The organism is Massilia sp. CFBP 13721 (assembly GCF_014842025.1).
Taxonomy (GTDB): domain Bacteria; phylum Pseudomonadota; class Gammaproteobacteria; order Burkholderiales; family Burkholderiaceae_D; genus Telluria.
In genome coordinates, this window is record NZ_JACYUY010000028.1 from 1 (window position 1) to 57,671 (window position 57,671).

Sequence of the window (57,671 nt, forward strand, 5' to 3'; positions counted from 1 at the left end):
GTCGTACCGCGTGGACGGAGTCCACCCTACGGTTAATGCAACGCGGGCAGTGTGGCCAGGCTTAACGCCCAATGTTCGAATGTCGTTAATTCGTAGGGTGGACTCCGTCCACGGCTTTCCGTTTGCATACCGCAACGCCATGCAAAACTTCCGGGCGCACGCGCTCCGAGGATGTGCGGGCATGTCGATATGCATACGTCGTACCGCGTGGAGCCATTGAAGCCAGTGGCTTCAGTGGCGAATCCACCCTACGATCAACGAAATTCGGACAGCGTGGCCAGGTTCAGCGCTTCAGCGCCAGCATGTCGAGCGCAAACGGCGGCGCTTTACCGCGCATCAGGTCGGCCAGCACGCGCGCGCTGCCGGCGGCAAAGGTAAACCCGAGCGGGCCGTGGCCGACGTTCAGCCACAGGTTCGACAGGGATGTTGCGCCGATCAGCGGGGCGCTGTTCGGGGTCGCCGGACGCAGGCCGGCCCAGGCGGACAGTCGGTCGTAGTCGGCCGCATGCGGCATGGTGGCGCGTACCTGGCGCGTCAGGCTGCCGATGCGTTTCGCGGTCAGCGTCAGGTCCTCGCCCACCATGTCGACCATCGCCGCCACCCGCAACTTGTCGCCGATGCGCGCATACAGCACCTTGCGTTCGAAGTCGGTCACGCTGATCTCGGGCGCGGTGTCGCCCGGGCGGATCGGCGCCGTCAGGCTGTAGCCTTTCAGGGGATACAGCGGCAATTTGACGCCGGCGTACGCGGCCAGGTTGCGGCTCTCGATGCCGGCGGCCAGCACAAAGGCGTCGCCGCCGATGGCGCCGACATTCGTGTCCAGGCCCACCACCTTGCCGCCGGTGGCGGCAATCCGCGTCACCTCGGCCTGCACGAACCCTTTGAAGCGCGGATGCACGCGCACCCGTTCGGCCAGCGCCACGCAAAAGGCGTGGCAATCCGCTACCGCTTCGCCGCCGTTATAAATGCCGCCGGCCAGCTGCGCACGTGCTGCCGCCAGTGCCGGTTCGCGCGCGGCGCATTCGGCGCCGCTCCAGATTTCGCCGGCGGTGGCCTTGCCGGCCGCCTGCTCGAACACCTTGGCGGAGCGGTACACCACCAGCTTGCCGGCATCACGCCACGCAAAATCGTCGGGCGAGACGATGTGTTCCAGTTGCTTCATGCCGGCACGCGAGAGTTCTCCCAGTTCCAGCAATTTCGCTGTGGTGCGGCGGTTGGCGCCGGCCGTGCACTGGCCGAGAAAACTGGCCAGCCAGGTCCACTGGCGCAGGTCGAGTTCGGGTTTGAAGCGCAGCGGGCCGTGTTCCTGGAACAGCCAGGCAATCGCTTTCAAGGGGACGCCGGCGTCGGCCAGCGGCGAGACGTAGCGGTAGCTCAGCTGGCCGCCATTGGCGTTGCTGGCCCCTGTCGCCACTTCCGGCGCGCGCTCGACCACGGTCACGCCAAAGCCGGCCTCGAGCAGCCACCAGGCCGACGTCAGGCCCACCACGCCGCCGCCAATGACGATTATTTGCTGCATCCCTGTACCGTTATTTTGCTGTCATGGGCGAACAGCTTAGGGGCAGGCGGCGCGCACGGCCAATGAAAGTGACACGTCACGCCATAACCGGCAGTCATGAGAAACGGGATATGCGTGAGAATGATGCTCAGACGTAGGGTGGACGGCTATATCTCATTCGTTTGCAGGCCAGCGGCGTTTGCGCCGTCCACGCGTTCAACCAGCCGGTGATTCGTCGCGAGGTTTCACAGGGTGGTTGAACGCGTGGGCGGCGTGCAGGCAGCGGGCAGGCATGCACCTCGGTATAGCCGCCCGGTGAACCCGTCATCGAGGCCACTGGCCTCGATGACCCCGTACAGGTCTGTGCTTCGTTCTTGGAAAAAACCTGGCTCACCCGGCGATCGCATGCCGGAACATGCTCGTCAATATGCGCTCCTCGTACCGCGCCAGTGCAGAGTACGTGCCCTGTTGCACGCCCGGGTCGCTCGAGCTGCCGCCGGTGAGCACGATCATGCCGTTACGGCGTTTCAGGTCCGCCGCGAATACCGAGCGCAAGCCATAGGCGTCGCCCAGGTGGCCGACCGCGTCGAAACCGCCTTCGACCAGGCGCCGTCCCGGCTGGTCGGGGAACTGGGCATTGCCCAGGCCCCAGGCATTGAAGAAGCCGTTCATCGTGTCGCCGTTGGCGCCCGCGCCGTCGGCGGTCCACTGGCGCGCGAACATGCGCGCGAGGGTGGTGGGTTCCAGGATCTGGCGGCCGTCGTGGCGGCCGCCGTTCATCAGCATCAGCATGAGGGTGCCGAGATCGCGCGCGGAGATGCGCAGGCCGCCGGTCGGGCTGAAGGGCGTGGCGTTCTCGCCGATGACGTAGCGCTCGATGGCGGGCGGCGGCGGTTTGTCGTGATAATCGTCGACCTGGGCAATCCAGTGACCGGCCGCATCCCAGACTTCGGTGTCGAGCGTGCGCTTGCGGTACAGGGTGGCAAGATTATCCAGCGCCGCCGGTGCCAGTGCGGATGGGTTGTAGCCGGCCTGCAAACCGAGCGGCTGCAGCAGCAGGCGCGCCATCAGGCGATCGAAACGTTCGCCGCCGACGCGTTCCATCAGGGTGCCGATCACCCCCCAGCCGAGGTTGCAATAAGTAAAATAGTCGCTGGGGCCGGCCTTGGTCGCCCACATCGCGCCATTGCCATACAGGCGCGCCTCCGGCGTGACGAACGCGCGCAATGCGGTCCCGGCCGGGAACGAATAGCCGGCATCGTCGCGCAGCGAGGACGTGTGGGTGAGCAGGTGGCGCAGGGTGATGGCGCGCTCGGGAAAATGCGGATTGCGCAAGCTGAAACCGAGGTAGCGCGCGACGTCGGCATCGAGATCGAGTTGATGTTCTTCAGCCAGGCGCATCAGGCCGAGCGTGGTGACCATTTTCGAGACCGAGGCGATCCGATACAGGGTGTCCCGGTTCGCCGGCAAATCCGGACCTGCGCCGTTGCCGATCCGGCGCCGCCCGAACTGGCCCTCGTAGACGACCTTGCCGGCGCAAATCGCCAGCACCGACAGGCTGGCCAGGGTACAGGCCGGGTCGGCGGCGATGGCGGCCAGTTCGCGCTCGAGCGCCGCGTGGCGGCTGGCGCCGTCGCTCGGCACCGCGGCCAGCAGCGGCTGGAAGGTGCCAAACGAGGTGCCATATAACGCCAGTCCAAGCACCGTTCTCCTGTTCATGCTGTCTCCCTTCACGACGTGTTTGCCACATCATAAGCTATGCATTCGAACAATTTTCCGCCTGTGCAGCCCGCGCTCCCTTTACACTGGCGCTGACCGCTTTCCTCTCCCAGAACATGAACCAGGCCACCGTCGACTTCAAAATCGATCTCAACGACAATTCGCCGCTGTACCTGCAGCTGGCGCGCAAACTCATGCAGGACGTGCGCGAGGGCCGCTACCAGGCCGACCAGGCGCTGCCCTCGGAACGCACGCTGTCCGAGCAGCAGGGCGTCTCGCGCGTCACGGCCCGTAAAGCGATCGATCAATTGGTCGAGCAGGGGCTGGTGGTGCGCCGGCGCGGGTCCGGCAACTACATTGCGCCGCGCATCGAACAGCCCTTGTCGACCCTGTCGAGCTTTTCCGAGCAGTTGCAGCAGCGCGGCTATACGCCGAACTCGCGCTGGCTGAAACGCGAGGTGGTGGCGGCCGACGCCGACGAGCAGCTGGCGCTGGGTCTGTCGCCCGGCGCGCGGGTGGCGCGCCTGGAGCGCTTGCGCCTGGCCGACGAGGTGGTGATGGCCCATGAAACCAGCGTGATTCCCGCCAGCGTGCTGCCCGATCCGGCGGCCGTCGACCGTTCGCTGTATGCGCACCTGGAACGCGGCGGGCAGGTGCCGGTGCGCGCGCTGCAGCACATCCGCGCCATGAACGCGCCGCTGGCGCTGGCGCAGCAACTGGGCGTGCCGGAAGGGCAGGCGGTGCTGTTCATCACGCGCGTCGGCTACCTGGAATCGGGCGTGGCCGTGGAACTGACGCATTCGTATTGCCGCAGCGATTACTATGATTTCGTCGCCGAACTGCGCCGGGCGAAAAACTAAGCCGGCATAACCTGATGGAATGACGCTGGCCCTTCCTTTCATGGGAAGTCTTGCTCAATTGGTATTACACTGGTTTTATCGATACTCGCGCCGGACCGCCATCATGCTGAAAACCGAAACCCCAGCCCAGGACCACGCCCTGCTCGACCAGTACCCCACTGCGGACCTGGTGAATGTGCTGGTGGACGACCAGATGAATGCAGTACATGCCGTGCGCACCGCCGCGCCGCGCATTGCCGCCGCCGTCGCCGCCGCACTGCCGCGGGTGGAGGCGGGCGGGCGCCTGGTGTATGTCGGCGCCGGCACCTCGGGCCGCCTGGGTGTGCTCGACAGCGTGGAACTGTATCCGACCTTCTCCTGGCCGCATGGCCGTGCCGTCGCCCTGCTGGCCGGCGGTAACGACGCCATGTTCGTCGCCGTCGAAGGCGCCGAAGACGATCTGGAACAGGGCGCGGCCGACCTGCGCTCGGTGAACGTGACGCGCGACGATGTCGTGTTGCTGGTGGCCGCTTCCGGCGCCACGCCCTACGTGCTGGGCGCCCTGCGCGCCGCGCGCGCGGTGGGTGCGCTGACGATCGGCTTTGCGAATAACGTCGACGCGCCGGTCGCCACCGAAGCCGAGATCGGCGTCACCCTCGATACCGGCACGGAGGTCATTTCCGGCAGCACGCGTCTCAAGGCCGGGACCTCGCAAAAAATTGCCTTGAACACTTTTTCGAGTGCCTTGATGGTGCGTTTGAACAAGGTTTATGGCAACCTGATGGTAGACTTGAAAGCCACCAACGCCAAGCTGGTGCGCCGCGCCATCCGCCTGACCGCCTTTGCCACAGGCGCCGACGAAGCTGCGGCGCGCGCGGTGCTGGAACAATGCGATTTCCACGTCAAGACCGCGATCGTGGCCTTGTCCAGGAACACCGATGTCGAGCAAGCACGGGCCTTGCTTGAGGCCGCACGCGGCAGCGTGCGTCAAGCGTTGGCCGGATAACCGTGGCGCGGTAGATGCTGCCCAGCCGGGCATCCGGCTGGCGCTCCCTTTTGCCCGATCACGAAAGCGTTATGCAAACTTCTCAAGCGAAAAGTCCGTGGCTGTGGGTGCCGTCGCTGTACTTTGCCCAGGCCATTCCCTATGTCGTCGCGATGAGCCTGTCGGTCATCATGTACAAGGACCTGGGCGTCTCGAATTCCGACATCGCGTTTTATACGAGCCTGTTGTACCTGCCCTGGGTCATCAAGCCGCTGTGGTCGCCCGTGGTCGACATGTTCGGCACCAAGCGGCGCTGGACGGTGCTGCTGCAACTGGTCGTGGCCGCCTCATTGGTGGCGGTGGGCACGGTACTGCACCTGCCCGCCTTCTTTGCCGTCAGCCTGGCTGTCATGTGGCTGATGGCCTTCAGTTCCGCCACCCACGACATCTCGGCCGACGGCTTTTATATGCTCGGCCTGCGCCAGAAAGACCAGGCCGCCTTCGTCGGCGTGCGCAGCACGTTTTACAGGCTGGCGACGCTGGCCGGGCAGGGGCCGCTGGTGGTGCTGGCCGGTTATCTGTCGGTGTCGCTGGGCGACGCGCACCAGGCCTGGTCGATCGTGTTCTTCGTGCTGGCCGCCGTATTCGCCGCCGCCTTTGCCTGGCACCAGCTGATGCTGCCGGTGCCGGAAGCCGACCACGCCGTCAAGGCCGGCGCCAACCCGCTGCGCGAATTCTTCGGCACGTTTATCTCCTTCTTCCGCAAGCGCGACATCTGGCTGATCCTCGGCTTTATTCTGACCTTCCGCCTGGGCGAAGCGCAGTTATTAAAGCTGGTGGCGCCCTTTTTGAAAGATCCGCTGGAAAAGGGAGGATTGGGCCTTACCACCGCCCAGTACGGCTGGGCCTATGGCACGGTCGGCATCATTTCGCTGACCCTCGGCGGCCTGGCCGGCGGCTACCTGATTTCGCGCCTGGGTCTGAAGCGCTGCCTGTGGCTGATGGTGTTTGCCGTGCACCTGCCCGACCTGGTGTTCGTCTACCTGTCGCAGGCGCAGCCGACCAGCGTCTACCTGGTGTCGCTATTCCTCGCGATCGAGCAGTTTGGCTACGGCTTCGGTTTCACGGCGATGATGCTGTACATGATCATGGTGGCGGATGGCGAACACAAGACCGCGCACTATGCGATCTGCACCGGCCTGATGGCGCTGGGCATGATGGTGCCGGGCATGTGGAGCGGGGATTTGCAGGAATACCTGGGGTATAAGAATTTCTTTATCTGGGTGTGTATTGCGACGATTCCGGCGTTCGTGATGGCGGCGCTGGTCAAGATTGATCCGGAGTTTGGGAAGAAGTAGTCGCCTGGATGCGTGCAAGGTTTGAACGCGTGGGCGGGGAACCCGCCCACCTTACGTTCCTCCGCTCAGCCGTAACGTAGATCGAAGCGACGTAAGGTGGGCAGGTTTCCTGCCCACGCGTTCAACGCACGCATGCATATCGAACACGATAAGAATAATGCAGACACTCGCCCCCGGCCGCCTGGACTCCCTGGACGCCTTTCGCGGTTTCACCATCGCCGCCATGGTCCTGGTCAACAACCCCGGCGACTGGAGCCACCTGTACGGTCCCCTGGCCCACGCCAAGTGGCACGGCTGGACCTTCACCGACACCATCTTCCCCTTCTTCCTGTTCATCGGCGGCGTGTCGATGGCGTTTTCTCTGGGCCGCCGCGCTGCCCAGGGCGTCGACAAGCCGCAGTTGCTATTAAAATTGGCAAAACGCGCCTGCCTGATCTTCCTGATCGGCTTCCTGCTGAATCTGATCCCTTATTTCAATTTTCACACCGTGCGCATTCCCGGCGTGCTGCAGCGCATCGCCCTGTGCACGCTGCTGGCCGCGCCGATCGTCGTCTACTGCGGCTGGCGCATGCAGCTGGCCGTCATCGCGGCGCTGCTTGCCCTGTACAGCGCGCCCATGCTGCTGTATCCGGTGCCCGGCATCGGCGCCGGCGTGCTGGAACCGGGCAAGGATTTTGGGGCGTACATCGACCGCATGCTGCTCGATGGCCACATGTGGGTGCAATCGAAAACCTGGGATCCGGAAGGTTTATTTAGTACCTTGCCGGCCCTGTGCAGCCAGCTGTTCGGCGTGCTGGCGGGACGCTTTTTATTGACTGCGCTGCCGCGTACCGAGCAAACCGTCTGGCTGCTGCTGGCCGGGCTGCTGTTCCTCTGGCTCGGTGCGGTCGGCGACGCCGTGCTCATGCCGATCAACAAAAGCCTGTGGACGCCATCCTATTGTTTCCTGATGACGGGCTGGGCTTTGCTACTATTCAGCGCCTTCTTCTGGCTGCTCGACGCGAATCCACATGCGGCCGTGCGCCGGGCGGCGGCGCGCTGGAGCACGCCGTTGCGGATCTACGGCATGAATGCGCTGTTCATTTTTGCCTTCTCGGGACTGGTGGCAAAGATGTTCGGTTTTATCAAACTGGCGCAGCCCGATGGCAGCCAGGTAGCGCTGGGCCGCATGCTGTACGCGCCGCTGCGCGCGCTGCCGCTGGGCGCTGTAAACACCTCGCTGCTGTACGCGCTGCTGTTCAACGCCTGCATGTTCGCGCTGGCATGGGCCATGTGGCGCCGGCGCTGGTTTGTCAAAGTATGAAATTTACGAGAGCTAGGGAGCGGTAGTGGCAGATATGAAGAAACGCGCGTTTGCGCTGGGCGGGATGGCGGGCATGCTGGCCCTGAGCGGTTTGTTGGCGAGCTGTTCCACGCCGCTGAAAGTGGCGACGGCGCCGAAGGGGACGATCCACGCCAGCGGCAAGCTGCCGCCCGCCGCACCGCGCGAATTCCGCGCCGCCTGGGTCTCGACGGTGGCCAACATCGACTGGCCGAGCCGGCAAAATCTGAAGGCGCCGCAGCAGCAGGCCGAGGCAATCGCCATCCTCGACCGCGCCAAGGCCATGAATCTGAATGCGATCGTGCTGCAGGTGCGCCCGTCGGCCGACGCCATCTATGCCTCGCCGCTGGAACCGTGGTCGGAATATCTGACCGGCGCCCAGGGCCAGGCGCCGCAGCCCTGGTATGACCCGCTGAAATTCTGGGTGACGGAGGCGCATGCGCGCGGCCTCGAACTGCATGCCTGGTTCAACCCCTACCGCGCACGCCACGACGGCGCCCGCTCGCCGGCCGCGCCGAACCACATCACCCGTTCGAATCCGGCCGCCGTAAAACGCTACGGCAAATTCATGTGGATGGACCCGGGCGAGGAATCGGCCTCGAAGCAGACCCTCGACGTCGTGCTCGACGTGGTGCGCCGCTACGACATCGACGGCGTCCACATCGACGATTATTTTTATCCTTACCCGATCGAAGCGAGCGTCAGTGTGGCCGGCAACGAAGCCGCGCTGGACGGCAAGCCGCCGGCCAAGGGCGAACTCGATTTTCCGGATACGCCGTCCTGGGAGCGCTACCTCGCCCGTGGCGGCAAGCTCGATCGTGCATCCTGGCGCCGCCAGAACGTGAACGAGTTAATTAAAGATATGTACCAGGGCATCCACCGCGAAAAAAGCTGGGTGCGCTTCGGTATCAGTCCGTTTGGCCTGGGCCGTCCGGACCGGCGCCCGCCGGGCATCGCCGGCTTTTCGCAGTACGACAAGCTGTATGCGGACGCGGAACTCTGGCTGCAAAAGGGTTGGCTCGACTATTTCACGCCGCAGCTGTACTGGGCACGCAGCCAGGCGCCGCAGGCGTATGACGTGCTGCTCGATTACTGGATCGGCCAGAACACGCAGGGCCGCCACCTGTGGCCGGGCCTGTTCACCAGCCGCATCGGCGCACCGACCAAGGCGTATCCGCCGCAGGAAATCGTCGACCAGATCGCATCGACCCGTGCGCGCCCGCAAGCCGGCGGTCACGTACACTTCAGCATGATCGCCCTGATGCAGAACCGCAAAGGCATCACCGACCAGCTCAGCACGGGCTCGTACGCCACGCCGGCGCTGGTGCCGGCCACGCCCTGGCTCGGCAACGTGAAACCGGGCCTGCCGCGCGTAAAAGCGGTGCGCAGCGGTCGAGGTGTCGACCTGAAACTGGCGGCCGGCAAATCGAACGCGCTATACACGGTGTGGGCGCGCCATGGCGACGAGTGGAAATTCACGGTCGTGCCGGCCTCGAAGGTCGACTGGAAGGTGGAAGACGATGCGCAGCTGGGCGCGGTGGACGCGGTGTTCGTGGCGGCGGTGGATCGCCTCGGCATCGAAAGTGACCGCATCCAGGTGTGGGGCAAACCGTAAGCGCGTAATTGATCGTTTGCCGATGTATACCGTAGGGTGGGCACCCGTGCCCACGCGTTACGTGCGTTTCTTGCATACGGTGCGAGCGAATAGTCACTGCAGCAGATAAAGGATCCATCCGTAACGCGGGGCACAAGGTGCCCACCCTACGTCTCTCGCGGATTAATTACGGTTGTTCATATATTCGTGGTCTGATTCATTAATTGTATTCATATATTTTCACGCATGCTGTATCCACCTGACATCGGCCTTGGTATCGACGCCGGCGGCACCCAGACCCGCTGGGCACTGGCTGCGCCCGACGGTGCGGTCCTGGCCGAGGGCACGGTAGCTGGGCTGTCGGCCCTGCAAATGGCGAAGCCCGACGGCCGCGCCAGCGTGCACGCCACCTTTGCCGATCTCGCGCGCGACGTGCTGATGCATGCGCGCCCGGCCCGGGTACGCGCCGGCCTCACCGGGTTCGGCGGCGACGGCGACCAATTGACGCGCTGGCTGGCCGAACTGCTCGGCATTGCGCCCGGCGCGATCGCCATGTGCAACGACATCGAAATCGCCTACCGCGCCAGTTTCAATCCCGGCGAGGGCTACCTGGTGTACGCCGGCACCGGCTCGATCGGCGCCTTTATCGATGGCGACGGAAGCTTTCACCGCGCCGGCGGCCGCGGCGTCGTGCTCGACGATGGCGGCGGCGGCTTCTGGATCGCGCGCGAGGCGCTGCGCCACATCTGGCGCCTGGAAGACGAAGCGCCCGGCAGCTGGGAGCAATCGGCCATGGCGCGCGCCGTGTTCGCGCAGGTCGGCGGATCGGACTGGGCCCATTCTCGCCAGTTCATCTACGGCCAGGAGCGCGGCGAAGTCGGCAAACTGGCGCTGGCGGTGGCCGCCAGCGCCGCCCAAGACCCGGCCGCCGCCGCGATTCTGGACGAAGCCGGGCGCGAACTGGGCCGCCTGGCCGGCGCCCTGATCCGCCGCTTCGGCCCGCGTCCGGTGGTGCTCAGCGGCCGCGCCGCCGGCCTGCACCCGGCGATTGCGGCCAGCATGCGCGCCAGCCTGCCGCCCGCTACCAGCGTCACCCATACCGAGATGCGCGCCCACCACGCCGCGGCCCGCCTGGCCGCCTGCAACGCCGCTGCCATTACCTGATATTTATATTGAACTGAACTGAACGGACCGCCATGAAATCCCTAGCAGCTACCCTCCTGATTGCCTTGCTGGCCGGTTGCGCCACCGCACCAGGCGGCATCGATAAAACGTATACCGCCAAGGGCCAGGCCAGCCGCGTGCGCTTCCTGGTGCTGCATTACACGGTCGCCGACAAGCCGGCCTCGATCAAGATATTGACCCAGCAGCAGGTCAGCGCCCACTACCTGCTGACTGATGACACCAGCCCGACCGTCTATGGCCTGGTCGACGAAACCCGCTCGGCCTATCACGCCGGCAACTCAAGCTGGCGCGGCTACACCCAGCTCAACAACAGCTCGATCGGCATCGAGATCGTGAATGCCGGCTGGAAGGACACGCCGCAAGGCCGGGTGTATGCGCCATTCCCGCAAACCCAGATCGACGCGCTGATTCCTTTGGTAAAGGATATCGTCGCGCGGCACGGCATCCTGCCGGAAAACGTCGTCGGCCACAGCGACATCGCGCCGCTGCGCAAGCAAGATCCGGGGCCGCTGTTCCCCTGGTACCAGCTGGCGCAGGCGGGCCTGGTGGTATGGCCGGACGCCAACCGCGTCGCCGCCGTGCGCCAGGTGTTCGATGTCCAGACCCCGGATGCGGCCTGGTTCCAGAAGAAGCTGGCCAGCCACGGTTTCGCACTGGCCCAGACCGGCCTGTTCGACCAGCCGACCAAAACCGTGATCGCCGCCTTCCAGATGAAATACCGCCCGGCGAACATTGCCGGCGAACCGGATGCGGAAACCGCGGCGATGCTGGAAGTGCTGACCACGCCGGCCAACGCACCGCTGCCGCCGGTGCCGCCGGCGCCGATTCCGGAAATGCGTCCGGTGCAGCCGGAGCAACCGGCTCAGCCGATCCAACCGTTGCAGCCAGTGCAGCCGCAGCCGACGCAGCCGGTGCAGCCGCAACCCGTGCAACCCGCCACCCCACCGGCGCCGCCGACCCCGGTGCCGTACACGCCGCCGAACACGCCGCCGGTTGCATAAGGCCCACAGTGACGGTCGCCGCGCATTGCGTTTCCCTGTATCCTTCGGCCTGCCCACTTTGCATGGGCCTTTGAGGGATTGAACCATGCGCTTGCGCCACATCGAAGTCTTCCACGCCATCATGCAGGTCGGCACCATCAGCGGTGCCGCCCAGGTCTTGCACATCTCGCAGCCGGCCGTCACCAAGGTGCTGCAGCATGCCGAGCTGCAGCTGGGCATGCCGCTGTTCGAGCGCGTGCGCGGAAAACTGTATCCGAAGCCGGAAGCGCACCGCCTGTTCGCCGAAACCGAAAAGCTCAACCGTGACCTGCAAGGCATCCGCCGCCTCGCCGCCAGCCTGAAAGGGCGGGCGGTGGAAACGGTGCGCCTGGTGTCGACGCCGACGCTGGCGATCAGCGTGCTGCCGCAGGCGATGACGGCCTGGCGCCGCGATTTCGCGCAGACCCGCTGCGAACTGGCGACCTACCACACCAGCGAGATCGTCAACGCGCTGCGCCTGGGCGAAGCCGACCTGGCCTTGTCGCTGCAAGACCCGCGCCACCCCGGCATCGTCGCCGAACCGATCGCCCAGGGCGTACTCACCGTAATGGCGCCCGCCGGTACCTGGAGCGAGATGGAGTGCACGCAGCCGATCGGCGCCGAGGGACTGAGCGGAGAACTGATCGGCTTGGCCGACAACGACCCCCTCGGAGAAATTGTCGTCGCCGCCTGCGAAGCGCAGGGCGTGCAGCCGGTGTTTCGCACCGTGGTGCAGACCTACCAGATTGCCCGGTCGCTGGTCGAAGCGGGCGCGGGCACGGCCGTGGTCGACCCGTTTACGGCAGCCTCGGCGGCATCCGACAAGGTGCAGCGCCGCCAGTGGGCGCCGGCGATCCCGGTTCAATTGTTCCTGCTGACCGCGAACCACGCGCCGCTGTCGCACGGCGCGCGCGAACTGGCCAATTGCATCGGCGCCACCGCGCGCGCCTGCCTCGACGGGGTAGGCGCATGAGTAGTCCGGGCCTGACGCTGGCCAGCGAAGACATCGCCGCCAGCGCCGCCTTCCGCCACCTGGCGTCGATCGCCGGCATCGCGGTCGACCTGCGCTATGCCGGCACGAATAATTTCGTCGGGCGCGATTTATATTCTCCCTTCGATTGCGCCTGGCTCCACGTCGAAGCGGCCGCGGCCCTGGAAAAGGCGGTGGCCTGGCTGGCCGCGCAGGCGCCCGGTTATACCCTGCTGGTGCTCGACGCCCTGCGTCCTCAGCGCGTGCAGCAGCAGTTGTGGGATGCGCTGGCCGGCACCGGCCTGCAGATGTACCTCGCCAATCCGGCGCGCGGTTCGATCCACTCCTACGGCATGGCGCTCGACGTCACCATCCTCGATCCGCAGGGGCGCGAACTCGACATGGGCACCGGTTTCGACGACATGACCGACCTGTCGCACCCGGCGCTGGAGGACGGTTTTCTCTCCGCCGGACAACTGAGCGAGCAGCAAATTGGCAACCGCCGCCTGTTGCGCGGCGCCATGTTCGACGCCGGCTTCGTCGGCATCACGACCGAATGGTGGCATTTCGATTGCGGCGACCGCGACCGTGTACGCAGCACCTTCCAGCGCGTGCTGTGAGACGTTGCCGCGCTCCCGCGCACACTTGAGTTTTCTCAGCATTTCTCTCTGTTCTGGCCCGGACAATCGATTGGTATTGACGAGAGATTGATCGCATGGCTTGACGAGTCCGCTTCCGGGGTCTACTTCCTTCTTTCGCGCAATACCATTCTTCCAACGGACAGGAGAGGTGCGCAATGAAACGATTCATATTGGCTGCTGCCGTGGGAACGGCGCTGGCGGGCTGCAGCACGGGCGCGGGCGAGATCTTCGCCTCGCAGGACCGGACGGTCGAATACGTGCGGGTGTTCGACATCAAGACCGACGCCCCGCCTCCCGCCGTCGTGCGCGCCGCCAGCGAGGGCATCAGCCGCAACATCAGCAATGCCACGCTGGCCACGCCGCTGCCGGAAACGGCCGAGGTGCTCGACCAGCCGGGCCGTTTTAAATTAGCCGACGCCCCCGGCGCCGCGCGCGGACCTAGCTGCGACGGCGCCACCTGGACCGCCAAGGCGCGTCCCGACGTGCGTGGCGGCCAGGACATGCACATCGTCGCCTGCCTGTACGCCTATAAAACCGGCTACCACCTCGACATGTACGCCGGTTTTACCAAAAAGGAGGGGGGATGGCTCGAATGGCCGCGGCGCGCCACCGGCATGGTGCTCGGCACCCCGGAAAAATTCGCCGAAAAGACCATGCTCGACGTCGTGCGCACGATCCGCGAATCGACCAGGGCGCAGGTGGCGCTGGTCGAAGCGAAACCGGACGTGTCCGGCGCGCCCTGGCTGGAAGCGGCGCCGGCCGGCACGCAGGCGTCGAAACCTTGACGCTGCGTGCCCCGGGGGCTTAGAACGCCCAGTCAGCCCTGGCATACATTTGCCGGCCGTTGATGCCGATCGGGCAGGTTTCCCAGCAATGGGTAAAGCCCAGTTGCGGGAACGGTGCCGCGCGCACCGGGTCCCACTTCGTCGGATAAGTATCGAACAGGTTGTTGGCGCCGACGGCCAGGCTCAGGCGCTTGGTAAAGGCGTAGCGCAGGCTCAGGTCGACCAGCCATTTCGCTTCCCAGGTCTGGATGAAGCCGGGCGTAAAACCCTGTCCCTGCACCTCGCCGAAATAGCTGGCGCGGGTGTTCACGTTCCACGGTCCGGTGGTGTAGTCGGCGGCGATCACGTGATGCTGGCGTGGCTGGCCGCGTTCGATCAGCGTCACCTGCGTGTCGTCGAACAGCTGGGTGCCGGTGAGTACGGGCGACTGCGAGCGGCGTGCCTTGACTTCGGTCTTGTTGAAACCGAGCTGGCCCGACAGTACCAGGGTCGAACCCGGCCAGCGCGTGGTGTGCTCGGCCACGAGATCGAAACCGTCGGTGCTGGTGTCGATCGCATTCGTGAAGAACTGCGCCTGGCCGACCCGCAGCGGATCGAGGATGGCGCGGATCGGGCCGGCGCCGGCTTCGGGAGCGATGTTGCTCGAGAAGACGATGCGGTCGTCGATGTCGATGCGGTACAGGTCGGCGGTGACGGACAGGTTCTGCATCGGCCGCAGCACGATGCCGATGCTGGCGTTTTTCGAGGTCTCTTCCTTCAGCGGCGCGATGCCGAAGGCGCGCGTGACGGCGCTGCCTTCGCGCGCGGTCAGGGTTTCGGTCAGCACCCCGGCCGCGTTCAGGTTGGTCGAGACCGAGCTGTAAAATTTTTGCTGCACCGACGGTGCGCGGAAACCGGTCGAGATGCTGCCGCGCAAGCCTACCGTGCGCGACGGGTCGTAGCGCATCGACAGTTTACCGGTCGTGGTGCTGCCGAAGTCCGAGTAGCGCTCATAGCGTACCGCGCCGGCCACCAGCAGCTGCTCCGTGAGATTGTGTTCGGCGTCGATGTAGAGGGCGATATTGTGGCGGCCATCGTCGACTGCGGTCGCCGGCGTGTAGCCGGGGAAGCCCTGGGCGCCCGAGGCGGCAATGCCGCCGGCCTGGTCGCGGATCACGATGGCCGGATTGTTGGTGCGGCCGTACTGGTAGGAGACCGGGTCGCCGGCTTCGATCTTGTAGTTATCGGTGCGGTATTCGAAGCCCACCGCCAGCGACACCTCGCGTCCGCCCAGGTCGATCGGGCCGCGCAGGTCGGCATTAAACGTGGTCTGGTTGAATTTCAGGGTGCCGGTATCGGCTTCCAGGGGCGACTCGGCATAGATGCCGCCGCCCGGGCGCGGTTCGTACCAGTAGCTGATGTTGATCGACTCGCGCTCGTGGAAGGCGAGCTGGCTACGTCCGTGGTTCACGCTGGCATCGAACTTCCAGTCGTTGCGCAGCGCGTGGCGATAGCCGACCGCGAACGACGCATCCTTGACGGTGGTGATGATATTCGGGAGAAAACCGTTGGGATAGACCGAGGGCACGTTGCGCGCATCGTCGGCGGTGCGGTAGAAGCCGGCCGAGTCGCCCGTGCGTCGCGACACGCCGCCGAAGGCATAGAATTCGCGGTCCTTGTCGATCGGCAGGCCGGCGTTCACCCACAGGAAGGCATCCTTGGCCAGGCTGTCGCCGATGCGCTGGGTCACGCGTGGCGGATCGACGCGCGCGCTGTCGACGCCGGCGCGGTTGGTCTCGTTGCGGCGCCGCCCTTCGGCCGACAGGTTCACGAAGCCGCCGTCGCCGATCACGAACCCGGTATTGGCGCTGGCCGAAATCATGTCGCCGTCGCCCTCGGAGGTGGTGCCGATCGAGCTGCTCACCTGCGTTTCCTTGACCTGCGATTTGAGCACGATGTTGATCACGCCGGCGATCGCATCCGACCCGTACTGGGCGGCGGCGCCGTCGCGCAGCACCTCGATGTGGCTGATGGCCGACAGCGGGATCGCATTGATGTCGGTGCCGGCCGAGCCGCGGCCGATGGTTTGCTGCACATTCACCAGTGCCTGCTGGTGGCGGCGCTTGCCGTTGACCAGCACCAGCAACTGGTCCGGCCCCAGGCCGCGCAGGGTGGCGGGGCGGATGATATCGGTGCCGTCGCTGATGAAGGTGGTCGAGAAATTGAACGAAGGATCGAGCGTCTGCAGCAGTTTACCCAGTTCCAACGGACCGGCGGTCTGCATGTCCTTGGCATTGATCAGCCCCACCGGCGCCGCCGTATCGAGCGCGGTCTTGGCGCTCGAACGCGAACCGAGCACGACGACGCGGGCCGGATTGCTGTCGTCGGCGCTGGTGCTGGTGGCTTCCTGCGCGCTGGCAGGGGAGAGCGCAGCCAGCAAGGCGGTCGCAAGCAGGGTTTGTCGGAAAGGGTGGCAGGCAGCAGGTCTCGTCATGTTTTCTCTTTTCTTGATATGCGAAGATGCGAATCACTCGGCAATACAAACCTATAACGCGTGGATATGTTTCCATGCGTACAATTCATATTAACAATTGGCCGATGTCCATACAACGCGCCTTGCATGAGCGTTGTATTTTCGTGTCAATGCAGCAATATTGTGTGCGGAGCAAGAGAAAAGGCAGTAAGCTCGATTGGTTGAGCTTCCGCAAAGTGTGAAATTCCGAGTGGAATTTCAGATGAGAATGCGATCAGCGTCGTGCTGCCGGCACATCGCTGACGCTGTTCGAAGTGCGTAGGGTGGACTCCCGAGTCCACGCGGTGCGGCGCTGGCATGACGCTTGCGCCTCTAGCCACTACTACTGCCAGAATACCGATCCGAGATTAGCCACCACGGTTGAGTTAACACAAGTCGAACGGTAAACGCGTGGACTCGGGAGTCCACCCTACATTACGCAACGGTCAACGGTTTTAAAAAAGCTACGGTTGCGTAGCCGCCGGCGCCACCACCCCCGACCTCGCCACCCAATCCACCAGCGCATCGACCACGGCCCGCCCGCGCCCTTCTCCGGCGCGTTCGTCGTTGACCATCGCCACCACCACGTTCTGCACGCCGTTCGCATCCGGCACATAGCCGGCCACGGCGACGACATTGCGCAGCGTCCCCGTTTTCAAACGCGCGCGGCCGGCCGCCGGGCTGCCGTTCAGGCGCCGGCGCATGGTGCCGTCCATGGCCGCGATCGGCATGCTCGCCAAAAATTCTGGCGCCCAGTTGCTGCGCAGGCCGGCGCGCAGCAAGGCGCCCATCTGCAGCGGGCTGATGCGTTCGATGCGCGACAGGCCGGAACCGTTTTCGATGACAAAACCGCTGTCGTCGATCGCATGCGCGCGCATCCAGCTGCGGATGGCGCCGTCGGCGCGGGCATAGGTGGTCTGGTCCGCCAGCGGCGGCAGCGGCCGGCTGCCCAGCAGCGGGTCCGCTTCCAGCGAACCCAGGCTCAGGAACAGGGTGCGCGCCAGCGCATTGTCCGAGGGTTTGTTGGTATCGCGCACGACTTCCGGCAGCGCCCGCGCGCGGTGTTCGGCCAGCAGGCGCGCATCCAATGGCGCCGTGCCGGTCAGCGTCTTGCCGGTGAATTTGCCGCCCAGTTGCTTCCAGGTCAGGCGGAACAGCCCGTCGATATAGTCGTCGCGCTCGAGCACGTTTATGCTGTTGGTCCTGGCGCAGTTTTTCGGATAGGTCCCTTGCAGCACGAGCTTGATGCCGTCTGCCGTGCGCACCGTTTGCGGCAGCTTCCAGCCGCTTTCCCAACTAGCGCAATCGGCGTCGACCAGGGTCATGTTCGAGGTCACGGTGACGCCGGCCAGCGCCGGCTGCATGTCCAGCCGCAGGCGTTTATCCGTCGAGCGCATGTCGAGCTGCAGCATGTTCTTGTTGACCAGCAGCGCGTCGGGAATGACGTTGTAGTAGGCTTCGGGCGACTCGTCGAACGGCGGCACGTTGACGTCCGTGCGCGCCGGCTGGAACAGGCTGCGGTCGAGCACCAGGTTGCCGGCGATCCGTTTGATGCCCGCAAGCTGCAGCGCGCGCAGCATGTTGACGAGCACCTCGCCGGACAGGTCGGCATCGGCCCCGCCGCGCAGCACCAGGTCGCCTTGCAGCACGCCTTGATTATCCAGTTCGCCGTTGGTCAGCAGCTCGGTGCGGCCCCGAAATACCGGACCCAGCTGTTCCAGGCTGACCAGGGTCGTCACCAGCTTCATGGTCGAGGCCGGCTGCATCGGGCGTTCGGCCAGGTGCGCCACGACGACCTGGTCGCCGCGCAGCACCAGCACGCTGAGGGCGTCCGGCGTCATGCCGTTCAGCGCCAGCAGCTGCGCCACCGGTTCCGGCAACTGGGCCTGCGCGCGTGCTTGGGACTGATGCTGCAAGCAGGCGAGCAGGGCGGCGGCGAGGGTCAGGTGACGAAGCATGCGCATCCTTTAGCCAAAGAAGAGGTAAGCGACGAAAATGGCGGCGATCACACCGGCCAGGTCGGCCAGCAAGCCATAGCCGATGGCGTAACGGGTCTTGCGGATGCCGACCGAGCCGAAGTAGAGGGCAACGATATAGAAGGTGGTGTCGGCCGCGCCCTGCAGGATCGAGGCCAGGCGCCCGACGAAGGAATCGACGCCATAGGTCGTCATCGCATCGATCATCATCGCGCGCGAGCCGCTGCCCGACAGCGGTTTCATCAGTGCGGTGGGCAGGGCGCCGACGAAATCGGTCGGCAGGCCCAGCTGGGTGAACACCCAGCTGAAGCCGCTGACGATCAGGCCGAGGATGCCGGAATTGCGCACCACGCTGATGGCGACCAGCATGCCGACCAGGTAGGGAATGATCTTCAGCGAGGTCTCGATGCCGCCCTTGGCGCCCTCGATAAAGGCTTCGAAGACATTGACGCCCTTGCGCAGCGCCGCGACCATGAAAGCGGCGATGATCGAAAACAGGATCAGGTTGGCGGCCACCACCGACACCAGCTCGATCTCCGATTTCGCCAGGTAATTGGTGAGATAAAACACGAGGGCGCCGATGATCGCCGTCAGGCCGCCGATCCAGCCGAACACGACCGGGTCGAGCAGGTTGATGCGCTGGCGCAGGCTGACGGCGACGATGCCGGTGAAGGTCGAGCAGAAGGTGGCGATCAGGGTCGGAATGAAGATATCGGCCGGGTTGGCGGCGCCGAGGATGGCGCGCTGGGCCATGATCGCCAGTGGAATCACGGTCAGGCCCGAGGTCTGGATCACCAGGAACATGATCTGGGCATCGCTCGCCTCGTCCTTGCGCGGATTGAGCGTTTGCAGGCTTTCCATCGCCTTCAGGCCGAACGGGGTGGCGGCATTGTCGAGCCCGAGGATATTCGCCGAAAAATTCATGACCATGTGGCCATTTGCCGGATGCTCGCGCGGCACCCCGGGGAAGATGCGCGAAAAGAAGGGGGCGATGATGCGCGCGAACAGGTTGATGGCGCCGGCCTTTTCGCCGATGTTCATGATGCCGAGCCACAAGGTCATCACGCCGGCCAAGGGCAGGGCGATGTCCATCACCGCCATCTTCGCCGAGCTGAAGGTGCCATCGATGACGCGTTTGAAAATTTCGCTGTCACCCAAAAACAGCCATTGGGCCAATGCTGCGACGAAGCCGACGAGGAAAAAACCAGTCCAGATGTAATTCAATGCCATGGGTCAGTCCGATAAGCGGGCGGGGTCATGCTTGACGCCGCAAAGTTCACGCCGCAGACGAAGTCACGGCAAATCGCACGATTGTGCAGCGGAGAGTATAGGCGCAGAGCAAGGTGCAAGGATGAAAGAATGCAGCCGCGCCATGCAGAAAAGTTATGAGCGCAGGGTGGGTTTGCTTGCGGCAGGCTGCGCGCCTATCATACGCAACGCTCAACCAGGACTTGCACCATGACACTTCGCGCCGCGTTTTTCAGTTTGCTGCTTGCTGCCGGCGCCGCCGGCGCCGCCCCGGCCGTGACTCCGCAAGGCGGCGACAAAGTGCTGCACATGTTCCTGTCCACCAGCGAAACCGGCCTCGACCCGGCCGCCGCCTCGGATATTGCCACCTTGTCCCTGCTGGAAAATCTGTTTGACCCGCTGCTGCGCTACGACTACCTGGCGCGCCCCGTCAAACTGCAGCCGAACACGGCCAGCGCGATGCCGACCATCAGCGCCGACGGCCGCACCTATACCTTCCGCATCCGTCCCGGCATCCATTTCACGCCCGACCCGGCTTTTAAAGGAATCAAGCGCGAGATGACGGCGCAGGATTACGTCTACAGCATCCGCCGCCTGTACGACCCGGCCATCAAATCGCCCTGGTCGTACATGTTCGACGGCAAGCTCGAGGGCGACGAAGCGCTCAAGAAGACATTCAGCCATGACACGGCGATCCCCGGCCTGCAGGCGCTCGACCGCTATACCCTGCGCATCCGCCTGAAGGAACCCGACAACAATTTCCTGTTTTATATGGCGACACCGGCTTCGAGCGTGGTGGCGCGCGAAGTGATCGAGGCCTACCCGGGCCAGGCGGGAAACCACCCGGTCGGCACCGGCCCCTTCATGATTGGCGAATGGAAGCGAAGCGACCGCATCGTGCTGCTGGCCAATCCGTATTCGACGGCCGTGTTCAGCGCCACGCCCGGGCCAGACCCGCAAGACCAGGCGATCGCCGCCGCCTTGCAGGGCAAACGCCTGCCGCGCGTCGACCGCGTCGAGGTAAAAATTGCCGAGGAATTCCAGGGCCGCTTGCTCGGCTTCTTGAACAGCGAATACGACTACCTCGAGCAAGTGCCCGAATCGATGACCGACATGGTGATCCGCGATGGCCAGCTGAAACCGGAGTTGACCAGACGCGGCATGCAGCTGTCGCGTTTCCCGGTGCTGCAGACGTATTACATGTGGATGAACATGAACGATCCGCTGCTGGGTGGCTACAGCAAGGACCGGATCGCCCTGCGCCGCGCGATTTCTCTGGCCTACAACAGTGCGGAAGACATCGCGTTGTTAAAGAAGGGCTTTGCGATCAAGGCCGAGTCGCCGCTGCCGCCGAACGTGCTCGGCTACGACCCGGCATACCGCAGCCCGGTGCCCTACGACCCGGCCCTGGCCAACGCTTTACTGGACCGCCACGGCTACGGCCGGCGCGACCACGAGGGATTCCGGCGCGCGCCCGATGGCAAGCCATTCACGCTCACCATGCACAGCGAAGCGACGGTCGGTGGCCGCCTGCGCGACGAGCTGTGGCGTAAATGCCTGAATTCGATCGGGCTGCGCGTGGTCTTCAAGTCGGACAAGAAGACGGAAATCATCAAGGCTTCGCGCCTGGGCAAGGTAACGATGTTCGAAAGTAACTGGATCGCCGACTTCCCCGACGGCGACAATTTTTACCAGTTGCTGTACGGCCCGAACGCTGGCCGCGCCAACTATGCCCGCTTTAATTTGCCCGCTTATAACGTCCGCTACGAAAGGGCGCGTGCGCTGACCGATGGCCCGGCGCGGCAACACCTGTATGTCGAGATGAACCAGCTGATCCATGCCTACAACCCCTGGGTGCCGTTGACCCATGCGGTGTCGGCCGATATCCGGCATCCGTGGCTAAAAAACTACAAGCGTCACCCGGTGGCGTTTACATCCTGGCGTTATCTGGATGTGGATGTTGCGCAAAGGGCACGCTTGTCCGGGCAGCCGCGTTAGAAAGCGTGAGATTTCCTCTTATAAATATTCCTCTTAGTTATACTTCTCGCCAGTTATTTCATTGGCTGGCGCCCTGATGGCGGGCGTAGTCTCGAAATGACCATAGGGCAATGCCATGCATTGCCTATAAAAACACACGCCGCCCAGTGTGAAGATCGACGGAAACCTTAGGAGAGACGCGTGAAGCTGAAGAAAATTGCCCATCTGATTGCCCTGATCGGGGCGGTGAGCCCGGCGGTTGCACAGGAATTGCAACAAAATACCCCGATGGCACGCGTCGAGATCACGGGTTCGAGCATCAAGCGGGTCGCCAAGGAAGGCGCGCTGCCGGTGCAGGTGATCAGTGCCGATGTCCTGCAAAAGCAGGGCATCACTTCCGCCGAACAATTGATGAGCATGATTTCGGCGAACGGTACCGGCGCCGACAACCCGACCTCGGGCAACAACGTGTTCGGCCCGGACGCCGACCGCGTCAGCGGCGGCGCATCCTTCGCCTCGTTCCGCGGCCTGGGACCGAACAGCACCCTGGTGCTGGTCAACGGCCGCCGCGCGCCGACCCACGGCAAGAGCGGCAAGGCGGTCGACCTGAACTCGATCCCGATGGCGGCCATCGCCCGCATCGAGATCCTGAAGGATGGCGCCTCGGCCATCTATGGCACCGATGCGATCGGTGGCGTGATGAACATCATCCTGAAAACCGATTACCAGGGCGCGGAAGCGTCGGCGTATACGAACGTCACCGAGGCCGGCGGCGGCAATATCCACCGCGGCTCGCTGATCGTCGGTACCGGCGACCTCGACAACGACGGTTTTAATGTGATGGGCACGGTGTCGTTTACCAAGAACGAAAAGCTGGAATCGCGCCAGCGCGCCTTCGCCAACGGTTTCCAGCCCGAGCGCGGCCTGTCGCCGGACACCACTGGCACTCCTTACGCCAACCAGCTGACCGGCGCCGGCACCGCGCTCGGCACCGGTTTCGTGCGTGACGGCACCACCTACCTGCAAGCCAATCCGCTGAGCTTCCAGGGCAAGTGCGATACGGTCGAAGGCATGTCGCAGTACCAGAGCGCACTGTGGAAGGACGTAACCTCGCCGCTGCGCTCGACCTATTCCTGCTCGTACGACTACGGCGGCGACTACGTGATGCAGTCGCCCTCGGAACAGGCGAACCTGCTGCTGCGCGGCACCTATAAGCTGGCGCCGGGCCATAAACTGTTCGCCGAGGCGATCGGTTCGCGCTCGCAGGTGATCTCGATCCTGACCCCGGCCCAGATCTCGACCACGCTTGCCGCCGGCAACGCCTATCCGGTCGGCGGTCCGTACTACCAGGACTTGACGCCCTTCATTCCGAGCTTCAACCGCAACCTGCCGATCATCTATAAATGGCGTGCCAACCCGCTCGGCAACCGCACGCAGGAAAACACGACCGAAAGCGGCCGCCTGCTGATCGGCATGGAAGGTACGCTGCGCAACTGGGACTACAAGGTCGGCCTGTCGAAAGCGCAAAGCACTTCGCACATGGAGCTGCTCGACGGCTACGCCTACACCCGCGATTTCTACAACGTGCTGGGCAGCGGCATCGTCAACCCATGGTCGCTCGACGGCAGCCAGACGCAAGCGGCCATGGATGCGATCGAACGCACCAAGTACCGCGGCGCCTTCCAGACCGGCAAGACGACCATGACCCAGCTCGACGGCACCGTGTCGGGCGAACTGTTCGATCTGCCGGCCGGCAAGCTGGCGATGGCAGCCGGCTTCGACTTGCGCCGCGAAAGCTACCTGTACACGCAGGATGTGGCGGCCGAACCGATCCTGCTGTCGCCGGGTAACGCCAACCTGCCCAAGGCCACGCGCGACGTAAAAGCGGTATTTGCCGAGTTCATCGTGCCGGTCACGACCGAGCTGGAACTGCAGCTGGCCGTGCGCCGCGACGATTACAGCGTGATCGGCGCCACCACCAATCCGAAAGTCGCCTTCCGCTACCAGCCGGCGAACTGGTTGCTGCTGCGCGGTTCGGCAAACAAGGGCTTCCTGGCGCCGAGCTTCACCCAACTGTATACCGGCGCACTGCCGCAGGAAATGTCGAGCGGCGTGATCGATACCGAAGGCTGCGCACGCCATCCGGGCGATGCCCGCTTCTGCGCGCCCGAGCGCTTCGACTACCTGTCGGGCGGCAACCAGAACCTGAAGCCGGAAACCTCGAAGCAGGGCACCTTCGGCATCGTGATCGAACCGTTCAAGGGCTTCTCGGCGTCGCTCGACTGGTGGGCGGTCAACATGAAGGACCGGATCCTGAACCGCACGCCGACCATCGTGCTGCAGAATCCGGTGGCACTAGCCGGCAACATCATCCGCAATCCGGACGACACCATCAACTACATCCAGGCCGGCTGGATCAATGCGGCTGGCGCCAAGACCCGCGGCATCGACCTCGGCCTGCGCGGCGACGGCAAGTTCGACGGCGGCTGGAAGTGGAACGCCACCCTCGACGGCACCTGGACCGACAGTTTTAAATTTGCCGAGATCGAAGGCCAGCCCTACAAGGAATACGTCGGCCTGTTCTTCACGCGCGACCTGTACCTGCGCTGGAAGCACAGCGCCACTTTCAGCGTGACGCGCGGCGACTGGAACGTCCTGGTGAGCAATAACTTCGCCTCGGGCTACAAGGACCAGGTGCCGAATGCCGGCAAAGGCACGCCGCCGCCTGGCTTCGATCCGGACGTGTCGAGCTACACGCGTTTTGGTCTGGCGACGACCTATAAAGGTTTCAAGAACACTTCGATCACCTTCGGTGTCCAGAACCTGTTCGACCGCGATCCGCCGTTCACCGCGCACAACGTCGACGACGTCGTCGGTGCCGGCTGGGATCCGCGGGTTGCCGATCCGCGCGGCCGCGCCTATACCCTGAACCTGACGTACAAATTCTTCTGATTGTCCGTCACGATCGCCCGTGCTCCAGGCTGCGCCTGGCACGGGTTTTTTATTGTTCACCCATGTCGATGTCGTCCAGGAGCGTCCCATGAATACCAGCCGGCGCGCCTTTGCGGCCTGGCTGGCGGCCGCCGCACTGCTTCCCTTGCCCGCCGGCGCCGCGCCGCGCCGGCGCCGCACGCCCTTACCCAGGATAAAACCCTTGATCAAACCTCCGCGCCTGCAGCCGGGCGATACCGTCGCCCTGATCGCGCCGGGCGGCTATGCCACCGAAAAATCGATCGCCAAGGCGCGCCGCAACATCGAGGCGCTGGGCTTGCGCGTGCGCGAAGGCGCGTCGCTGCGCGCGGTGTACGGCAATTACGCTGGCAGCGTGCCGCAGCGCTTGGCCGATCTGCATGCGATGTTCGGCGACCCGGAAATCAAGATGATCTGGCCGATCCGCGGCGGCTCCGGCTGCATTTCGCTGCTGGCGCACCTCGACTTTGCCCTGATCCGCGCCAACCCGAAAATCCTGTTGGGCTACTCCGACATTACCGCGCTGCACCTGGCGATCCACAAGCACGCCGGCCTGGTGACCTTCCACGGGCCGGTGGCCTCGTCGACCATGACCGATTACTCGGTCGAGCACATGATGGCGGTGCTATCCGATCCGCAGCCGCGCTACACGATCCCGATGGCGCTGGAAAACAGCCGGCGCGCGCTGGAAAAACCCCATTTCGCACTGCGCACCGTGCACGCCGGCACGGCCACCGGCGCGCTCATGGGCGGCAACCTGAGCCTGGTCGCTGCGCTGGCCGGCACGCCCTACGCGGCCGATCTCAAGGACAGCCTCCTGTTCCTGGAAGAAGTGAACGAGGCGCCGTACCGGATCGACCGCTGGCTGACCCAGCTCGATCTGGCGGCCGGCTTTTCAAAAGCCGCCGGGGTGATGGTCGGCATCTGCGAGGATTGCGGGCCGGAGCACGAAGACATTTCGCTGACCCTCGACCAGACCCTGGACATTCACCTGCAGCCGCTATCGGTGCCGGCCGTGAGCGGCTATTCGATCGGGCACATCCGCGACCAGTTCACGATTCCGATGGGGATCCGCGCCACGCTCGATACCGAACGGCAGACGGTGACGCTGCTGGAGCCGGCGGTCAGCTGAGGTCTTGTCCTTCAGGTGTCGTCGCCGACTGAAAAACTGTGCAGGAGCGGATAGACCATGTCGCAGGGCTTGCCCCTGCACAGCGCCGGCTTGAATTGCTCCAGCATCATCTGCGTCGTCAATGCACGCACGAAGGTGGCGGTGGGCGCGCCGAAGGCTGTCACGCTGAGCGGCTTGCCATCCTTGCCGACCAGCACGTATACGAGCAGCTTGCCCTTGACCAGGCCGAAGGTGTAGTTCATGCGCTGGATCGTGTCGAACAGGGGACCTTGGCCCTTGGCCGGAAACGGTGGCTCGTCGCCGGCTTCCAGCGCCGCATAGCCCGCGCGGACGACGTTTTTCTGGCCCGGCGTCAGCGCATCCCAGCGTGCATTCATGGGCAGCGAGGAAGTGGTGCCCTCTTTGGGAGCGGGACTCCACCGCACGCCGCCGGTGGTGTGGTAACTGCCTTTTTCGACCTCCGCCGCGGGCAGGCCGGCGACGCGGCCGTCCTGGAACAGCCCCTCGTACTTGTGGCCGGCGCCGGCGTAGACGATGACGCCCTGGCCGTCGAAGACGTCGTTCTTCCACTCGCCGCTGTAACTGCCGCCGGTGGCGAAGGTCGCTTCCCCCCGGCCGTGGCGCACGCCATGGACCCAGTCGCCGGTGTAACGCGAGCGGTCGAGCTTCAGGTGGGTGCCCTTACCATGCGGTTCGCCGGCGACGAACGCGCCTTCGTACCAGCCCCAGTCTTCGACCTGGAGGTAGCCCTGGCCCTCCGGCATGCCGTTCCTGGTCGTGCCCTCATACATAACCTTGCCGAATGTGAGTACGCCCTCGCCGCTGGCCGCGCCGCGCACCAGTGTCGCTTCGAGCGTCGTCTTGCCGAAGGGCTGGGTGGTCCAGGCGAGTACTCCTTTGCCGCTGGCGTAACCGTCGACACAGCCACCCGTCCAGCTCACTTCACCGACGGGGCGCGGTTCGAGCGGCGCGATGCGGCAATCGGTGGCGCCGAGCCAGGCCGTTTCCACAGCCATGGCAGGCACTGCCGATGCGGCGAGGAAAACAGCGAAAAGACGGGAGTGGATGTGCATGACGAGACCGGGTTAATAAGCAAAACAATGCTTGAATGCATGATTATGCTACCGTCCTGCGTTGCAAGTAAAGCAATGCCGGCGTCAGATCTTATGCGTCATGTACACGTAACCGAGCTGCTCGCCATCGATGCGGAACAAGTCGGGCATCTCGCCTGTGACGACGAAACCGCTGCGCTGGTACAGGCGGCGCGCAGGCAGGTTGCCGGCGATGACCTCCAGGTCGACCCAATCGATGCCGCCTTGCGTGCGCGCCCAGGCCAGCGCCGTCTCCAGCAGCCGGCCGCCCAGGCCCTGGCGCCGATGATCGCGGTGCACGCCCATGCCGAGCAGGCAGCGGTGGCGCGCCGCCCGTTCCGGCCGTGCGCGCAGGTCGACGTGGCCGCAGATCAGGCCTTGTTCATCGAGCGCGAACCAGGCGCGGCGCCAGCCCGGCTCGCCCACCGGCGCGGTCATGCCGGTCACGAAGCCGGCGCGTTTGTCGACCGGGAAGCCGGACTCGGCACGCGCCATCGGCTGGAACAGCAAGGTGCCGTCGCGGCCATTGTCGCGCAGGTGGTCGTCGAGGTAGACGAACAGGGCAGGGAGGTCCGCGCGTTGCACCGGATGGATGCCCGCCGCCGTCTCCATGCGCCGCTCGTCCATTACAGCGCCCGCGCGATCAAGAGCTTCTGGATGTCGCTGGTGCCTTCGTAGATCTGGCAGACGCGCACGTCCCGATAAATGCGTTCGATCGGGAAGTCGGCCACATAGCCGTAGCCGCCGAACACCTGCATCGCGTTCGAGACGACGCGCTCGGCCATCTCGGAAGCGAACAGCTTCGCCATCGCCGCTTCTTTCAGGCAGGGCAGCCCGGCGTCTTTCATCGAGGCCGCATGCAGGATCAGCTGGCGCGCCGCTTCGATCTGCATCGCCATTTCCGACAGGCGGAATTGCACCGACTGATGTTCGAAGATGGCCTTGCCGAAGCTCTCGCGTTCCTTGGCGTAGCTAAGGGCCGCTTCGAAAGCCGCGCGCGCCATGCCGACCGATTGCGAGGCGATGCCGATGCGGCCACCTTCCAGGCCGGACAGGGCAATTTTGTAGCCCATTCCCTCTTCGCCGATCAGGTTACGCGCCGGCACGCGGCAATTCTCGAACACGATCTGCGCCGTGTCCGAGGAATGCTGGCCCATTTTCTGTTCGAGGCCGGCGACAATGTAGCCGGGGGTGTCGACCGGCACCCAGAACGCGCTGATCCCTTTTTTACCGGCCGCCTTGTCCGTGACCGCCATCACGATGGCGACGTCGCCGTACTTGCCGCTGGTGATGAACTGCTTGGTGCCGTTGATGACGTAGTCGTCACCGTCACGCGTCGCCGTGGTGCGCAGCGCGGCGGCGTCGCTGCCGGTGTGCGGCTCGGTCAGCGCAAACGCGCCCAGCATCTCGCCTTGCGCCAGCGGGCGCAGGAAGCGTTCCTTCTGTTCGGCGTTCGCATACATCATGGCGATGCTGCATACCGGGCAGTTGTTGACCGAGATGATGGTCGAGATACCGCCGTCGCCGGCCGCGATTTCTTCCAGCACCAGCGCCAGCGACACGTAGTCGAGGCCGGCGCCGCCGTACGCTTCGGGCACGGCCACGCCAAAGGCGCCCAGCTGCGCCAGTTCCTTCAGTTCGGCTTTCGGAAAAGTGTGTTCCTTGTCCCAGCGCGCGGCTTGCGGCGCCAGGCGCTCCTGGGCAAAGCTGCGCAGGGCGTCGCGGATCATCTGGTGTTCTTCGGTCAGGATCATGGTGTCTCGTTTGTGGTCGTGGGAGCGGCTTACCAGGGAATCGGGTCGCCGTCGTGGTTCAGGAAAGTGCCGTTGGCATCCGGCTGCGCATTGGCCAGCGTCGCGCGCAGGTCGCGCACGCTGTGTTCGACGCTGATCGCCGCGCCCGGGCCGCCCATGTCGGTCTGGACCCAGCCGGGGTGGAAGGCGACGCAGGTGGCGCCTTGCGGGCCGAAGGTGAGAGCGGTATCGCGCAGCACCGAGTTCAGCGCTGCCTTGCTGGCGCGGTACAACGAACCGCCGCCGCCGGTGCGGCTGCCGATCGACCCCATGCGCGAGGACAGCACGCCGAGTTTGCCGCGGGTGGATGCGACCAGCGGCGCGACGATCGGCAGCAGGCGCATCGCCGCCAGTACGTTGGTGTGCATCACGTTGTCGAAATCGTCCTGGGTCGGAAAGCCGTCGTGGCGTGGGCCGTACAGGCCGGCCACCAGCCAGGCGGTGTCGATTTTTTCGTCGTCGAGTTTCCAGCCGAGGCCGGCGATGGCGTCGGCATTCGTGACGTCGAGTTCGTGCGGCTCGGCGCCCAGTTGGGCGAGTTCGGCCAGGTCTGGTTGCTTGCGCGCGGTGGCGATCACGCGCCAGCCCTCGAGGCGGTATTGGCGCACCAGTTCGTGGCCGATGCCGCGCGAGGCGCCGATGATTAAAGCGGTAGGCATGGTGTAGGTCCCGTCAGGTCAAATTCGCGGCCAAAATAATGGTGCGGTGTTTGGGGGTACGACCGCGTGGGCTCAAGAGCCCACCCTACAGTACGCCACGATCTCGATGTGATTCATGCGGCGGTGGTGCACCGTAGGGTGGGCACTCGTGCCCACGCGGTACAGCGTCTCCGTGGTCGAAACCGGAACGGAGACCTGTAAATTACACCATCTCAATCGCCATCGCGGTCGCCTCGCCACCACCAATGCACAGCGATGCCACGCCGCGCTTGCCGCCGGTCTTTTTCAACGCGCCGAGCAGGGTGACGATGATGCGCGCGCCCGAGGCGCCGATCGGGTGGCCCAGCGCGCAGGCGCCGCCGTGGATGTTGACCTTGTCGTGCGGGATGTCGAGGTCGCGCATGGCGGCCATCGGCACGGCAGCGAACGCTTCGTTGATCTCGAACAGGTCGACGTCGCCCGCCATCCAGCCAGTCTTCTTGAACAGCTTGTGCATCGCGCCGATCGGGGCGGTGGTGAACAGGTTCGGTTCCTGCGCGTGGGTGGCGTGGCCGATGACGCGCGCGATCGGCGTGAGACCGAGTTCCTTGGCCTTCGATTCGCGCATCATGACCAGGGCCGCGGCGCCATCGTTGATCGACGACGACGAAGCGGCCGTGACGGTGCCTTCCTTCTTGAATGCCGGCTTCAGCGACGGGATTTTGTCGATCTTCGCCTTCATTGGACCCTCATCCTTTTCGACCAGCAGTTCGCCGGTGCGGGTAGCGACCGACACCGGGGCGATTTCCCAGTCGAAGGAGCCGTCGTTATTCGCGGCCTGCGCGCGTTTCACGGAGGTGATCGCGAAATTGTCCTGGTCTGCGCGCGAGAACTGGTACGTCGCGACGCACTCTTCGGCAAAGGTGCCCATCGAGCGGCCCTCGCCGGTTTTCTCGTTGCGCGAGTAGGCATCTTCCAGGCCGTCGTACATCATGTGGTCGAACATCGGCGCATGGCCGATGCGGTAGCCGCCGCGCGCCTTCGGGATCAAATACGGGGCGTTGGTCATCGATTCCATGCCGCCGGCGACGACGATGTCGGCGCTGCCGGCCACCAGCTGGTCGTGGGCGAAGATGGCCGCCTGCATGGCCGAGCCGCACATTTTCGACAGGGTGACGGCGCCGGTCGACAGCGGCAGGCCGGCTTTGATGAGCGCCTGGCGTGCCGGCGCCTGGCCTTGTCCGGCCATCAGGCAGTTACCGAAATAGACGTGTTCCACGGATTGTGGATCGACGCCGGCGCGCTCGACCGCGGCCTGGATTGCCACCGCACCGAGGTCGCTCGCCGTTTTCGAGGAAAAATCGCCCTGGAAGGCGCCCATCGGGGTACGGGCGGCGCCGACGATAACGACTGGATCATTCATTGTTGGTTCTCCAAAAGGGATGGCGCTCTTTCGATGGCGCCGGGGGTGGTGATCGGGTGCTGAAAACGGATGTGCTGCGGATAAGGATAAATGTCGACCAGCTCGCCCGCCAGGATGCGGTCCTTGTGTGCCTGCCACCAGGTGCGCGTCAACAGGTCGGCGTGGTACTGCAGAAAATGGTGGCGGATCTTGGCATTTCCAAGAAGGAAACGGCCGAATTGTTCGGGAAAGACGTCGTGCTTGCCGATCGGGTACCAGGGCTCGGCCGCCATCTCGTCTTCCTCGTTGCGCGCCGCCGGAATATCGCGGAACACGCAATCGGTCAGATATTCGATCTCGTCATAGTCATAAAACACGACCCGGCCCTGGCGCGTCACGCCGAAATTTTTGTACAGCATATCGCCCGGAAAAATATTCGCGGCGACCAGGTCGCGGATCGCATTCCCGTATTCGCGCACGCCATGCTCGAGGCGCGCCACGTCGCCGGCTTGTTCGGCCGCGGCCAGGTACATATTCAGCGGCACCATGCGGCGCTCGATATACAGGTGCTTGACGATGATGCGCTCGCCTTCGAGCTCGACCAGCGAAGGTGTGTGCCGCTGCAGTTCGGCCAGCAGTTCTTCACTGAAGCGCGCCAGCGGAAAGGCGACATCCGAATATTCGAGCGTATCGGCCATGCGCCCGACCCGGTCGTGGTGTTTGACCAGCAGGTATTTTTGCTTGACCAGGGCGCGCGTCGTCTCTTTCGGCGGCGGATAGAAATCCTTGATTACCTTGAAGACGTAAGGGAAAGAGGGCAGTTCGAAGACCAGCATCACCAGGCCGCGAATGCCGGGTGCGCTCTGAAAACGGTCCGAGCTGTGCTTCAAATGCTGCAGGTAATCGCGGTAAAACAGGGTTTTGCCCTGTTTTTGCAGGCCCAGCAGCGTATAGATCTCGCTTTTCGGTTTGCGCGGCAGCAGCGCGCGCAGGAATTGCACGTAGGCCGACGGCACTTCCATGTCGACCAAAAAATAAGCACGCGTAAACGAGAACAGGAGCGCGATCTGTTCCGGGTCGGTCAGCACCGTGTCGAGCACCAGCGCGCCGCGCCCGTCGTGCAGTACTGGAATCACGAACGGATAGTCGCGCGCGCCATTCAGCGCACGGCCGACGATATACGCGCCTTTATTCCGGAAGAACAGATTGGATAGTACCTGGAATTGCTGGTTCGGCTCGGCCTCGTGCAAGCCGAACGCTTCGGTCATGCGCGCTTCGACCAGGGCGACGTCGCGCTCGAGCGCGGCGAAAGGGCAGGCCAGCTGGAAATTGGTGACGATGCGTTGCAAGGCAAAGCGCAAGCCGTCGGCGGCCGGGTAATACACGCGGTAGGTCGGCAGCAGTTCGTCGGTCTCGATGTACTCGGTCGAAATCACCGGACGGACGAACAGGAAATCGTTGTGGTAATAGCTGCGGTGCAGGATGTGGCAGCTGACCGAATTGAAAAAGGTTTCGGCCAGTTCCGGTTGCTTGTGGCCGGACAGCAGGCCGATGTAATGTAGCTTGATTTCGCGCCAGACGTGGTCGGCCAGGTCCTCGGGTGCGTACTCGTCCTCCAGGGCGCGCACGGCTTCCTGCACGCGCTGGTCATAGTAATCGATGCGCTCGCGCGCGGCGCGCTGGGCGACTTCCCAGTTGGCCGTTTCGAAATGGCGTTTCGCGGCCTGGCTGGCGCTGCGGAACAGGCGGTAATGCTTGTCGAACCCGTCGAGGATACTGCGCGCGATGTCGAATGCGATCTGGGAAGACAGCAGTTTGGGGAACGCTTGTGTCATCGTTCGTCTCGCGCCAGGGTCTGGTGATCGGCTATTTTTCGCTGTGTGTGCAGCAGGACGCAGGGTGGGCGGGGGTTTTGGTCCGGGGGACCAAAACCGCCCACGCGATGATCGTTATCGGCTCTGATACCGAGCCGGATGATCTCGCTGCCAACTATCACCGCGTGGGCGGAGGATCCGCCCACCCTACATCCCTTCGGCAAATTTCCCGATTGCTTTTACATCGTCTCGTTAAACAACTCACGCCCGATCAGCATGCGGCGGATTTCGCTGGTGCCAGCGCCGATTTCGTAGAGCTTCGCATCGCGCCAGAGACGACCGACCGGATACTCGTTGATATAGCCATTCCCGCCCAGCGTCTGGATCGCCTCGCCGGCCATCCAGGTGGCCTTTTCGGCGCTGTACAAAATGGCGCTGGCGGCGTCCTTGCGCAGGGCGCGCACCTGTTCGGGCGAGGTCGCGCGGTCGCAAGCCTGGCCGACCGCGTACACGTAGGCGCGGCACGCCATCATGGTCGAATACATGTCCGCCACCTTGCCCTGCATGAGCTGGAATTCACCGATCGCCTGGCCGAACTGCTTGCGCTCATGAATATAGGGAACCACCGAATCCATGCAGGCCGCCATGATGCCGAGCGGGCCGCCCGACAACACGGTGCGCTCGAAATCGAGGCCCGACATCAGTACGTTGACGCCCTTGCCGACGCCGCCCAGCACGTTCTCCACAGGCACTTCGCAATCCTGGAATACCAGTTCGCCGGTGTGCGAGCCGCGCATGCCGAGTTTATCCAGCTTCTGCGCGATCGAAAAACCTTGATAGCCCTTTTCGATCAGGAATGCAGTCATGCCGCGCGGACCCGCCTCCAGATCGGTTTTCGCATACACGACCAGGGTGTCGGCGTCGGGACCATTGGTGATCCACATCTTGGTGCCGTTCAACACATAGCGGTCGCCGCGCAATTCCGCTTTCAGTTTCATGCTGACCACGTCGGAGCCGGCGTTCGGCTCGGACATGGCCAGTGCGCCGACGTGTTCGCCCGAGATCAGCTTCGGCAGGTATTTTTGTTTTTGTTCTTCGGTGCCGTTGCGCTTGATCTGGTTCACGCACAGGTTCGAGTGGGCGCCATACGACAGGCCGACCGAGGCCGAGGCGCGCGAGATTTCTTCCATGGCGACGATGTGCGCCAGGTAGCCCATGTTGGCGCCGCCGTATTCCTCGCTGACGGTGATGCCGAGCAGGCCCAGTTCGCCCATCTTCTTCCAGAGGTCCATCGGGAACTGGTCGGTGCGGTCGATTTCCGCCGCACGTGGGGCGATTTCGGCGGCCGCGAACTGTTGGACTGCTTCGCGCAGCGCGGCGATGTCTTCGCCATGGTCAAAGGTCAAGCCTGGAAGATGCAGCATGTCGTCCTCTCGGTGAGCGGGGAATGGTAAATGGCAGTTCGCATGATACTCGCGTGTGACGTTAACGTAAACGTCAAGCAGCGAGTAAAGCAAGCCCCCTCGGCTTGCCGTGGAATCAGGCGGCTTCGCTGGCGCCGGTCGGCGTGGCGCTGTCGGCCAGCAGGCGCCGGCATTCTTCCTCATGCGCGGAAATTTCTTCCAGTGCCATCTCGATGTCGGCGCGTTGCTGCTCGAGCGTTTCGCGCTGGTGCGCCAGGATGCCGAGAAAGCGGTCGATCTGGGCAACGGTATCTTTCGGCGACTCGTACATGTCGACGATGCTCTTGATTTCCGACAGCGTCAGGCCGAGGCGCTTGCCGCGCAGCGTCAACTTTAAACGGGTACGGTCGCGCGGCGTGTAGACGCGGTTGCGTCCGCCCACGCCTTCGCGGCTGGGGCTTAATAACCCCTGGTCTTCATAGAAGCGGATCGCGCGTGCGGTGATGTCGAATTCGCGCGCCAGTTCGGCGATGGTGTAGGTCGTGGGCATTTCCGTAGAGTACTTCGTGCGGCTGAAAGTGGCAAAACGTGGAATCGCTTAAAATTCCTGTCTGGTGTTTCCGTTTACGTCAACGTCAACACATTGTAGCGCGCCCGCATTGCATAACCACGAAAGATTGTCGAACATGAATCCGCTCGAAGCCCAGTTGCGTTATCCGTTTGGCGACGAATTGCCTGCCCCCGGCAGCGTGCGCGCCGTGGCGCCTGGTCTCGGCTGGCTGCGCATGGGGCTGCCGTTCGCGCTCGACCACATCAACCTGTGGCTGTTGGACGACGAACGGGAAGGGCGCAGCGGCTACACCGTCATCGATTGCGGCGTGGCGAATGAGCTCACCCGCGCCAACTGGGAACACGTGTTCGAAGGCCCGATGGGGGGCGCGCCCGTGCTGCGCGTACTGGCAACCCATTGCCACCCGGATCACGTCGGCCTGTCCGGCTGGCTGTGCACGCGTTTTGAAGCACCGTTCTGGCTGACGGCCGGCGAATTCGGTTTCGCCCGCATGATGGCGGCCGCCTTGCCGGGCGTCGATGGCCCCTCGGCGATTCCCCACTTCGAGCGCCATGGCCTGTGCGACCCCGCCATGCTCGAACAGATGCGCAGCCGCCGTAATTACTATCCGTCGCTGGTGCCGAGCGTGCCGGACGCGTATACACGCCTGCAAGATGGCCAGACTGTCGCTATCGGCAACGTGCGTTGGCGCGTGATCACCGGTTTTGGCCATTCGCCGGAACACGCCTCGCTGTATTCGCAAGAATTGAACGTCCTGATCTCGGGCGACATGGTCTTGCCGCGCATTTCGACCAACGTCTCCGTGTTCGCCGTCGAACCGGAAGGCAACCCGCTGCAGCAATACCTCGACTCGCTCGATAAATTTGCGGACTTGCCGGCGGATGTGCTGGTGCTGCCCTCGCACGGTAAACCCTTTCATGGCTTGCACACGCGCATCGAGCAGTTGCGCGCACACCATGTGGCGCGCTTGGCCGAGGTGCAGGAAGCCTGCCGGAAGCCGGTCAGCGCCATGGACATCGTGCCGCTCATGTTCCGCCGTCCACTCGATGCCCACCAGCTCAGTTTTGCCCTGGGCGAGGCACTCGCGCACCTGCACAAACTTTGGAATGATGGTATGTTAAAGCGGGTAACCGGCGCCGATGGCGTGATTCGGTTCCACCTGACCTGAACGATTCTTCGCCGGATCCGCCTGGGGCGTCCTGTCCCACGCGCATCCTGTGCAACGGCCCTCGGCCGGAGGCGCATGTCGCGCACGCGACACAACTATTATTTCCGTACGGACACAAATAGGATACATTCATGCATCTTGGAAATTTTATGGCATGATGCGCCTTTGCGCGCAATTGCTATTCAATTTCCACTTCTTTGTTAAGTCTTCGATTTAATAAATGTTACAAATGGTATTTACAGCCCATTGACTGACATTTGTGGTCGAGCATGAAATAGTGCCATCATGAATTCCACGAACGAACGGGAGAGCTTTAGTGAGCGTCTCCAGCAAGCGCTGAAAAACGCACATTATTCACCGGACAGCCCGACACGATTGGCGCGCGAATTTAACATTCGCTTCGAAGGTCGTCCGATCACGGTGCATGCGGCCCGCAAATGGCTGGTGGGCGAAGCCATTCCGACCCAGGAAAAGCTGCGCATGATTGCCCAGTGGCTGGGCGTGCCTGCCGACTGGCTGCGCTTTGGCGGCGCCGAGGCGCCCGGCGCGCAAGCCGAGGGCAGTGCCAGCGCGCGTTTCGAATCGGCCGACGTCAAGCTGATCGCCGACCTGCAGCGCCTCGACGAGCATCACCGCCAGCTGGCACGCGAGTTCATCCGTATGCTGGTACGCCTGAACCACCCGGTTCCGCAAAAGTAAGCCCGCGCCTTCGTCACGACTGCGTTTCCTCTTACAAATTTTCTTCCTGGTCGTGCAGTACAAATTGCCAGCGTTGGCGCATAATCGACTTCCCACAGCCGAGGATCGTGCGCCAATGAAAAGCAATTACATGAACACTGCCCAGCTGAAAGAACTCATGACCGCGCCGCCGATGACGGCCGCGCGCCATGCCGAGGTGATGCGCAAGCGCATTGCCCAGCGCCGCATGCTGGAAGAAGCACGGGAATTGAAAAAAGCGGGCGACAGCGACCACTACAAACGCTGACGAGCGCGCGCTGCGTTAGTTGGCGGATGAGTCCGGCGCAGAGCGCATGCCGGACCAGCGCGGCGCCGCGGCATTCTCGACGCCCATTAAATCGAGCACCCGGTCGAGCGTATGGTCGACCATCTCGTCGATACTGGCCGGGCGATGATAAAAGCTCGGCAGCGGTGGGAAGATGATCCCGCCCATTTCCGTCACCGCCGTCATGTTGCGCAGGTGCGCCAGGTTCAGCGGCGTTTCGCGCACCATCAAGACCAGCCGGCGCCGTTCCTTGAGGATGACATCGGCCGCGCGTGCCACCAGGTTGTCGGCCAGGCCGTGGGCCACCGCCGCCAGGGTTTTCATCGAACAGGGCGCAATCACCATGCCGTCGGTCTGGAACGACCCACTGGCAATCGAAGCGCCGATTTCCCGATTCTTATGGACGACGTCAGCCAATGCCTCGACGTCGCGCCGCTGCATGCCGACTTCCTGATGCAGGGTCAAGGAGGCGGCGTCGGAGACCACCAGATGGGTCTCGACGCCGGGTACTGCTTGCAGGCGCGCGAGCAGGCGCACGCCATAGACCGCGCCGGTCGCGCCGGTGATGCCGACGACGATCCGACGAGGCCGTGGATCAGGCATTTTTCGGGAACAGCGCCTGCAGTTCGCCCGACGCGTACATCTCGTTCATGATGTCGGTGCCACCGATGAATTCGCCGTTCACGTACAGCTGTGGAACGGTTGGCCAGTTCGAATAGTCCTTGATGCCCTGGCGCACTTCCGGATCTTCCAGCACATTGACGGTGGCGATGTTATCGACGCCGCAGGCTTTCAGGATCTGGATGGCGCGGCCGGAAAAGCCGCATTGCGGAAATTGGGCGGTGCCCTTCATGAACAGCACGACCGGGGTCGTGGTCACGGTGTCTTTGATCCAGGTTTGAACGTCGCTCATGTGCTTGCCTTCGGTGAGAAATGGGGAGATGGCGTCATTCTATAAGAAATCGACCGCGACGGTGCATTGCCGCCTGCGGTATGATCGGCTGGTTTCACTTGTGCCAACAATCCAGGAATTCCATGCAACAAGCTCCCAAAGCCGCGCCGTCCGCCGCGTTCAACCTCGTATTGACTGTCGTGCTCGGCTTTGTCGGCATCTTCGACATCGTCAGCGGCATCCGCGGCGGCGGCACCGGTGTGATCATTACCGGCCTGGCGCTGACGATCTACGCAGCCGTGCTGCTGCGCGACGCTTTGTATATCAAGAAGACTGGCCAGCCGGGCATGAGCCGCGCGCGCATGAACAAGATCGGGCTGGCTTGCCTGGCGCTGTATGTGTTCGGCATCCTGGTGAAACGCGTGCCGGAGATGGCGCAGTTTTTTGGATGATTGTTGTTAAGCCATCGTTGACAGATGCGTAGGGTGGACACTTGTGCCCACGCGGTCACCGTGTGACGGGCAGCGGCTCCGCTGGGCCGCTGGTCCACGATCATCATGCATTTTAGGGCGGCGCGCAGCGTTGCGGTATGCATCGGCACGACGCGCGGGCATGCCCGCCCGACGGTGCGCCACTGCCGGCGGCTGCCGCTTATTTGCGTACTTATTTACGTAACTTCGCAAACGCCGCCGCCATTGCGCCGCCCGCATCCTTGTCGGCGGGCCGTTCCTGGCGCCCATGCTGGGCCACACGCTTGCGGTCTTCGCGGTCGGCGCGCTGCTGCGGTTGCGCGCCCGGCTGCGGCGCCGTATCCGTCAGGCGCATGGTCAGCGCAATGCGTTTACGTTTTGGATCGACTTCCAGCACCTTGACTTTCACCACCTGGCCCGCTTTCACCACCGTGTGCGGATCTTTAACGAAGGTGTTCGACAGCGCCGAGATATGCACCAGGCCATCCTGGTGCACGCCGATGTCGACGAATGCGCCGAACGCCGCCACGTTGGTGACGACGCCTTCGAGGATCATGTCCGGGCGCAGGTCGCTGATCTCCTCGACGCCTTCCTTGAACGTCGCGGTGGTGAACTCGGGGCGCGGGTCGCGGCCCGGCTTTTCCAGCTCTTTCAGGATGTCGGTCACGGTCGGCACGCCGAATTTGTCGTCCGCATACTTGGCCGGATTCAGGCTTTTAATGAGCCCACTGTCGCCGACCACGGCGCGCATGTCGCGCTTGACGTCCGCCAGGATTTTTTGCACGACCGGATACGATTCCGGGTGCACCGCCGAGGCGTCGAGCGGATTCTCGCCACCCATCACGCGCAAGAAACCCGCTGCCTGTTCGAAGGTTTTATCGCCCAGGCGCGGCACGGCTTTCAAGGCCGCGCGCGAGGCGAACGCGCCCTTCATGTCGCGGTAGCTGACGATGCTCTGGGCCACGCTCGACGACAGGCCCGACACGCGCGCCAGCAGCGGCGCCGAGGCCGTGTTCACGTCGACGCCGACCGCGTTCACGCAATCCTCGACCACGGCATCGAGCGAACGCGCCAGCTGGGTTTGCGAGACGTCGTGCTGGTACTGGCCGACACCGATCGACTTCGGATCGATTTTGACCAGTTCCGCCAGTGGATCCTGCAGGCGGCGCGCAATCGACACCGCGCCGCGGATCGACACGTCCAGGTCGGGCAATTCGCGCGAAGCGAATTCGGAAGCCGAATACACCGAGGCGCCCGCTTCCGAGACGACGATCTTCGTCAGTTTCAATTCCGGCCGGGCTTTAATCAAATCCTGCGCCAGCTTGTCGGTCTCGCGCGAGGCAGTGCCGTTGCCGATCGAGATCAGCGACACGTTGTGCTTCGCCGCCAGTTGGCCGAGCACGTGCAGCGAACCGTCCCAGTCATTTCTCGGCTGGTGCGGATAAATGGTGGCGGTGTCGACCACTTTGCCGGTGGCGTCGACCACCGCCACCTTGACGCCGGTGCGCAAGCCCGGATCCAGGCCCATGGTGGCGCGCTGGCCGGCCGGGGCGGCCAGTAACAACGATTTCAGGTTGCGCGCGAAGACGTTGATCGCGTCGAGTTCCGCCTTGTCGCGCAGCGCGCCCATGAGTTCGGTCTCGATGTACATGAAACTTTTCACACGCCAGGTCCAGCGTGCGGTATCGAGCAGCCATTTGTCGGCTGGACGGCCGGCGCCCTTGATGCCGAAACGGGCGGCGATGCGGCTTTCGCACGGATTGTGCGGCGCATCCCATTTCGGCTTTTCCGCTTCGGTGTCGAGGCGCAGCACGACGTCGAGGATGCCTTCGCGGCGTCCGCGCATCAGCGCCAGCGCGCGGTGCGAGGGGACGGTAGCGAGCGTCTCCGAATAGTCGAAATAATCGGCGAATTTCTCTCCCTCGTCCTGCTTGCCGGTGACGACCTTCGATTCGACCACGCCGTGTTCCTGCACGTATTCGCGCAGCGATTGCAGCAGCGTCGCGTCTTCGGCGAAACGCTCCATCAGGATCTGGCGCGCGCCATCGAGCGCCGCTTTGGTGTCCGGCACGCCCGGGTTGTTGACGCCGTCGGCATTGCTGAAGGCTTCGCGCAGATATTTAGCGGCTTCTTCTTCCGGGTTACGCGCCGGATCGGCCAGTAAATCGTCGGCCAGTGGAGACAAACCCGCTTCGACCGCGATCTGCGCCTTGGTACGGCGCTTCTGCTTATACGGCAGGTACAGGTCCTCGAGCCGGGTTTTATCCTCGGCCAGCGCGATCGATTGCAGCAGTTCCGGCGTCATCTTGTTCTGCTCGGTGATCGACGCGATGATGGCGCTTCTCCGGTCTTCCAGCTCGCGCAGGTAGCGCAGGCGCTCTTCCAGCAGGCGCAATTGGATGTCGTCGAGGCCACCAGTGGCTTCCTTGCGGTAACGGGCGATGAAGGGGACGGTGGCGCCCTCGTCGAGCAGGGCGATGGCGGCGGCAACTTGCGCCGGCTTGGCGGCCAGTTCGATGGCGAGGCGTTGTTCGATGGAAGGCAGCATGGGCAAACAATCTGTGGGTCAGGCGGGCAGTGTTACGCAAACGCGCGCGAAGCGCCAGTCTTGACAGTCCCCGCCGAACGTGCGAAACCTGAGCTTCTACGGGTTTCGTTTCGTAAAGATTTCTCGGCAAGGTGCGATTCCGAACAAAACTGAAGTGCCCGTATGAGAGATAATGGTGTTTGTTGTTTTTTTTCATACAGGTTCAAGGACCCAATGCACACAGTTGATTTCCCACGCGAACACGCGAACGATGCCCCGGCACCGCGCGCGACGCCGGCACGCGCGCCCGCATTGCCCGCACCGGTGGCGACCTGGCTGCAACGGGTGGAGGCGGCGGCGCATCCGCAACCGAAGCTGATCGCCGAAGTGGCCGATCCCAAGGCCGTCCAGTACAAGTTCGTCTACGTGATGGCGCCTACCAGCGGCGGGCGTCACGTCGCCATCTGCCTGTGCAAGGCGCGCCTGCGTCCGAACGGTGAAGTGGCCGCCGCCAGTCCCGTGAACGAAGTCTTCTCGCTGTTGTCCGCGCCGCCCGCTTACCTCGAAGGCGAGGACGAAGACCTGGTGCGGTTCTTTATCGCGATGCGCAGCGGCTCCTCGCAAAGCACCAGCGCCACCGAACCGAAGGGGAAAGTGGGCGCCATCCTGCTCGACCTGCTGCTGCGCCAGGGTAAGCTGCTGTGGGCAAACTCGTGGGCGGACATGGCGAATGGCCTGGTCTATCCGCTGCAGGGCGGCCCGACCCGGCAAGCGAACCTGGCCTGGCGCGACGAAGGCCGTGCCGCCAAGCTCGGCTGGTCGGTGGAACCGGCCAATGGCGCCACCCACCCGGGCGCGGACCTGATCGACTACATGCTGCCGACCGATCCGCCGTGGTATATCGACAACCTGTCCTGCGGCCCCCTGAACCTGAACCGCGGCGGCGTCGACATTTCGCTGGCCGAACTGCAAGCGCTGGTGGCGCAAGCCCCGGTCCTGATGGGCAACGATAAAAAGCGCGTCTCGCAACTGTTGCTGGCGCATGGCTTGCAGGAATTGATGCCGCTGCCGCAGCCGCTGACGCAGCGCTTGCGCACCGACGTCAAACCGCAACCCTTCCTGCTGCTCGATTCGGTGGCGCTGGCCGACACCGGCACCCAGCGCTGGCACGATTTCGCCGTGCTGTCCTTCGATTACGACGGCCAGCGCGTTTCCTTCGATCCGTCGCAGCGCGTGGTGCGGCAGATCGGCGACGTCACCGAAATCATCGAGCGCGATGCGGCGGCCGAAGCAGCGGCCCTCGATACCCTGACCGAACTCGGTTTCCGCAAGCCGGCGACCACGCCCTTGTCGGCTGTGGCCGGCGCGGTGCAGCTGGAAAGCCAGGCGCACTGGCTGCGCTTCGCCGAAAACGACCTCGACACCCTGCTCGATGCCGACTGGCACCTGCAAAAATCAACGAAATACCGCTACGACGTGGTGCCGGTCGAAGACTGGTATGCCGAGATCGACGAGCCGGAAGAAGCCGGCAAAGCCTGGTTCGAACTGGAACTGGGCATCGTCGTCAACCGCAAGCGCGTGCCGCTGTTGCCGGTGCTGGTGCAGCTGATCCGCAACGCGCCGACGGATTTCGACCCGGCCGTATTGGCCGCGCATGGCGAAACCGACCAGATGCTGGCTACCCTGCCCGAAGGCTTGCGCGTGGCCCTGCCATGGGCGCGCGTAAAACCGATCCTGGCGACGCTGGGCGAGCTGTATTTCAACGACAAGATCAAGAGCCGCGTGCGCCTGTCGACGCTGGACGCGAGCCGGCTGGAAGAGCTGGCGCGCGGCGTCGAGATGCATTGGTCCGGCGGCGAGCAGTTACGCGAAACCGGCCGTAAACTCAGCCAGTTCGGTTCCGTCAAAAAGGTGGCGGCGCCGGCCGGCCTGCAGGCGACGCTGCGCGACTACCAGCTCGACGGCCTGTCGTGGATGCAGTTCCTGCGCGAATACGACCTGGCCGGCATCCTGGCCGACGACATGGGCCTCGGTAAAACCGTGCAGACGCTGGCGCACATTCTCACCGAAAAGGAAGCCGGCCGCCTGACCAGCCCGGCCCTGGTGATCGCGCCGACCAGCCTGATGACGAACTGGCAGGAAGAAGCCGCGCGCTTCGCTCCAAGTTTAAAGGTGCTGCTGCTGCAGGGCAAAGAACGGGTCGACCTGTTCGACCAGATCGAGCAAGCTGACATCGTGCTCACTACCTATGCCTTGCTGCCGCGCGACGAGGAAAAGCTGCGCGAGCACCATTACCACCTGGTGATCCTGGACGAATCGCACTACATCAAGAACACCCGCTCGAAAGCGGCGCAGACGGCCGGCTCGCTCGACGCGCGCCACCGCCTGTGCCTGACCGGCACGCCCCTGGAAAACCACCTGGGCGAACTCTGGTCGCAATTCCATTTCCTGCTACCGGGCCTGCTGGGCGAAGAAAAGGCGTTCAATACCCAATTCCGCCACCCGATCGAACGCCAGGACGATCCGGTACGGCGCGCCTTGCTGAACCGCCGCATCCGTCCCTTCCTGCTGCGCCGTACGAAAGACAACGTTGCAAAAGAACTGCCGCAGAAAACGGAAATGGTACGCCGCGTCGAATTGACCGGCCCGCAGCGCGACCTGTACGAAACCGTGCGCCTGGCGATGGACAAGAAGGTGCGCGAAGAAATCGACCGCAAGGGCGTAGCGCGCAGCCAGATCGTGATCCTGGAGGCGTTATTGAAACTGCGCCAGGTCTGCTGCGATCCGCGTCTCGTAAAAGCGATGCCGTCGAAAAAGAACACGGCTGCGATTTCCGCCAAATTGACGGACCTGATGCAGATGGTCGACGATTTACTGGAAGAGGGCCGCAAGATCCTGGTGTTCTCGCAGTTCACCAGCATGCTGGCGCTGATCGAAGAAGAACTGGCGGCGCGCGGCATCCGCTACGCGATCCTCACCGGAGAAACGCGCGACCGCTCGGCGCAAGTCGCCGCCTTCCAGCAGGGCGCGGTGCCGATCTTCCTGATCAGCCTCAAGGCGGGCGGCGTCGGCCTGAACCTGACCGCGGCCGATACCGTCATCCACTACGATCCATGGTGGAACCCGGCGGCGGAAAACCAGGCCACCGACCGCGCCTGGCGCATCGGCCAGGACAAGCCGGTATTCGTCTATAAACTGATTGCGAAAGGCACGCTGGAAGAGAAGATCCAGCTGCTGCAGCAAAAGAAATCGGAATTGGCCAACTCGATCCTGGCCGAGGGCGAATCGCAGAAAATGGCGCTCACCCAGGAAGATTTACAGGCGATCTTCGCACCGCTCGACGAACAATAACGGTGTTTGGACGCTCTCCCAGGCCCGCCGCGTGCGGGCCTTTTTTTCGTCCGCGCTCGCCGCTTTTATGCCGCGTGAATAGAATTCGGCAAAATAGCCGTATATTAAAAAATATTTAACAATATTGTAATGACAGCAGTTTTAATTAATCACCAGCGCTGCAACGCTTACCTATACAGAAGGGGTGGCGCGGCGATATACTCCTTTGCGGCTTGCATTCTGGCCCATTGATTTTCCCTATATTTAAAAGGTGTGCTCGATGAACGCCAGCGTCAGCAACGACGGTTCCGGCAGCGCCGCTGTGACGCTGGCGGAGCAATTCCGTGTCATCGCTGAAATCGGCGGCGATATCGCCTTCAGCATCGATTGCGCCAGCGGCCAGCTGCTCTATGTCAGCCCCGCCATCGAACAGCTGGTGGGCTACACCCCCGCCGAAGTCGCGGCTGGTTTGCGGCCTGGAGAAAGCGGTCCGCTGGCGGCCTTGTGCACCGGCTTGCCGGAACGCATGCGGCGCCTGCGCGCCGGCGACCGCAGCCGCCTGCGCCTGGTGCGCGAAGCCGAATTCCAGGGCGCGCACGGCTATCCGGTGCCGGTCGAGATCATCTCGTCGGTACTGTGCGACGCCGCTGGCCGGCCGCAGGCGCTGGTCGGCCTGGTGCGCGACCTGTCGCCGCGGCGCTTGCGCGAAGCCGAACAAAAACGTTTCGCCAGCATGCTGAACCACGAATTTCGCACCCCGCTGTCGACCATCGACGGCGCCATCCAGCGCCTGGAGGCGACTTGCGCCCATGCCGACGAGGCGACGCGTGCGCGCTACCGCAAGATCGCCGTCGCCACCGACCGCCTGATTGCCATGCTCGACGATTACCTGTCGCCCGAGCGCATGGCCGGCATCGGCAGCACCCGCCAGCCGACTTCGCTGGCGCCGCGCGCCTTGCTGGAAGAAGGGCTTGCCCAATTGCGCGCCGCCGGCCGGGTGGCCAGCATCAAGACGCGCGAGCTGCCGCCGACCCTGCGCTGCGAGCCGGAGGGCTTACGCTTGGCGTTAAAAGTGCTGATCGACAATGCCATCGCTTATTCGCCACCGGCGTCGCCGGTCGAGCTGGGCGGGCGCCTGGCGGCCAGCGGTATCGAACTGGCGGTGCGCGACCACGGCCCCGGCGTGGCCCGGGACGAGCAGGCGCATGTGTTCGACAAGTTTTATCGCGGTGCGAACGCGGCCGGCATGCCGGGCAGCGGCCTGGGCCTGTACATGGCGCGCTCGATCGTCGAAGTGCACGGCGGCGTGCTGAGCCTGGTCACACCGCAAGGCGGCGGCGCCGAATTTCGCATCTGGCTGCCGGTTGCCGGCGCCCGCCAGCTTGCGCGTCAGGCAGCCAGCCCGGATAATCCGGCGCCCGTCGGTACAACGGCGCCGGCAATGGCCCTGCCACCATCTGGCAATACTTAATACAACAAGATCGCACACCCATGACGCAGATACTGATTGTGGAAGACAACGGCGACTACGCCGGCGACATGGCCGATTTCCTGCGCGAACTCGAGCATGACGTCACCATCGCCACCTCCGCCGGAGAAATGTGGGCGGCGCTGACGCGCACCCCGGCGGCCGTCGTGGTGCTCGACCTCGGCTTGCCGGACGAAGACGGTTTTACGGTGATCCCGCGCATGCGCCAGCTGTACCCCGAGATTGGTTTATTGGTGCTGACCGGACGCGTCGCATTCGACAACCGCATCCTCGGCCTGCAGCTGGGCGCCGATCATTACCTGACGAAGCCGATCAAATTTCCGGAACTGGCGGCCCACATCGAAGCGCTGGGCCGGCGCGTGCGCCCGAGCGAACCGGCGCCGGCGCCGGTGAAATGGACCTTGCGCGTCAGCGCGCGCCAGCTCGAGCTGATGGGCAAGGTGATCGACCTGACCGAAAAGGAATTTAACTTTTTGCACCTGTTGACGATCAACACCCGCCCGGTACCGCGCGCGACGATCGTCGCCGGCATGGGGGGCGACGATCCGGATGCCAGCCGCCGCGTCGACATGCTGGTGTATCGCCTGCGCAAGAAGACGCGAACGGCGCTGGGCCAGGAGTTGCCGCTGCGTAGCGCGTACGGCGAAGGCTATAGCCTCTCCGCCGGGTTCACGCTCGCATAACGCGCGTTACCATCGGATTGGTGGTGTCCGTAGGGTGGACTCTGTCCACGCGGTGCCACGGTTGTTGGTCGAAACGCGTTTTCAACTGTGAAGGTTCTCGTAGGGTGGGCTCTGCCCACGCGGTACCACGGCTGATGGTCGAAACACGTTTTCGACTGGCATGCGCCGCACCGCGTGGGCCGAGCCCACCCTACAAAAGCGGGACAGAGTAATTGCTGAGAACACAGCTACTGAAATAAATCGGGGACATGGTGCCGCCGCCGCGCTAGAATGGCCGCCTAGCGCTTAACCACCCCCATGCCATGGCCCGCCAACCCCGCCTGATCCTCCCCAAGCACCCGCACCACATCCTCCAGCGCGGCAACGACCGCCAATTGATTTTCCGCGCGCCGGCAGACTACGAACGCTTCCTCGCCTGGCTGGCCGAAGCGGCCCGGTTTTATCGCGTCGCGATCCACGCCTACGCCTTGCTGCCGACCCGCCTGCACCTGCTGGCCACGCCAGAAACGGAAGAAGGCCTGGCGGCGATGATGCAAAAGCTGGGGCGCTTCTACGTGCCCTGGTACAACGGCAAATACGACCGCGCCGGCGGCCTGTTCGAGGGGCGCTTCCGCACCGCCGTGGTCGCGACCGACGCCCACTTCCTGATGTGCTGCCGCTTCATCGAGCTGGCGCCGTTGCGCGAAGGAGAAACGGGCGAAGCGGGCGCGTATGCCTGGTCGAGCTACCGTCACCACGCCGGCATGCATGCCGACCCCGTGATCACCGACCATGCCCGCTTCTGGGAGCTGGGCAATACCCCATTCCAGCGCGAGGCGGCCTACATTGACCTGGTCGGGCAGGGGATCGGCCCGGATGAACTGGCACAGATCGCCGACGCCGTCCAGAAAGGCCAGCCGCTCGGCACCCAGGCTTTCAAGATCGCGCTCGAGCAGCAGACCCAGCGCCGTATCCTGCCGGCCAAGCGCGGCCGTCCATTCAAGACACCGCCAGTTCAAGCCTCGTAATGACGCCAAACCGGCAGCAATTTTCTGCTGCCGAGCCCGCCTTGAATCAAATTTTCGCAACACAATAAAACGAATTTTTGCTCCGATTCGACCTGTCCCCATTTAAGCATCAGCTATCGAAACAGGATTTTAATTCGACTCCGACCCTCATTGTTCTTCTTGCCGTCTTTGTTGCATTGCACTATTCTCGTCCTTTACCCCTGATTACGTTGTGGAGAGTCCCGCATGATTGCCCAAGGTTTATACGATCCCGCCAATGAACACGATGCCTGCGGCGTCGGTTTTATTGCCCACATCAAAGGCAACAAAAGCCATTCCATCATCGATCAGGGGCTGTTGATCCTGAAGAACCTGGATCACCGGGGTGCCGTCGGCGCCGACCCGCTGATGGGCGATGGTGCCGGTATCCTGATCCAGATCCCTGACCAGTATTTCCGCGACGAGATGGCCAGGCAGGGCGTCGAGTTGCCGCCGCCCGGCGAATATGGCGTCGGCATGGTGTTCCTGCCGAAGGAACACGCTTCGCGCATCGCCTGCGAACAGGAAATCGAGCGCGCCGTGCGCATCGAAGGGCAAGTGGTCCTCGGTTGGCGCAATGTGCCGGTCGACGAAGCTATGCCGATGTCGCCTACCGTCAAGGCCAAGGAACCGGTCATTCGCCAGATTTTCATCGGCCGCGGTCCGGACATCATGGTGACCGATGCGCTGGAACGTAAGCTGTACGTGATCCGCAAATCCTCGGGCCACGCGATCCAGGCGCTGAAACTCTTGCACGGCAAGGAATTCTTCGTGCCCTCGATGTCGGCGCGCACCATCGTCTATAAAGGTTTATTACTGGCCGACCAGGTCGGCGTCTACTACAAGGATTTGCAGGATCCGCGCTGCGTTTCCGCGCTCGCGCTGGTGCACCAGCGTTTCTCGACGAATACTTTCCCCGAATGGCCGCTGGCGCACCCGTACCGCCTGATCGCCCACAATGGCGAAATCAATACCGTCAAAGGCAATTTCAACTGGACCCGTGCGCGCGAAGGCATGATGAAGTCGGCCGTGCTGGGCGACGACCTGCATAAACTGTTCCCACTGATTTACGAGGGCCAGTCCGATACCGCCTGCTTCGACAATGCGCTCGAATTGCTGGTCATGGCCGGCTACCCGGTTGCCCAGGCGATGATGATGATGATTCCCGAAGCCTGGGAAAACCATCCGACGATGGACGACAACCGCAAGGCCTTTTATGAATACCACGCGGCGATGATGGAGCCGTGGGACGGCCCGGCCGCAATGGCGTTTACCGATGGCCGCCACATCGGCGGTACCCTCGACCGCAATGGCTTGCGTCCGGCGCGCTATGTCGTCACCGAAGACGACCTGGTGATCATGGCTTCCGAGTCCGGCGTGCTGCCGATTCCGGAATCGCGCATCGTCAAGAAATGGCGCCTGCAGCCCGGCAAGATGTTCCTGATCGACCTGGAAGCCGGCCGCATCATCGACGATAAAGAGTTGAAAGACACCTTCTCGAATGCCAAGCCCTATAAAGCCTGGATCAAGTCGGTGCGCATCAAGCTCAATGAAATCAAGCTGTCCGAATCGCAGCTGGCGCAAAGCCGTCTGAAAGATGCGCCGGCCCAGGGCGAAAAAGCGGCGATCACGCTGCTCGATCGCCAGCAAGCCTTCGGCTATACCCAGGAAGATTTAAAGTTCCTGATGGCGCCGATGGCGGTGCTGGCCGAAGAGGCGACCGGTTCGATGGGCAACGACTCGCCGCTGGCGGTGATGTCGAACAAGCTCAAACCTTTGTACAATTATTTCAAACAATTGTTTGCCCAGGTGACGAACCCGCCGATCGATCCGATCCGCGAAAGCATGGTGATGTCGCTGGTGTCGTTCATCGGTCCCAAGCCGAACCTGCTCGACACGAATAACGTCAATCCGCCGATGCGTTTGGAGGTGTCGCAGCCGGTGCTCGGCTTCGACGACATGGCGCGCCTGCGCAACATCAGCAGCCATACCGGCGGCAAGTTCAAATCGTACGAATTGAACATCTGCTACCCGGTCGCCTGGGGCAAGGAAGGCATCGAAGCCTCGCTGGCCTCGCTCTGCGCGGAAGCGGTCGATGCAGTGAAATCCGGCCACAACATCCTGATCGTGTCGGACCGTGCCGTTTCGGGCGAGACGGTGGCGATTCCGGCATTGCTGGCGACGTCCACCATCCACCAGCACCTGGTGATGCGCGGCCTGCGCGCCTCCGCCGGCCTGGTGGTGGAAACCGGTTCGGCCCGCGAAACCCACCATTTCGCCTTGCTGGCCGGTTACGGCGCCGAAGCCGTGCACCCGTACCTGGCGCTGGAAACCCTGGCCGACCTGGCCCAGCACCTGCCGCACGAAATGGACCCGAGCGCCGCCTGCTACAACTACACCAAGGCGATCGGCAAGGGCCTCATGAAAGTGATGTCGAAGATGGGCATCTCGACCTACATGTCGTACTGCGGCGCGCAGATCTTCGAAGCCGTCGGCCTGAACAAATCGCTGGTCGACAAATACTTCCGCGGCACTTCGTCGACGGTGGAAGGCATCGGCCTGTTCGAAGTCGCGGAGGAAGCGCTGCGCCTGCATAACCTCGCCTTCGGCGCCGACCCGTTGCTGGCGCATGCCCTCGACACCGGCGGCGAATACGCCTTCCGCGTGCGTGGCGAAGACCATATGTGGACGCCGGACGCGATCGCGAAACTGCAGCATTCCACGCGCGCCAACAATTTCAACACCTATAAGGAATATGCCCAACTGATCAACGAACAGGGGCGCCGCCACTTGACGCTGCGCGGCCTGTTCGAGTTCAAGATCGATCCAAGCAAGGCGATCCCGCTGGCCGAAGTCGAGCCTGCCAAAGACATCGTCAAGCGTTTTGCCACCGGCGCCATGTCGCTCGGTTCGATTTCCACCGAAGCGCACGCTACCCTGGCGATCGCCATGAACCGCATTGGCGGCAAGAGCAATACCGGTGAAGGCGGCGAAGATCCACGCCGTTACCTGAACGAGTTCAAGGGCATCAAGATCAGCAAGGGCGAGACGCTGGCGTCGGTGATCGGTGCCGATCGCGTGGCGGTCGACATTCCACTGGAAGACGGCGATTCGCTGCGTTCGAAGATCAAGCAGGTGGCGTCGGGCCGGTTCGGCGTCACCGCCGAATACCTCAGTTCGGCCGACCAGATCCAGATCAAGATGGCGCAGGGCGCAAAACCGGGTGAAGGTGGTCAGCTGCCGGGTCACAAGGTGTCGGAATACATTGCCTCGCTGCGCTTCTCGGTGCCGGGTGTCGGCCTGATTTCGCCGCCGCCGCACCACGACATCTATTCAATCGAAGACCTGGCCCAGCTGATCCACGACCTGAAGAATGCCAATCCAAACGCTTCGATCTCGGTGAAACTGGTGTCGGAAGTCGGCATCGGCACCGTCGCCGCCGGCGTCTCGAAAGCGAAAGCGGACCACGTGGTGGTCGCCGGCCACGACGGCGGCACCGGCGCCTCGCCGCTATCGTCTGTCAAACATGCGGGCACGCCATGGGAGTTGGGCCTGGCCGAGACCCAGCAGACGCTGGTGCTCAACGGCTTGCGCAGCCGCATCCGCGTGCAGGCCGACGGTCAGATGAAGACCGGGCGCGACGTCGTGATCGCCGCCATGCTCGGCGCCGACGAGATCGGTTTTGCCACGGCGCCGCTGGTGGTCGAAGGTTGCATCATGATGAGAAAATGCCACCTGAACACCTGTCCGGTCGGTGTGGCCACGCAGGATCCGGTGCTGCGCGCCAAGTTCCAGGGTAAGCCGGAACACGTGGTGAATTACTTCTTCTTCGTCGCCGAAGAAGCGCGGCAATTGATGGCGCAGCTCGGCATCCGCACGTATGACGAACTGATCGGCCGCGCCGATTTGCTGGACAAATCGAAGGCGATCACGCACTGGAAGGCGCAGGGCCTGGACTTCTCGAACATTTTCTATCAGCCGAAGACCGACGCCCCGCGCAACCTGTTCCATACCGATGCCCAAGACCACGGCCTCGACCGCGCGCTCGACCATAAATTGATCACGCAAGCCAAAGCGGCGCTGGAAAAGGGAGAACGCGTTTCCTTTATTTCGCCGGTGCGCAACGTGAATCGCACGGTCGGCACCATGCTGTCGGGCGAAGTCGCCAAGCGTTACGGCCATGCCGGCTTGCCGGACGACACTATCCACATCCAGCTGCAAGGCACGGCCGGGCAATCGGCGGCCGCCTTCCTGGCTGCCGGCATCACGCTCGATTTGGTGGGTGAAGGCAACGACTACGTCGGCAAGGGGCTGTCGGGCGGCCGCGTGATCGTGCGTCCGAACACGGAATTCCGCGGCTGGGCGGTGGACAACATCATCGTCGGCAATACCGTGCTGTACGGCGCGATTTCCGGAGAGGCCTTCTTCAATGGCGTGGCCGGCGAACGCTTCGCGGTGCGCAACTCAGGCGCAACCACGGTGGTGGAAGGCTGCGGCGACCATGGCTGCGAATACATGACCGGCGGCACGGTCGTGGTGCTGGGCGAAACCGGACGCAATTTCGCGGCCGGCATGTCGGGCGGCGTGGCGTATGTCTACGATCCGAAGGACGAGTTCGCCGCGCGCTGCAATACGACCATGGTCAACCTGGAACGCGTGGTCTCGACCAAGGAGCAGGGCGACGTGTCCGGCTGGCACAGCCAGAGCCGCGACACCGAGCGCGAGTCGGACGAAACCATCCTGCGCCGCCTGATCGAACGCCACTTCAAATATACCGGCAGCACCCGCGCCCGTAATTTGCTGGACGACTGGGCCAACAGCCGCGGCAAGTTCGTCAAAGTCTTCCCGACCGACTACAAGCGCGCGCTGGAAGAAATGCACAACAGCAGCATGGAAGAAGCGAACGACAAGATCGAGCTCGCGGCGTAAGCATCATGGGCTGCTCGCAACGACCAATGGCATGCGAGCAGACCCGTAAGGTGGGCAGATCCTCCGCCCACGCGTTCAACGAACTGTCGCGCAGCCGCGCTGTGTAAAGAAACGACCGGTGTCAGTCACCGACAAGCAAAGGATAAAAACGTGGGCAAAATCACCGGCTTCATGGAATTTCAACGCCAGGAAGAAAATCACCTGGAACCCGCCGCGCGCGTCAAGAACTACAAGGAATTCGTCGTCACCCTGACCGACGGCCAAGCGAAAGTGCAGGGCGCGCGCTGCATGGATTGCGGCATCCCGTTCTGTAACACGGGCTGCCCGGTGAACAACCAGATCCCCGACTGGAACGACCTGGTGTATCACAACAATTACCGCGCAGCGATCGACAACCTGCACTCGACCAACAACTTCCCGGAAGTGACCGGCCGCATCTGCCCGGCGCCCTGCGAATCGGCCTGTACGCTCGGCATCAACGACGAGCCGGTCGGCATCAAGTCGATCGAGCGCAAAATCGCCGACACCGCCTTCGAGCACGGCTATGTGGTGCCGCAGCCGGCCCTGGTCAAAACCGGCAAGAAGGTGGCGGTGGTCGGCTCCGGCCCCGCCGGCCTGGCCGCGGCCCAGCAGCTGGCACGCGCCGGTCACGCCGTGACGGTGTTCGAAAAGAGTGACCGCATCGGTGGCCTGCTGCGCTATGGCATCCCCGACTTCAAGATGGAAAAGGGGTTAATCGACCGTCGCGTCGAGCAGATGCAGGCCGAGGGCGTGACTTTCCGCACCAGCGTGTTGATCGGCAAGGATTTCCCGGCCACGGTCAGCAACATGGCGCGCGACACGATCTTCCCGGAAGACCTGCAAGCCGAATTCGACGCCGTCGTCATGGCCGGCGGCGCCGAGCAGCCGCGCGATTTGCCGGTGCCGGGGCGCGAACTGAAAGGCGTGCATTTCGCGATGGATTTCCTGCCCCAGCAAAACCGCGTGAATGCTGGCGATAAATTGAAAGACCAGATCAAGGCGACCGGCAAGCACGTGGTCGTGATCGGCGGCGGCGATACCGGTTCCGACTGCGTCGGCACCTCGAACCGCCACGGCGCCACCACGGTGACCCAGTTCGAACTGATGCCAATGCCGCCGGAACAGGAAAACAAGCCGCTGGTCTGGCCTTACTGGCCGACCAAGCTGCGCACTTCGTCCTCGCACGAGGAAGGCTGCGAGCGCGATTTTGCTGTCGCCACTAAACGTTTCGAAGGCAAGAACGGCAAACTGGAAAAGCTGGTTGCCTGCCGCGTCGAGTGGAAGGACGGCAAGATGGTCGAAGTGGCGGACAGCGAATTCGAAATGAAGGCCGATCTCGTGTTCCTGGCCATGGGATTCGTGTCGCCAGTGCAGCAGGTGCTGGATGCGTTCGGCGTGGTCAAGGATGCGCGCGGCAATGCGCGCGCTACCACCGAGGGCGAGACTTGCTACCAGACCTCGGTACCGAAAGTGTTCGTGGCAGGCGACATGCGCCGCGGCCAGTCGCTGGTGGTGTGGGCGATTCGCGAAGGGCGGCAGTGCGCGCGTTCGGTGGATGAGTTCCTGATGGGCGCGTCAGTCCTGCCACGGTAGGGTGGGCACTTGTGCCCACGCGGTAAAGCGCCTCTCTGGTCGAAAATATTTTTCGACCTGCAAGCAGTGCACCGCGTGGGCTCGAGAGCGGAGCGCCGCCCGGCCCACCCTACAAAACCGGAACTCTTGCTGCTAGTGAGAAATGTTAATAAGCATCAACAAATGACAATGTTGCCTTATATGCATATATCAACAAAAACAATGACTTGCGGAATGAAATAGCTGACTCTTCGGTTATTAGTGTTGTAGCCATACGTCGGAAGCGGGAGTGAAACGGGGCTGTCCCAAGCAGAGCTTGCCGTTTCTGCACTACAATACGAGATTCCCAAATCCGACTATCCCCCTGTGTCTAACCTTGTAGAAATACGTGATCTCGAGTTCGCTTATGGCGATCGCAAGATCCTGTCGAACCTGCGCATGGATTTCCCGCGTGGCAAGCTCATTGCCGTGATGGGTGGTTCCGGTTGCGGCAAGACCACGGTCCTGCGCCTGATCGGCGGCCAGATCCGTCCACAGCGCGGCGCGGTCCGGGTTGGCGGCGAAGTCGTGCACGAGTTGCGCACCGAGGGGCTGTATCGCCTGCGTCGGCGCATGGGCATGCTGTTCCAGTTCGGCGCGCTGTTCACGGATCTCACCATTTTCGACAACGTTGCCTTCCCGCTGCGCGAGCATACCGACTTGCCGGAAGAGCTGATTCGCGACCTGGTGCTGATGAAACTGAACGCTGTCGGCCTGCGCAATGCCTCCAAACTGAAGCCGGGCGAGATTTCCGGCGGCATGGCGCGCCGCGTCGCCGTCGCGCGCGCGATCGCACTCGACCCGGAACTGATCATGTACGACGAACCCTTCGCCGGCCTCGATCCGATCTCGATGGGTCTCACTGCGAACCTGATCCGCAACCTGAACGACGCGCTCGGGTCGACGTCGATCCTCGTTTCGCACGACGTCAACGAAACCTTTGCCATCGCCGATTACGTGTATTTCATGTCGGCTGGCAAGATCGTTGCCGAAGGTACGCCGGCCGAGCTGCGCGTGTCCAAAGACCCGTACGTGAAACAGTTCGTGAATGCCGAGCCGGACGGTCCGGTGCCCTTCCATTATCCAGGCAAGTCGCTGGCCGACGACCTGGGCCTGGGAGTGAAACGATGATCCTGCGTTTCTTTGAAAGCGCCGGCACCACCGTGCGCGAATCGATCGAAAGCCTCGGCTTTGCCACGCGCGCGTTTTTCAATTTGCTGCGTTTTTCGCCGGGTGCCTGGCGCCGTCCCAGCCTGATTTCCGAGCAGATTCATTTTATTGGTAACTATTCGCTCGTCATCACGATCGTTTCCGGCCTGTTCGTCGGTTTGGTGCTGGGCTTGCAGTTCTACGTGAACCTGATCCAGTTCGGCGCCGAGGAAAAGCTCGGTTCGCTCACCGCCCTCTCTCTGATCCGCGAACTGGGCCCGGTCGTCACCGCCTTGCTGTTCGCTGGCCGTGCCGGTACCTCGCTCACCGCCGAGATCGGCCTGATGAAAGCCGGAGAGCAATTGTCGGCCATGGAAATGATGGCCGTGAATCCGGTGCAGCGCGTGCTGGCGCCGCGTTTCTGGGGTGGCGTGATTGCCATGCCGGTGCTGGCCGCCGTGTTTTCCGCCGTCGGTATCATCGGCAGCTACCTGGTCGCCGTCAAAATGCTGAGCCTGGACGAAGGCGCCTTCTGGTCGCAAATGCAGGCCGGTGTCGACGTCAACCGCGATGTCGTCAGCAGCGTGATTAAAAGTTTCGTGTTCGGCATCGCGGTGACGTTTACCGCCGTGTTCCAGGGCTACCACGTAAAACCGACCCCGGCCGACGTGGCGCGCGCCACCACGCGCACGGTCGTCATCGCCTCGCTGCTGGTCCTTGGACTGGATTTCGTGATGACCGCCCTGATGTTTACGCAATAAATAAATTAATCATCAATAAATCGTTTCGTTTGGCCGCGCACAGACGGCCGAGCTACTAGGAATTACTATGCACCGTAAAATCATCGATGTCTGGGTTGGATTGTTTGTCCTGCTGGGCGCTGCCGCCGTGTTGTTCCTGGCGCTGCAGGCAGGGAACATGAGCTCGCTTTCGTTCGCCGAGACCTATACGGTCGTCGGCAAGTTCGACAACATTGGTGGATTGAAGCCACAGGCGCCGGTCAAGAGCGCCGGTGTCGTGGTCGGCCGGGTTGGCGACATTACATTCGACGATAAAACCTTCCAGGCGATGGTCAGCTTGAACCTGGATCCGAACTACAAGTTTCCGAAAGATTCGTCGCTCAAGATTTTGACCGCGGGTCTGCTGGGCGAGCAATACATTGGCATCGAACCGGGTGGCGAGACGAAAAACCTCGTCGACGGCGATCGAATCAACCGTACGCAATCGGCCACCGTGCTGGAAGACCTGATCAATCAGTTCATCTACAGCAAGGCCGCCGAAGGAAAGGAAGGCAGCGAATGAACAGCAATAAAATGAAAGCCCTGCCGCGTTGGTCCAGCCTGGCACTGGCGGCTGCCGCCTGCGCCGTCCTGGCTGGCTGTGCCACCCCGAGCAATCCGCAAGATCCGCTGGAAAAAATCAACCGTGCGACCTTCGCGTTCAACGACACGGTCGACCGCGTGGCCCTGAAACCTGCCGCGACTGCCTATAAAAACGTGTTGCCGGGCTTCGTGCAAACGGGCGTCGGTAATTTCTTCGGCAATTTGTCGGATGCCTGGAGCTCGGTGAATAACCTGCTGCAAGGTAAAGGAGAAGCGGGCGCGACCGATTTCATGCGCGTCGCGCTGAATTCGACCTTCGGCATTCTCGGCGTGCTGGATATCGCGTCGGAAGCCGGCCTGCAGAAACACAACGAAGATTTCGGCCAGACGCTGGGATATTGGGGTGTTCCTTCCGGTCCCTTCTTGATGTTGCCATTGTTGGGCCCATCTACGGTACGTGACACCGCTGCATTGCCGGCCGACTGGTGGGCCGATGCCTGGACCACCGTGACGCCAGTCAGCACCCGCAACGTCGGTATCGGCGTGCGTGCCGTCGACCAGCGCGCATCCTTGCTGGAAGCATCGAACCTGTTCGAGGAAGCCGCGCTCGACCGTTACGATTTCATCCGTGACGGCTTCATGCAACGCCGCCAGAGCCAGGTGCGCGATGGCGAATCCGAGCGTGCGAGCGATGCATCCGACGACCAGGGGGCAGAGGCGCCGAAATCGAACACGCAAGTGGTGCCGGAGCCAGCCAGCCCGGCGACCCCGGCGCCCGACGTGCAGCGGAAGTAATGTTTAGTAGGGGGCCGGCGCGACGCTTGACGCGGCGCGCGGCCCGACCTCCCGCAACCGACAGAAAAGAGAGCATATGAAACCAATCGCCCAACTCATCGCCACCGCCGCAACCGTCGTCTTTGCCACCAGCGTCATCGCCGCACCAGCCCGGGCCGCCAACGAGGCACCGGACGTGCTGGTCAAACGCATCAGCGCCGACGTCATCGACACCGTGAAAGCCGACAAGGACATCCAGGCCGGCAACCGCAACAAGATCATGGAACTGGTGAACTCCAAGATCCTGCCGTACGTCGACGCCGACAAGATGACGGCCCAGGCAGCGGGCCGCTTCTGGCGCACAGCCACCCCGGAACAGCAAAAGCGCCTGTCGGAAGAATTCCGCACGCTGCTGGTCTACACGTATTCGGGCGCGCTGTCGCAGATCAAGAACGAAACCATCGAATTCAAGCCGATGCGTTCGCAGCCGACCGACACCGACGTCGAGGTGCGTTCGCAGGTGAACGTTTCGCGCGGCGAGCCGATCACCCTGAACTACCGCCTGGCCAAGGGCGACCAAGGCTGGAAGATCTACGACATCAACGTGCTGGGCGCGTGGCTGGTCGAGACGTATAAAGGTACCTTTGCCGCCGAGATCAACAAGTCCGGCATCGATGGCTTGATCACCAAGCTGGCTGACCGTAACAAGCAACTGGCCAGTAAGCCATTGAAGGCGCCCAAGTAAACATGGCCGAAGCAAATCCGATGCTGTCGCTCGACGCCCTGACCTTCGAGACCGCGCAAGCGGCCCTGGAGCAGGGTGTCGCCGCGATCCAGGCCGGCGAGACCGTCTTCGAC

At 63.3% G+C, this 57,671-nt stretch carries 45 protein-coding genes (1 of these 45 running past the window's edge); 29 read left to right on the top strand and 16 right to left on the bottom strand.

The window, feature by feature from the left end; translation table 11 throughout:
• Positions 1-283 precede the first annotated feature (283 nt).
• Together IFT60_RS21640 and IFT60_RS21645 are read right to left on the bottom strand one after the other, a co-directional pair.
• Positions 284-1,519 (bottom strand): D-amino acid dehydrogenase, encoded by a 1,236-nt coding sequence (locus tag IFT60_RS21640; protein WP_192055592.1) that lies wholly within the window; start codon positions 1,517-1,519, stop codon positions 284-286.
• A 369-nt stretch (positions 1,520-1,888) separates the two neighbouring features.
• Positions 1,889-3,217, bottom strand: coding sequence for a serine hydrolase domain-containing protein (locus IFT60_RS21645; protein WP_192055594.1), 1,329 nt, complete (start codon positions 3,215-3,217; stop codon positions 1,889-1,891).
• 116 nt (positions 3,218-3,333) lie between these two features.
• Between IFT60_RS21645 and IFT60_RS21650 the strand changes: the two genes are divergently transcribed.
• The 10 genes from IFT60_RS21650 (at position 3,334) to IFT60_RS21695 (ending at position 13,914) form a co-directional block, all read left to right on the top strand.
• The gene (locus IFT60_RS21650; RefSeq protein ID WP_192055597.1) at positions 3,334-4,077 is read left to right on the top strand and encodes a GntR family transcriptional regulator; all 744 of its coding nucleotides are present in this window, start codon (positions 3,334-3,336) and stop codon (positions 4,075-4,077) included.
• A 103-nt stretch (positions 4,078-4,180) separates the two neighbouring features.
• Positions 4,181-5,062 carry an N-acetylmuramic acid 6-phosphate etherase gene (gene murQ / locus IFT60_RS21655; protein WP_192055599.1) on the top strand — a complete coding sequence of 294 codons (882 nt, stop codon included), beginning with the start codon at positions 4,181-4,183 and terminating at the stop codon, positions 5,060-5,062.
• A 71-nt stretch (positions 5,063-5,133) separates the two neighbouring features.
• Complete coding sequence (locus IFT60_RS21660; protein ID WP_192055601.1) at positions 5,134-6,399, top strand: MFS transporter; 1,266 nt, start codon at positions 5,134-5,136, stop codon at positions 6,397-6,399.
• 157 nt (positions 6,400-6,556) lie between these two features.
• Complete coding sequence (locus IFT60_RS21665) at positions 6,557-7,702, top strand: acyltransferase family protein (RefSeq protein WP_192055603.1); 1,146 nt, start codon at positions 6,557-6,559, stop codon at positions 7,700-7,702.
• Between the two features lie 34 nt (positions 7,703-7,736).
• Positions 7,737-9,335, top strand: coding sequence for a glycoside hydrolase family 10-like protein (locus IFT60_RS21670; protein ID WP_192055730.1), 1,599 nt, complete (start codon positions 7,737-7,739; stop codon positions 9,333-9,335).
• A 225-nt stretch (positions 9,336-9,560) separates the two neighbouring features.
• A complete protein-coding gene (locus IFT60_RS21675; protein ID WP_192055605.1) occupies positions 9,561-10,478 on the top strand; it encodes a BadF/BadG/BcrA/BcrD ATPase family protein in 918 nt (305 codons plus the stop codon).
• Positions 10,479-10,510: 32 nt separating this feature from the next.
• Positions 10,511-11,500, top strand: a complete 990-nt coding sequence (locus IFT60_RS21680) for an N-acetylmuramoyl-L-alanine amidase (protein WP_192055607.1) — start codon at positions 10,511-10,513, stop codon at positions 11,498-11,500.
• Positions 11,501-11,585: 85 nt separating this feature from the next.
• The gene (locus IFT60_RS21685) at positions 11,586-12,491 is read left to right on the top strand and encodes a LysR family transcriptional regulator (RefSeq protein ID WP_192055609.1); all 906 of its coding nucleotides are present in this window, start codon (positions 11,586-11,588) and stop codon (positions 12,489-12,491) included.
• Complete coding sequence (locus IFT60_RS21690) at positions 12,488-13,108, top strand: M15 family metallopeptidase (RefSeq protein WP_192055612.1); 621 nt, start codon at positions 12,488-12,490, stop codon at positions 13,106-13,108. Before IFT60_RS21685 ends, IFT60_RS21690 begins: the two co-directional genes overlap by 4 nt.
• Positions 13,109-13,284: 176 nt before the next feature.
• Positions 13,285-13,914, top strand: a complete 630-nt coding sequence (locus tag IFT60_RS21695) for a hypothetical protein (protein WP_192055614.1) — start codon at positions 13,285-13,287, stop codon at positions 13,912-13,914.
• 19 nt (positions 13,915-13,933) lie between these two features.
• Here IFT60_RS21695 and IFT60_RS21700 read toward each other — a convergent pair whose 3' ends face one another.
• From IFT60_RS21700 to IFT60_RS21710, 3 genes are all read right to left on the bottom strand, one after another.
• Complete coding sequence (locus IFT60_RS21700; RefSeq protein WP_192055616.1) at positions 13,934-16,387, bottom strand: TonB-dependent receptor plug domain-containing protein; 2,454 nt, start codon at positions 16,385-16,387, stop codon at positions 13,934-13,936.
• 482 nt (positions 16,388-16,869) lie between these two features.
• Complete coding sequence (dacB, locus tag IFT60_RS21705; RefSeq protein WP_192055618.1) at positions 16,870-18,363, bottom strand: D-alanyl-D-alanine carboxypeptidase/D-alanyl-D-alanine endopeptidase; 1,494 nt, start codon at positions 18,361-18,363, stop codon at positions 16,870-16,872.
• Positions 18,364-18,372: 9 nt separating this feature from the next.
• Positions 18,373-19,611 carry a spore maturation protein gene (locus tag IFT60_RS21710; protein ID WP_192055620.1) on the bottom strand — a complete coding sequence of 413 codons (1,239 nt, stop codon included), beginning with the start codon at positions 19,609-19,611 and terminating at the stop codon, positions 18,373-18,375.
• Positions 19,612-19,839: 228 nt separating this feature from the next.
• Between IFT60_RS21710 and IFT60_RS21715 the strand changes: the two genes are divergently transcribed.
• The 3 genes from IFT60_RS21715 to IFT60_RS21725 all read left to right on the top strand — a co-directional run bounded on the left by IFT60_RS21715 (position 19,840) and on the right by IFT60_RS21725 (position 25,708).
• Positions 19,840-21,627: an ABC transporter substrate-binding protein gene (locus IFT60_RS21715; protein ID WP_192055622.1), complete on the top strand. Its 1,788-nt coding sequence runs from the start codon at positions 19,840-19,842 to the stop codon at positions 21,625-21,627.
• 180 nt (positions 21,628-21,807) lie between these two features.
• On the top strand, positions 21,808-24,558 hold the full coding sequence (locus IFT60_RS21720) for a TonB-dependent receptor (RefSeq protein WP_192055624.1): 2,751 nt from the start codon (positions 21,808-21,810) through the stop codon (positions 24,556-24,558).
• Positions 24,559-24,646: 88 nt separating this feature from the next.
• Complete coding sequence (locus IFT60_RS21725) at positions 24,647-25,708, top strand: S66 peptidase family protein (RefSeq protein WP_192055626.1); 1,062 nt, start codon at positions 24,647-24,649, stop codon at positions 25,706-25,708.
• Positions 25,709-25,719: 11 nt separating this feature from the next.
• Here the strand turns inward: IFT60_RS21725 and IFT60_RS21730 are convergent, their stop codons facing one another.
• The 8 genes from IFT60_RS21730 to IFT60_RS21765 all read right to left on the bottom strand — a co-directional run bounded on the left by IFT60_RS21730 (position 25,720) and on the right by IFT60_RS21765 (position 34,399).
• Positions 25,720-26,724, bottom strand: a complete 1,005-nt coding sequence (locus tag IFT60_RS21730) for an MORN repeat-containing protein (protein WP_192055628.1) — start codon at positions 26,722-26,724, stop codon at positions 25,720-25,722.
• Positions 26,725-26,865: 141 nt separating this feature from the next.
• Entirely contained in the window at positions 26,866-27,426 is a 561-nt protein-coding gene (locus IFT60_RS21735) for a GNAT family N-acetyltransferase (RefSeq protein WP_229511076.1), read from the bottom strand.
• Positions 27,426-28,553 (bottom strand): acyl-CoA dehydrogenase family protein, encoded by a 1,128-nt coding sequence (locus tag IFT60_RS21740; RefSeq protein ID WP_192055631.1) that lies wholly within the window; start codon positions 28,551-28,553, stop codon positions 27,426-27,428. Before IFT60_RS21740 ends, IFT60_RS21735 begins: the two co-directional genes overlap by 1 nt.
• A 29-nt stretch (positions 28,554-28,582) precedes the next feature.
• Positions 28,583-29,251, bottom strand: a complete 669-nt coding sequence (locus IFT60_RS21745) for an SDR family oxidoreductase (RefSeq protein WP_192055633.1) — start codon at positions 29,249-29,251, stop codon at positions 28,583-28,585.
• Between the two features lie 202 nt (positions 29,252-29,453).
• A complete protein-coding gene (locus tag IFT60_RS21750) occupies positions 29,454-30,653 on the bottom strand; it encodes an acetyl-CoA C-acyltransferase (RefSeq protein WP_192055635.1) in 1,200 nt (399 codons plus the stop codon).
• Positions 30,650-32,467: a bifunctional isocitrate dehydrogenase kinase/phosphatase gene (aceK, locus tag IFT60_RS21755; RefSeq protein ID WP_192055637.1), complete on the bottom strand. Its 1,818-nt coding sequence runs from the start codon at positions 32,465-32,467 to the stop codon at positions 30,650-30,652. The genes IFT60_RS21750 and aceK overlap by 4 nt, the downstream gene beginning before the upstream one ends.
• 218 nt (positions 32,468-32,685) lie before the next feature.
• The gene (locus tag IFT60_RS21760; RefSeq protein ID WP_192055640.1) at positions 32,686-33,870 is read right to left on the bottom strand and encodes an isovaleryl-CoA dehydrogenase; all 1,185 of its coding nucleotides are present in this window, start codon (positions 33,868-33,870) and stop codon (positions 32,686-32,688) included.
• A 115-nt stretch (positions 33,871-33,985) separates the two neighbouring features.
• On the bottom strand, positions 33,986-34,399 hold the full coding sequence (locus tag IFT60_RS21765; protein WP_192055642.1) for a MerR family transcriptional regulator: 414 nt from the start codon (positions 34,397-34,399) through the stop codon (positions 33,986-33,988).
• Positions 34,400-34,535: 136 nt separating this feature from the next.
• On the opposite strand from IFT60_RS21765, the gene IFT60_RS21770 reads away from it, so the two are divergent.
• The 3 genes from IFT60_RS21770 (at position 34,536) to IFT60_RS21780 (ending at position 36,573) form a co-directional block, all read left to right on the top strand.
• Positions 34,536-35,588 (top strand): MBL fold metallo-hydrolase, encoded by a 1,053-nt coding sequence (locus IFT60_RS21770; protein WP_192055644.1) that lies wholly within the window; start codon positions 34,536-34,538, stop codon positions 35,586-35,588.
• Between the two features lie 375 nt (positions 35,589-35,963).
• Positions 35,964-36,287: a hypothetical protein gene (locus IFT60_RS21775; protein WP_229511077.1), complete on the top strand. Its 324-nt coding sequence runs from the start codon at positions 35,964-35,966 to the stop codon at positions 36,285-36,287.
• 130 nt (positions 36,288-36,417) lie between these two features.
• Positions 36,418-36,573 carry a hypothetical protein gene (locus tag IFT60_RS21780; RefSeq protein ID WP_192088052.1) on the top strand — a complete coding sequence of 52 codons (156 nt, stop codon included), beginning with the start codon at positions 36,418-36,420 and terminating at the stop codon, positions 36,571-36,573.
• Positions 36,574-36,588: 15 nt separating this feature from the next.
• Here IFT60_RS21780 and IFT60_RS21785 read toward each other — a convergent pair whose 3' ends face one another.
• Both IFT60_RS21785 and grxD read right to left on the bottom strand, forming a co-directional pair.
• Entirely contained in the window at positions 36,589-37,194 is a 606-nt protein-coding gene (locus tag IFT60_RS21785) for a UbiX family flavin prenyltransferase (protein ID WP_192055651.1), read from the bottom strand.
• The gene (gene grxD / locus IFT60_RS21790) at positions 37,187-37,504 is read right to left on the bottom strand and encodes a Grx4 family monothiol glutaredoxin (RefSeq protein ID WP_192055653.1); all 318 of its coding nucleotides are present in this window, start codon (positions 37,502-37,504) and stop codon (positions 37,187-37,189) included. Before grxD ends, IFT60_RS21785 begins: the two co-directional genes overlap by 8 nt.
• A 122-nt stretch (positions 37,505-37,626) precedes the next feature.
• Between grxD and IFT60_RS21795 the strand changes: the two genes are divergently transcribed.
• The gene (locus IFT60_RS21795) at positions 37,627-37,935 is read left to right on the top strand and encodes a hypothetical protein (RefSeq protein ID WP_192055654.1); all 309 of its coding nucleotides are present in this window, start codon (positions 37,627-37,629) and stop codon (positions 37,933-37,935) included.
• 211 nt (positions 37,936-38,146) lie between these two features.
• Here the strand turns inward: IFT60_RS21795 and IFT60_RS21800 are convergent, their stop codons facing one another.
• A complete protein-coding gene (locus tag IFT60_RS21800) occupies positions 38,147-40,501 on the bottom strand; it encodes a Tex family protein (protein WP_192055656.1) in 2,355 nt (784 codons plus the stop codon).
• A gap of 213 nt (positions 40,502-40,714) precedes the next feature.
• Between IFT60_RS21800 and IFT60_RS21805 the strand changes: the two genes are divergently transcribed.
• The 12 genes from IFT60_RS21805 to IFT60_RS21860 all read left to right on the top strand — a co-directional run.
• On the top strand, positions 40,715-43,831 hold the full coding sequence (locus IFT60_RS21805) for a DEAD/DEAH box helicase (protein WP_192055658.1): 3,117 nt from the start codon (positions 40,715-40,717) through the stop codon (positions 43,829-43,831).
• Positions 43,832-44,090: 259 nt separating this feature from the next.
• The gene (locus IFT60_RS21810; RefSeq protein ID WP_192055660.1) at positions 44,091-45,281 is read left to right on the top strand and encodes a PAS domain-containing sensor histidine kinase; all 1,191 of its coding nucleotides are present in this window, start codon (positions 44,091-44,093) and stop codon (positions 45,279-45,281) included.
• 20 nt (positions 45,282-45,301) lie between these two features.
• Positions 45,302-45,982, top strand: coding sequence for a response regulator transcription factor (locus IFT60_RS21815; RefSeq protein ID WP_192055663.1), 681 nt, complete (start codon positions 45,302-45,304; stop codon positions 45,980-45,982).
• A gap of 302 nt (positions 45,983-46,284) precedes the next feature.
• Positions 46,285-46,989, top strand: a complete 705-nt coding sequence (locus IFT60_RS21820; RefSeq protein WP_192055666.1) for a transposase — start codon at positions 46,285-46,287, stop codon at positions 46,987-46,989.
• A 225-nt stretch (positions 46,990-47,214) separates the two neighbouring features.
• A complete protein-coding gene (locus IFT60_RS21825; RefSeq protein ID WP_192055668.1) occupies positions 47,215-51,936 on the top strand; it encodes a glutamate synthase-related protein in 4,722 nt (1,573 codons plus the stop codon).
• Positions 51,937-52,086: 150 nt separating this feature from the next.
• Positions 52,087-53,550, top strand: a complete 1,464-nt coding sequence (gene gltD / locus IFT60_RS21830) for a glutamate synthase subunit beta (protein WP_192055670.1) — start codon at positions 52,087-52,089, stop codon at positions 53,548-53,550.
• A 345-nt stretch (positions 53,551-53,895) separates the two neighbouring features.
• Entirely contained in the window at positions 53,896-54,699 is an 804-nt protein-coding gene (locus tag IFT60_RS21835; RefSeq protein WP_192055672.1) for an ABC transporter ATP-binding protein, read from the top strand.
• Positions 54,696-55,478: a lipid asymmetry maintenance ABC transporter permease subunit MlaE gene (mlaE, locus tag IFT60_RS21840; RefSeq protein WP_192055674.1), complete on the top strand. Its 783-nt coding sequence runs from the start codon at positions 54,696-54,698 to the stop codon at positions 55,476-55,478. The genes IFT60_RS21835 and mlaE overlap by 4 nt, the downstream gene beginning before the upstream one ends.
• A gap of 67 nt (positions 55,479-55,545) precedes the next feature.
• Positions 55,546-56,019 (top strand): outer membrane lipid asymmetry maintenance protein MlaD, encoded by a 474-nt coding sequence (gene mlaD / locus IFT60_RS21845; protein ID WP_192055677.1) that lies wholly within the window; start codon positions 55,546-55,548, stop codon positions 56,017-56,019.
• A complete protein-coding gene (locus tag IFT60_RS21850) occupies positions 56,016-56,834 on the top strand; it encodes an MlaA family lipoprotein (protein WP_192055679.1) in 819 nt (272 codons plus the stop codon). Before mlaD ends, IFT60_RS21850 begins: the two co-directional genes overlap by 4 nt.
• A 76-nt stretch (positions 56,835-56,910) precedes the next feature.
• Entirely contained in the window at positions 56,911-57,558 is a 648-nt protein-coding gene (locus tag IFT60_RS21855) for an MlaC/ttg2D family ABC transporter substrate-binding protein (RefSeq protein ID WP_192055681.1), read from the top strand.
• A 2-nt stretch (positions 57,559-57,560) separates the two neighbouring features.
• Positions 57,561-57,671, top strand: partial view of an STAS domain-containing protein gene (locus IFT60_RS21860; protein ID WP_192055684.1) — the beginning only. Its footprint extends 165 nt past the window's final position; the window shows 111 of its 276 coding nt (coding positions 1-111); it begins with the start codon at positions 57,561-57,563; its stop codon lies off the right edge, out of view.

Coding starts and splice junctions, on each gene's coding strand:
- dacB (WP_192055618.1), bottom strand. CDS start 18,363: ATGCTTCGTCACCTGACCCTCGCCGCCGCCCTGCTCGCCTGCTTGCAG.
- IFT60_RS21725 (WP_192055626.1), top strand. CDS start 24,647: ATGAATACCAGCCGGCGCGCCTTTGCGGCCTGGCTGGCGGCCGCCGCA.
- IFT60_RS21855 (WP_192055681.1), top strand. CDS start 56,911: ATGAAACCAATCGCCCAACTCATCGCCACCGCCGCAACCGTCGTCTTT.
- IFT60_RS21780 (WP_192088052.1), top strand. CDS start 36,418: ATGAACACTGCCCAGCTGAAAGAACTCATGACCGCGCCGCCGATGACG.
- IFT60_RS21745 (WP_192055633.1), bottom strand. CDS start 29,251: ATGCCTACCGCTTTAATCATCGGCGCCTCGCGCGGCATCGGCCACGAA.
- IFT60_RS21695 (WP_192055614.1), top strand. CDS start 13,285: ATGAAACGATTCATATTGGCTGCTGCCGTGGGAACGGCGCTGGCGGGC.
- IFT60_RS21700 (WP_192055616.1), bottom strand. CDS start 16,387: ATGACGAGACCTGCTGCCTGCCACCCTTTCCGACAAACCCTGCTTGCG.
- IFT60_RS21765 (WP_192055642.1), bottom strand. CDS start 34,399: ATGCCCACGACCTACACCATCGCCGAACTGGCGCGCGAATTCGACATC.
- IFT60_RS21660 (WP_192055601.1), top strand. CDS start 5,134: ATGCAAACTTCTCAAGCGAAAAGTCCGTGGCTGTGGGTGCCGTCGCTG.
- IFT60_RS21645 (WP_192055594.1), bottom strand. CDS start 3,217: ATGAACAGGAGAACGGTGCTTGGACTGGCGTTATATGGCACCTCGTTT.
- IFT60_RS21825 (WP_192055668.1), top strand. CDS start 47,215: ATGATTGCCCAAGGTTTATACGATCCCGCCAATGAACACGATGCCTGC.
- mlaD (WP_192055677.1), top strand. CDS start 55,546: ATGCACCGTAAAATCATCGATGTCTGGGTTGGATTGTTTGTCCTGCTG.
- IFT60_RS21715 (WP_192055622.1), top strand. CDS start 19,840: ATGACACTTCGCGCCGCGTTTTTCAGTTTGCTGCTTGCTGCCGGCGCC.
- grxD (WP_192055653.1), bottom strand. CDS start 37,504: ATGAGCGACGTTCAAACCTGGATCAAAGACACCGTGACCACGACCCCG.
- IFT60_RS21685 (WP_192055609.1), top strand. CDS start 11,586: ATGCGCTTGCGCCACATCGAAGTCTTCCACGCCATCATGCAGGTCGGC.
- IFT60_RS21850 (WP_192055679.1), top strand. CDS start 56,016: ATGAACAGCAATAAAATGAAAGCCCTGCCGCGTTGGTCCAGCCTGGCA.
- IFT60_RS21730 (WP_192055628.1), bottom strand. CDS start 26,724: ATGGCTGTGGAAACGGCCTGGCTCGGCGCCACCGATTGCCGCATCGCG.
- IFT60_RS21770 (WP_192055644.1), top strand. CDS start 34,536: ATGAATCCGCTCGAAGCCCAGTTGCGTTATCCGTTTGGCGACGAATTG.
- IFT60_RS21675 (WP_192055605.1), top strand. CDS start 9,561: ATGCTGTATCCACCTGACATCGGCCTTGGTATCGACGCCGGCGGCACC.
- IFT60_RS21670 (WP_192055730.1), top strand. CDS start 7,737: ATGAAGAAACGCGCGTTTGCGCTGGGCGGGATGGCGGGCATGCTGGCC.
- IFT60_RS21815 (WP_192055663.1), top strand. CDS start 45,302: ATGACGCAGATACTGATTGTGGAAGACAACGGCGACTACGCCGGCGAC.
- IFT60_RS21750 (WP_192055635.1), bottom strand. CDS start 30,653: ATGAATGATCCAGTCGTTATCGTCGGCGCCGCCCGTACCCCGATGGGC.
- murQ (WP_192055599.1), top strand. CDS start 4,181: ATGCTGAAAACCGAAACCCCAGCCCAGGACCACGCCCTGCTCGACCAG.
- mlaE (WP_192055674.1), top strand. CDS start 54,696: ATGATCCTGCGTTTCTTTGAAAGCGCCGGCACCACCGTGCGCGAATCG.
- IFT60_RS21640 (WP_192055592.1), bottom strand. CDS start 1,519: ATGCAGCAAATAATCGTCATTGGCGGCGGCGTGGTGGGCCTGACGTCG.
- IFT60_RS21710 (WP_192055620.1), bottom strand. CDS start 19,611: ATGGCATTGAATTACATCTGGACTGGTTTTTTCCTCGTCGGCTTCGTC.
- IFT60_RS21800 (WP_192055656.1), bottom strand. CDS start 40,501: ATGCTGCCTTCCATCGAACAACGCCTCGCCATCGAACTGGCCGCCAAG.
- IFT60_RS21735 (WP_229511076.1), bottom strand. CDS start 27,426: ATGGACGAGCGGCGCATGGAGACGGCGGCGGGCATCCATCCGGTGCAA.
- IFT60_RS21665 (WP_192055603.1), top strand. CDS start 6,557: ATGCAGACACTCGCCCCCGGCCGCCTGGACTCCCTGGACGCCTTTCGC.
- IFT60_RS21820 (WP_192055666.1), top strand. CDS start 46,285: ATGGCCCGCCAACCCCGCCTGATCCTCCCCAAGCACCCGCACCACATC.
- IFT60_RS21760 (WP_192055640.1), bottom strand. CDS start 33,870: ATGCTGCATCTTCCAGGCTTGACCTTTGACCATGGCGAAGACATCGCC.
- IFT60_RS21810 (WP_192055660.1), top strand. CDS start 44,091: ATGAACGCCAGCGTCAGCAACGACGGTTCCGGCAGCGCCGCTGTGACG.
- IFT60_RS21690 (WP_192055612.1), top strand. CDS start 12,488: ATGAGTAGTCCGGGCCTGACGCTGGCCAGCGAAGACATCGCCGCCAGC.
- IFT60_RS21795 (WP_192055654.1), top strand. CDS start 37,627: ATGCAACAAGCTCCCAAAGCCGCGCCGTCCGCCGCGTTCAACCTCGTA.
- IFT60_RS21740 (WP_192055631.1), bottom strand. CDS start 28,553: ATGATCCTGACCGAAGAACACCAGATGATCCGCGACGCCCTGCGCAGC.
- IFT60_RS21805 (WP_192055658.1), top strand. CDS start 40,715: ATGCACACAGTTGATTTCCCACGCGAACACGCGAACGATGCCCCGGCA.
- IFT60_RS21650 (WP_192055597.1), top strand. CDS start 3,334: ATGAACCAGGCCACCGTCGACTTCAAAATCGATCTCAACGACAATTCG.
- IFT60_RS21785 (WP_192055651.1), bottom strand. CDS start 37,194: ATGCCTGATCCACGGCCTCGTCGGATCGTCGTCGGCATCACCGGCGCG.
- aceK (WP_192055637.1), bottom strand. CDS start 32,467: ATGACACAAGCGTTCCCCAAACTGCTGTCTTCCCAGATCGCATTCGAC.
- IFT60_RS21680 (WP_192055607.1), top strand. CDS start 10,511: ATGAAATCCCTAGCAGCTACCCTCCTGATTGCCTTGCTGGCCGGTTGC.